Origin of the sequence: Marinobacterium halophilum, assembly GCF_003014615.1 — a bacterium.
Taxonomy (GTDB): domain Bacteria; phylum Pseudomonadota; class Gammaproteobacteria; order Pseudomonadales; family Balneatricaceae; genus Marinobacterium; species Marinobacterium halophilum.
Genome location: NZ_PYGI01000026.1, coordinates 1 through 53,987, shown reverse-complemented (window position 1 = coordinate 53,987; position 53,987 = coordinate 1). Strand labels below are relative to the sequence as shown.

Genomic DNA, 53,987 nt, shown 5'->3' with positions numbered 1-53,987 from the left:
CAGGATAATATCCACCCTGAAGACATGGGTATATAGGAAAAATTCCTATTTTGTCTCAGGCGATGCCGTACTGCTGTCGGTAGCGTTCAATTGCGGCCATATCGTTGGGTGTGCTTAATGAGAAGGGATATGAACGAAAAAGGCCTGCATTTGCATGCAGGCCTTCGGAATTCTGGTGCCCAGAGACGGAATCGAACCGCCGACACGGGGATTTTCAATCCCCTGCTCTACCGACTGAGCTATCTGGGCTAAACAGACGGTATTTTTCCATTGTGAGCCATTATTGTCAACTATCATGCTGATTTTTATTGTTATTTTTGTTGAGTGATTAGTGGAAACGGCTAGTTACTTCTTGCAGTATGCGGCTGAGTGTTGCGATTTCATCAGCAAGTTGACGGTTGCCGTTGGCTTCGCTTGCCGAATTTCCTGCCAAAGACGCGCTCAGGTCAATGGCTATTTGAATCTGAGTAGTCGTCTGTGATTGCTGCTCTGTTGTAGCAGCGATCATCGCATTCATATCGGATATATCACATACGGCTTGTTCCATTTCGTGCATGGATACCCGCGTGTCCTCGACGGCTTTGACGGTCGTTTTTACCAATTTCTTTTGCTGATTTACACAAGTGCTTGCGGTGTGGGAGGCATTATCAAGTTTGTTGATAAGAGCTTGTATTTGTTCCGCGGATTGCGCCGTATTGTTGGCCAGATTACGTACCTCATCGGCTACGACGGCGAAACCTCGACCGGCGGATCCTGCGCGTGCCGCCTCTATGGCCGCATTCAGTGCCAGCAAATTGGTTTGTTCAGCAAAGCCGTGAATGACATTCAGCACTTCTCTGATAGCAACAGCATCCAATCGTACTTGCTCGATGCTGCTTTCCGTTCGCTCGGTTTCATCATTGAGCTGTCGAGCGTACTCGCTGGTATCCAGCATCAACTTGCGGCCCTGCTGCATCTGTTGTTGTACATGTTGAGTGGCCTCGCTGGTTTTGTTGGCACTAAGAGCAATGTCCTGATAGGAGCGGGTAAGTTGTTGCATCTGTTCTGCCGACTCAGCGGTTTGCTGTTGCTGTTGTTGCACGACATTTTCCAGGCGCATCGAGCTTTGTGTTGCCCGTAGCTGTAAGGCGTTCAACAGGCCGGTTTGTTGGCTGATTTCGTTGATCAATTGGTTGAAATACGATTGCAGCTGGTTGAGTGCTGTGTCCAGACTATTGGCTTCGTGGAAATGGCTATCGAAGTAGATAGTGGCACTTAGGTCACCGGCAGCCAATTGGCTGATGTAGCGACAGCTAGTGCTGATTAGGGTGGCCAATCGATGAAGTAATACGCCCATTAAAGCGCCCGTCAGTAAAATCAGGATAACGGATACACCCAGAATCCAATATGTATTATCCAGTATCGTTTGATAGCTATTGTTGAGTATTTGCTCGATCCGGTCGAGTTTCTCCTTGAGTATCAATATATGGCGGCTGGCTGTCGCATGCCCTTGCAGCTTCAGTTGACTGAACTTACCAGCATTGTCCAATTCTTTCGGGTAGCGATTGATCAGGTCATGGATCTGGGCACGGGCCTCATCGCCCAGTTCAACCTGGCTTTGTTCTGTATCCCAGCCCATTAATTCGGCCATGGGGTCTGTCTCGCTGGCCTTGTAGATTCCCAGAAGCTGCAAGGACTGGAGTTGGTCAGCGCTAACCTTCATCTGTTTCAGATGCTGTTCTATGGAGGCTCTTGTGTCGTTATCCAGCTGGGTGAAGTAGTGTTGGCGCAGTAAGGTAAGATGGTGAAGAGCTGCAAGCAGATCGGCAGTGTGTTCGAAATAGCGGGTGCTCAGTGAGAGGTACCCCGGCCGTTCCGTGCGTTGACTGCCTTGTGCTGCATATTCTGCAAGGCCCTTTAAGCTGTAGGCCAGTTCCCGTTCATTATTGACTAGAAGGGCTTGAGGATCGGTTAGCTTGCCTGCAGATCTGAGCTGAGGGATAACTTCTGTGCGAATGCTGCTAAGTGCCCCATCGATTTCCTGACTGATGTCGGCATCAAGCCAATGGTTGGCAGTATTCTGCGCCAATGCCTGTTCAATGCCTTGCTCGATGGTGGTCAGCTCGGTGGTATCGCCGGAGTTCATATATCGGTTTGCCGGTTGCTCAATATGTTTTTGTATCTGCAGCGTATATTCGTGATATTGGATGTTATTGGTAAACGCCGCGTCCAGTCGTGTTAGCGACCAGATGACGGATAAAGTAAGTGCGCTGAGCATGGCAAGCAGGGTGAGGGAAGATAGTCGGGCCAGTGTGGAAATCTTCATCAGGTACTCGCTTGGAATGTTATCTTTGGGCGACAGGATATTAATTTTCTGTGACATGCCGGTGACATTGAGGGATGCGAGTGTGCATGGACTCAGCGGAAGTGATCGTCTAGAATAGAGGGGTTTAGCCTGCTAAGAATGCAGGCAAATAACAGCCAGATTTATAGAAGCGAGGTAAGCGTCCAGTTTTGCCTCGCTTTTTTGCACGTATCCTATCCAACTGTCCAGTATATGCAGCGCATGCGCGGGGAGGTTCAATTGACGCGACCAGCCATTCTAGCCCTTGAAGACGGCAGCATTTTCAGGGGAATAGCAATTGGCGCCGATGGTGAGTCCAGTGGCGAGGTGGTTTTCAACACCTCAATGACCGGGTATCAGGAAATCCTGACAGATCCGTCCTACTGCCGCCAGATTGTGACCCTGACCTATCCTCACATCGGCAATACCGGTGTGAACACAGAAGATGAAGAGTCCACCCGTACCTGGGCGGCCGGTCTGGTCATTCGTGACCTGCCCCTGCTTGCGAGCAATTTCCGCTCCGAGCAGACACTGGATCAGTACCTGAAAGCCAATAATATTGTTGGGATTGCGGATATCGACACCCGCCGTCTGACGCGTATTTTGCGTGAAAAAGGTGCCCAGAACGGCTGCATCATGGCCGGCGATAACCTGAGCGAAGAGAACGCACTGGCTGCTGCGCGTGCATTCCCGGGTCTGAAAGGCATGGATCTGGCGAAAGAAGTCAGTGTGGCCGAACGTTACGAGTGGCGCTCTACCACATGGAAGCTGGGTGTCGGGCATGAAGACAGAAACGATGCCGACCTGCCGTTCCATGTGGTCGCATATGACTACGGCGTGAAACACAACATCCTGCGGATGCTGGTTGAGCGTGGCTGCCGTCTGACCGTGGTGCCGGCACAGACCCCGGCAGCTGACGTATTGGCCCTGAATCCGGATGGCGTTTTCCTGTCCAATGGTCCGGGTGATCCTGAGCCTTGCGACTATGCCATTACGGCAATCCGTGAAATTCTGGAAAGCACAGTGCCGGTTTTCGGTATCTGTCTGGGTCACCAGCTGCTGGCTCTTGCTTCGGGTGCGCAAACCGTGAAGATGAAATTCGGTCATCATGGTGCCAACCATCCAGTGCAGGATCTTGGCCGCAAGAACGTAATGATCACCAGTCAGAACCATGGTTTTGCCGTTGATGAGACCTCTCTGCCGGCAAACCTGCGTGCTACTCATAAATCCTTGTTCGATGGTTCACTGCAGGGTATAGAGCGTACAGATGTATCTGCGTTCAGCTTCCAGGGTCATCCGGAAGCCAGCCCGGGTCCGCATGACGTGGCGCCGTTGTTCGATCGCTTTATCGAACAGATGCAAGCCCGTCAGCAAGCCTGAATACGCCCTGACAAGTCAGTGACAGCAACAGAGACGACCGGTTAAGACAGATGCCAAAACGTACGGACATAAACAGTATTCTCATTCTAGGTGCAGGCCCGATCGTAATCGGACAGGCCTGTGAATTCGACTATTCCGGTGCTCAGGCGTGTAAGGCGCTGCGCGAAGAGGGATACCGGGTCATTCTGGTCAATTCCAATCCGGCGACCATCATGACCGACCCGGCCATGGCCGATGCGACCTATATCGAGCCGATCAACTGGAAGACCGTCGCCAAAATCATCGAAAAGGAACGCCCGGATGCACTGCTGCCCACCATGGGTGGTCAGACGGCGCTGAACTGTGCGCTCGATCTGGATCGTGAAGGTGTTCTCGCCGAATTCGGTGTGGAAATGATCGGTGCAACCCAGGATGCGATCGACAAGGCTGAAGACCGCGAACGCTTTGACAAGGCGATGAAAAACATCGGTCTTGAGTGTCCGCGTTCCGGTATTGCCCACAATATGGAAGAAGCATTCAAGGTACAGGAATCGATTGGCTATCCGGCGATCATCCGACCTTCTTTCACGATGGGTGGAACCGGTGGCGGTATCGCCTACAACCGCGAAGAGTACATCGAAATCTGTGAGCGTGGTCTGGACCTGTCGCCGACCAGCGAACTGTTGATTGATGAGTCCCTGATCGGCTGGAAAGAGTACGAGATGGAGGTTGTTCGTGACAAGAACGACAACTGCATCATCGTGTGTGCGATCGAAAACTTTGATGCCATGGGTGTTCACACCGGTGATTCCATTACCGTGGCTCCGGCGCAGACCTTGACCGACAAGGAATACCAGATCATGCGTAATGCATCGATCGCGGTATTGCGTGAGATCGGCGTTGAAACCGGTGGTTCCAACGTACAGTTCGGTGTGGATCCGGAGACGGGGCGTGTCGTAGTCATCGAGATGAACCCGCGAGTGTCGCGCTCATCGGCCCTGGCATCCAAGGCAACCGGTTTTCCGATCGCGAAGATCGCCGCCAAGTTGGCCGTGGGTTACACCCTTGACGAGTTGCAGAATGACATTACGGGCGGTCGGACACCGGCATCGTTCGAACCGTCAATCGACTATGTCGTTACCAAGATTCCGCGTTTCACCTTCGAGAAGTTCCCGCAGGCCAATGACCGCCTGACGACACAGATGAAGTCTGTAGGCGAAGTGATGGCCATTGGTCGTTCGCAGCAGGAGTCATTGCAGAAAGCCTTGCGCGGCCTGGAAGTCGGTGCTGCCGGCTTTGATCCGATTGTTGATCTGAATGCCGAAGATGCACGTGATGAAATCGTGACCGAGCTGACCCAGCCGGGCGCGCAGCGTATCTGGTACATCGGTGATGCTTTCCGTCTCGGCATGAGTGTCGATGAAGTCTACAAGCTCAGCGGCGTTGATCCCTGGTTCCTGGTCCAGATCGAAGACTTGATCAAGGACGAACAGCGTGTCTCCGAAACGGCATTGAGTGAGCTGGACAAGGATCAGATCTTCCGCCTCAAGCGCAAGGGCTTCTCCGATACCCGCTTGTCACACCTGTTGGGCGTGTCTGAAAAGCAGTTCCGCAAGCACCGCCAGAATCTCGGTGTACGTCCGGTGTTCAAGCGCGTAGATACCTGTGCCGCTGAATTCTCGACAGATACTGCGTACATGTACTCGACCTATGAGGAAGAGTGCGAAGCCAACCCGTCGGACCGTGAGAAAATCATGGTTATCGGTGGTGGGCCGAACCGTATCGGTCAGGGTATCGAATTCGACTACTGCTGTGTACATGCTGCTCTGGCTGCACGAGAAGATGGTTATGAAACCATCATGGTCAACTGTAACCCGGAAACGGTTTCGACCGACTATGACACCTCTGATCGCCTGTTCTTCGAACCGATTACGCTGGAAGACGTGCTCGAAATCGTTCACGTTGAGAAGCCGAAAGGTGTGATCGTACAGTACGGTGGCCAGACGCCGCTGAAACTGGCGGTTGCATTGGAGCAGGCCGGTGTGCCGATTATCGGTACCAGCCCGGAAGCGATCGACCGTGCCGAAGACCGCGAACAGTTCCAGCAGATGCTGAAGCGCCTGGGCTTGAAGCAGCCTGAAAACGCAACCGTGCGCAGCCTGGAAGAGGCCATTGTTGAAGCGGGCAAGATCGGATACCCGCTGGTGGTACGTCCGTCGTACGTGCTGGGTGGTCGGGCGATGGAAATCGTCTACAAGGAAGACGAGCTGCGTCGTTACATGACGACGGCGGTGCAGGTTTCCAATGACGCTCCGGTACTGCTGGATCACTTCCTGAATGCAGCGGTAGAAGTGGATATCGATGCCGTAAGCGATGGTAAAACCGTCGTGATTGGCGCCATCATGCAGCATATTGAACAGGCGGGTGTTCACTCCGGTGACTCAGCCTGCTCTCTGCCGCCGTACAGCCTGGCCAAGGATGTGCAGGATGAAATGCGTGAAATGGTGCGCAAGATGGCACTGGAACTGGGTGTTATCGGTCTGATGAACGTGCAGCTGGCCTACCAGGATGGCGAAACCTATGTCATCGAGGTTAACCCGCGTGCATCGCGTACCGTGCCGTTCGTATCCAAGTGCATCGGCGTTTCGTTGGCTGCAATTGCCGCACGCGTCATGACCGGCAAGACTCTGCAGGAGCTTGGCTTTACCGAGGAGATCATCCCGACGTTCTTCAACGTCAAGGAAGCGGTCTTCCCGTTCAACAAGTTCCAGGGTGTTGACCCGATTCTCGGCCCAGAAATGAAGTCGACCGGTGAAGTCATGGGCACAGGCACCACATTTGGTGAGGCGTTCATGAAGGCGCAAATCGGCGCGGGTGAGAAAATGCCGACCGCCGGTGGTAAGGCTTTCATCTCTGTGCGTGACGTGGACAAGGCTGCTGTTGTGCCGGTCGCAAAAGATCTGGCTGAGTTGGGCTTTACCCTGGTGGCTACCAGCGGTACGGCTGCACTGCTTGAAGAGGCGGGATTGACCGTTGCCAAGGTGAACAAGGTTGCCGAAGGCCGACCGAACATCGTGGATATGATCAAGAATAGTGAAATCAGCTATGTGATCAACACGACCGAAGGCCGCAAGGCGACTGCTGATTCAGCTGAAATTCGTCGTTCTGCACTGCAGCACAAAGTTCCCTATACCACTACGCTGGCGGGTGCCGCTGCCACGGCAGAAGCACTCAAGTATGGCGAAGAGAAGACTGTTCGCCGTCTTCAGGATCTGCATGCAGGAGTCGTAGGATGAAGCGGGTTCCCATGACCGTCCTGGGTGAGCAGCGTTTGCGTGAAGAGCTGGCCGACCTCAAGTCGGTCCAGCGCCCGCGTGTCATTGCTTCCATCGCTGAGGCACGCGAACACGGTGATCTCAAGGAGAATGCCGAGTATCACGCGGCGCGTGAACAGCAGGGTTTCATCGAAGGGCGTATCCGCGAGCTGGAGTACAAGCTGTCACAGGCGCTGGTGATCGATGTCACCACGATTCCGCCGACAGGCAAGGTGATTTTCGGGACCACCATCGAGTTAATCAATATCGACACCGATGAGACCGTGTGTTACCAGATCGTGGGTGATGACGAGGCCGACATCAAACAGGGTAAAATCTCCGTCAATTCACCGATTGCGCGAGCATTGGTGGGTAAGGAAGAGGGTGATATTGCCGCTGTGCAGACGCCATCGGGCATGACCGAGTATGAGGTTGGCAAGGTCAGCCACCTCTGAGTGATTTGTACGTAAAAAAAACCGCCGAACACAGTCGGCGGTTTTTTTATGTCTGATGCTTAGCGCATCAAGTTGGAAAGCTTGGGGTTCGGGTTCCGTGCCGCACGGTAGATCAGGGCGATATTACCGATCTCCTGCACCAGTTCGGCTTCCACGATGCCACACATCTGACGGATCATCTCGCGCTTGATCGCGCGGTCACCGACCGAGAATTTCACTTTGATCAGCTCGTGATCTTCAAGTGCGCGGTCTACTTCCAGCTGGATGTTTTCGGTCAGGCCATTACCGGCGACCATGACGATCGGGTTCAGTTTGTGGCCAAGGGTGCGGAAGTGCTTCTTTTGCTCAGGCGTCAAGCTCATACTAGAATATGGTGCCTCTTGATGGGGGATGACCCCGTTGGTCAAATAAACAGCTATTTTACCTGAGTCCTGCGGGGCTGAGTAGCAGCAGGCAGCAAGCAGTCAGGTACAATTGTATCCGATAGTCGTTAATAGTGTGCTGTAAGGAACGTTTTTGCATCATGCAGATCGAATGTCATCGCACGGGCCGTTACAGAAAAGCCTGCTCGGATGTGCATTTGAGCGCGTACAACTATAAAACAGGTTGCGAAGCGGTGCTGATTCAGTAACAGTGGCAATCTCGAGCGGCCGACAGAATTGAGTGAACAGAGGGTGGTCCATTGAACGATATGGCAAAAAATCTGGTGTTGTGGTTGGTGATAGCAGCCGTTCTGCTCACCGTCTTCAACAATTTCAGTGCCGAAAGCGAAAGTAACAAATTGAGTTATTCCGACTTTGTGGCTGAGGTGCAAGCTGACCGGGTCTCCAAGGTCACCATCGAAGGCTTTACCATTGTAGGTCAGCGCAGCAATGGTGAGCGTTTTGAAACCGTGCGCCCGGCGGTTCAGGATCCAAAGCTGATCGATGATTTGCTGCAGCACAATGTGGTGATCGAGGGCAAACAGCCTGAACGTCAGAGCATCTGGACCCAGCTGCTGGTGGCATCTTTCCCGATTCTGGTGATCATCGCTGTGTTCATGTTCTTCATGCGCCAGATGCAGGGCGGCGGGGGGGGCAAAGGCGGCCCCATGTCGTTTGGCAAGTCGAAGGCGCGGATGATGAGCGAAGACCAGGTCAAGACCACCTTCGATGACGTGGCTGGTGTCGAAGAAGCCAAGGAAGAGGTCAAGGAGCTGGTTGATTATCTGCGTGATCCAGGCAAATTTCAGCGCCTGGGTGGGCATATTCCGCGCGGCGTACTGATGGCCGGTTCACCGGGTACGGGCAAGACCCTGCTGGCGAAAGCGATTGCGGGCGAAGCACGGGTACCCTTTTTCAGCATTTCCGGTTCTGACTTCGTGGAAATGTTCGTGGGTGTGGGCGCCTCGCGTGTGCGTGACATGTTCGAACAGGCCAAGAAGCATGCGCCCTGCATCATCTTCATTGACGAGATTGATGCCGTTGGCCGCCACCGTGGTGTGGGCATGGGGGGTGGTAATGATGAGCGTGAGCAGACCCTGAACCAGTTGCTGGTCGAGATGGATGGCTTTGAAGGTACGGAAGGTGTCATCGTTATCGCGGCGACCAACCGTCCTGACGTGCTGGACCCGGCGCTGCTGCGTCCGGGTCGCTTCGACCGCCAGGTACATGTCGGCTTGCCTGACATCCGTGGTCGTGAGCAGATCCTGAAAGTACACATGCGCAAAGTGCCGTTGGGCGATGACGTCAAGCCTGAGTTGATTGCACGTGGCACCCCCGGTTTCTCCGGTGCAGACCTGGCCAACCTGGTGAACGAGGCTGCCTTGTTCGCAGCGCGTAACAGTCGTCGTACCGTCGGCATGGAGCAGTTCGAGCAGGCCAAGGACAAGATCATGATGGGCGCGGAGCGCAAGTCCATGGTCATGTCGTACAAGGAACGCCTGAATACGGCCTACCATGAAGCCGGGCATGCGATTATCGGTCGTCTGATGCCGGAGCATGATCCAGTCTACAAGGTCTCCATCATCCCGCGTGGCCGTGCGTTGGGTGTGACCATGTTCCTGCCGGAAGAGGATCGCTACAGCCATAGCCGCCAGTGGATCATTTCGCAGATCTGCTCGCTGTATGGCGGACGCCTGGCTGAGGAGATGACACTGGGCAAGGATGGTGTCACCACCGGTGCTTCCAATGACATCCAGAAAGCGACCATGCTGGCGCGTAACATGGTGACCAAGTGGGGACTCAGTGATGAACTGGGGCCGTTGCTGTACGGTGACGAAGATGATGACCCGTTTGGCCGCGGCATGGGGCAGGGTGCCAAGCCGATGTCGGAAGAAACGCAGAAACGTATTGATGCCGAAGTGCGTAACATCATCAATACCTGCTATCAGAAAGCATCGCAGTTGCTGCATGAAAACCGCGATATTCTGGATGCCATGGCACAGGCGTTGATGAAGTATGAAACCATTGGTGCGGATCAGCTGGATCAGTTGATGGAACGTACGGATGTGACGCCGCCGGAAGGTTGGGTGGAAGCGCAGGAGCGTGCAGAGCAGGCTGAGCGTGATGCCCATGAGATGAAGCAGCAGGCACCTGCTGCCGATGATGCTCCGGCGGATGATGCGCCCGCAGATGATTCGGTGGACAAGCAGAAACCTGATGCTGATGACACCGACGACAAGGATAACAATCCTTGGCAGCGTCCTGACGGTGATCGCTGATCGGCGTTGATCTGATATGATAAAGCCGGCCATGGGGCCGGCTTTTTTGTATGTGCCGGTCTGTGGGTGTGTAGATTCAAAACGGGAGAGGGGAGACGATGACGGTATTGCAGTGTGCGGGACGTAAGCTTGATCTGTCGACAGTGCAGGTGATGGGTATCTTGAATGTTACCCCGGATTCTTTTTCCGACGGCGGCAGCGTTTACCGTGATCGTCAATTGTCAGTCGAGATGGCGCTCCGCAAGGCTGAGCAGCAGGTAAGGGAAGGCGCAACCCTGATTGATATCGGTGGGGAGTCCACCCGTCCAGGTGCTGAGCCGGTGTCTGTGGCAGAAGAGCTGGAGCGTGTCATCCCGGTTGTTGAACGCCTGAGTCGCGAGCTGGATGTGGTGTTGTCAGTGGATACCAGCGCACCGGAAGTGATGCAGGCCGCCGCCGACGCCGGTGCGGGCTTACTGAATGACGTGCGTTCATTCTCGCGACCGGGAGCGTTCGACGTCGCGGCATCAACCGATTTGGCACTCTGTGTCATGCATATGCAGGGGAGCAGTCCAGCGACGATGCAGCTTAAGCCCTGCTATCGTGATGTGACCGAAGAGGTGGAGCATTTTTTGCAGTTTCAGCAGCAGCGCTGCCGCGAGGCAGGAATAGAGAGTAAACGCCTGTTGTTGGATCCCGGTTTCGGATTCGGTAAAACATTGCAGCATAACCTTGAACTGTTGAACCGGATGGACCGGCTGCAGGGGCTGGGTACACCGCTTTTGGTAGGTACGTCGCGCAAATCGATGATTGGCATGACCTTGAACAAGCCTGTGGATCAACGTCTCTATGGTAGTCTTGCCACAGTCGCGCTGGCAGTCAGCAAGGGTGCAAAGATTGTCCGTGTTCACGATGTGGCGCCAACCGTGGACGTAGTGCGAATGACCGAAGCGGTCATGAATGAAACGGCAGGAGAGTAACAAGTGAGCAGGAAGTATTTTGGTACCGATGGTATCCGTGGCGAAGTGGGGCAGTTCCCGATCACGCCCGATTTTGTTCTCAAGCTTGGCTGGGCGGCCGGTTGTGTATTTGCACGGGAAGGGCGCAGCAAGATTCTGATCGGCAAGGACACGCGTATTTCCGGTTACATGTTCGAATCGGCGCTGGAAGCCGGGTTGTCGGCCGCAGGGGTTGATGTGCTGTTGACCGGCCCGATGCCCACGCCGGCCATTGCCTATCTTACGCGTACCTTTCGTGCCAACGCCGGTATCGTGATCAGTGCGTCACATAACGTGTATTCCGATAACGGCATCAAATTCTTCTCCGCTGACGGTACCAAGCTTCCTGACAGTATTGAGCAAGCCATCGAAGCGCAGATGGACCTGGCGATGACGACCGTGCCCTCTGCTGCGTTGGGCAAGGCGCGTCGTGTTGAAGATGCGGCTGGGCGATATATCGAATTCTGCAAGGGAACCTTGAGCAGTCGCTTCAGCCTGCGAGGGCTGCGTATCGTGCTGGATTGTGCCAACGGCGCGACCTATCACGTAGCCCCAAAGGTGTTGCGAGAGCTGGGAGCTGAGGTTATAGAGATTGCTTCCGCCCCGAATGGTGTCAATATCAACGACGCCTGTGGCGCGACCGACCCTGCCCAGCTGCAGAAGGCGGTGCTGGCGGAGCGTGCGGACCTGGGTGTTGCTCTGGATGGTGACGGCGACCGTTTGATGATGGTTGATCATCAGGGTGAGGTCGTGGATGGTGATGAGATTCTGTTCATTATGGCCTCTGCTCTGCAGAAGCAGGGGATATTTGAAGGCGGAGTCGTGGGCACGCTGATGTCGAATTTTGGTTTGGAGCAGGCGCTCAAGCAGCGGGATATTCCCTTCGTGCGTGCCAATGTCGGTGACCGTTATGTCATTGAGCAGCTGCAACAGCACGGCTGGACTCTGGGTGGAGAGAGTTCGGGCCATATCGTCTGTGCGCACTTGACCACAACGGGTGATGGTCTGGTAGCGGCGCTGCAGGTGCTCAAGGCAATGATTGAGTGTGAGCAGAGCCTGTATAGTCTGAAATCGGGCATGCAAAAAATGCCGCAAACCATGATCAATGTGGCCATGCCGCGCAAAATGGATCCGATGCAGCAGGACGAAGTGGTTGCTGCCGTGCGTGCCGTAGAAGCAACATTGGGCGAGCGCGGACGTGTGTTGCTGCGTCCGTCAGGGACTGAGCCTGTTGTGCGAGTGATGGTAGAGGGCGAATGCGCGGAAGAAGTGGAAAGGCTGTGTGCCGAGTTGGCAGGGCATGTTGAAAAAACACTGTTGACCCTTGCCAGCTGATTTGGGCTCGGCTACTATATGCGCCTCTTTCATAAGGGGATATCGATGCGTAAAGCACTGGTTATCGGTAACTGGAAGATGCATGGCTTAAGCAGCCGCAATAGCGAGCTGGTTGAGCAGATTGCTTCCGGTATTGAAGATGAGGCTTTCAGCAGTGTCGATATTGGCATGTGCCCGCCATTTGTATATTTACAGGCAGTGGCGACACAGCTGGCAGAAACAGCAATTGCTGTAGGTGCTCAGAACATGAGCCAACATGCCAGCGGAGCCTATACCGGTGAAGTGTCAGCTGAAATGTTGGTCGATAGTGGATGTGGTCTGGTTATACTGGGGCACTCCGAGCGACGAGCCATTTTTGGTGAGGCTGATGTGGATGTAGCCGCAAAAGTTCAGGCTGCATTGCAAGCGGGGTTGTTGCCGGTAGTGTGCGTAGGGGAAACTCTACAGCAGCGCGAATCGGGTGAGGCGACTGCGGTTGTTGTCAATCAGCTTGAACAGGCGCTGAGCGGTTTGAGTGCTGATAATATTGCTCGCGTCGTGGTGGCTTACGAGCCAGTATGGGCTATTGGTACAGGTTTAACAGCATCACCTGAGCAGGCGCAAGAGATCCACAAGGTGCTGCGTGTATCCTTGTATGACCTTGCAGCAGATACCGCCGATACTGTACGTATTCTGTACGGTGGTAGTGTCAATGCCGGAAATGCACAGGCGCTTTTTGCGCAGCCGGATATTGATGGCGGCCTTATAGGTGGCGCTTCATTGAAGGCTCAGGAATTTATTGCGATCTGCCGTGCTGCGGCAGTCGCCGGCTAAACGGTGTCGATGATGGAAAGTATTGTTCTGATCGTTCATGTGTTGCTGGCTGCTGCGATTGTTGCTCTGGTGCTGTTGCAGCAGGGCAAGGGTGCTGAAGCAGGTGCGGCATTCGGTGGCGGTGCATCACAAACCGTATTTGGTAGTCAGGGTTCCAAGAGCTTTCTTGGTCGCCTGACGGCTATTATGGCAGCAGGTGTGTTTGCAACCAGCTTTGGTTTGGCTGTTTTTGCCAAGCAGAAAGCAGAAAGTGTAAATGATGCTGGCATTCCGGCCGCAGAAGTGATTGAATCTGCTGCTGAAATTCAGCAGGGCCTGCCCGCTCTTGAAAGCAGTCAGGCAGTTCAGCAGCCATCAGATATTCCGGTTGCTGAGTAAGCGGATTTAAAAGTTTAAGCCGAAGTGGTGAAATTGGTAGACACGCCATCTTGAGGGGGTGGTGAGCTATGCTCGTGCCGGTTCGAGTCCGGCCTTCGGCACCATTTGTAAATAGAGCAGGTGTGGTGTATGATGTGCACCTGTTTCTGATGCGGGGTGGAGCAGTCTGGTAGCTCGTCGGGCTCATAACCCGAAGGTCGTTGGTTCAAATCCAGCCCCCGCTACCACTTTTCTTTACGATCAAGCCCCTATTAAGGGGCTTTTTCGTAGATGATCTACAGGCACCAGGTGCCACGTCAGAAATGGGTCCTCAGAGGCCCATTTTTTGTTTCAGGCATATCCGGAACGAGGTCTTCGTCAGTGTCAGCCAAACTAAAAGCCTTACAGGAATTGATAGAACCGGCCGTTGTCGCGCTGGGTCTTGACCTATGGGGACTGGATTTTCATTCGGCCGGTCGGCAGAGCACGCTGCGCATCTACATTGATGGCCCGGAAGGCGTCTCGGTTGATGATTGTGCGCGTGTTAGTCATCAAGTCAGTGGCATTCTCGATGTCGAGGATCCGATCCAGGAACAATACATGCTGGAGGTATCTTCTCCGGGTATGGATCGGCCCTTGTTCACCCTGGAACATTTTAAAGCATACGCAGGCCACACCGTACAGCTGCGTCTGCGCGTACCTTTTGAAGGACGCCGCAAATTCAAAGGCCTGCTGAACGGCGTCGAGGGTGACGAGGTTCTGTTGGTTGTCGATGATGAAGAGTATCTGTTGCCGGTTGATTATATCGACCGTGCCAATGTGATTCCCCAGTTTTAACACCGGTTTGAGGTTTGGCGAGGCAGTCGTATGAATAAAGAGATTCTACTGGTTGCAGAAGCTGTTTCTAATGAAAAAGACGTGCCCAAAGGCGTCATTTTTGAAGCAATAGAAGTTGCTCTGGCCACGGCTACAAAAAAGCGCTACGACGAAGAGGCTGATGTCCGCGTCGAGATTGATCGTACAACCGGCGACTACGAAACCTGGCGCCGCTGGCTGGTTGTCAGCAACGAAGGTGTTCCAGCGCTGGGTACTGAGCTGACATTACAGGAAGCGCATGAAATTGATCCGGCACTGCAGCCGGGTGACGTGTACGAAGAAAAGGTGGAGTCGGTCGCGTTTGGCCGTATCGCCGCTCAGACTGCCAAGCAGGTTATCGTACAGAAGGTACGTGAAGCTGAACGTGCGAAGGTGGTCGAGCAGTATCAGGACCGTAAAGGCGAGTTGATCGCCGGTACGGTCAAAAAAGTGACACGCGATAACATTATCGTCGATCTGGGTAATAACGCTGAAGCATTGCTGCCGCGTGAGAACCTGATCCCGCGGGAAAGCTTCCGCATGGGGGATCGTGTCCGTGCAGTACTACAGGAAGTGCGCAGTGAAGGACGTGGTCCGCAGCTGGTACTGAGCCGTAGTTCCAATGCAATGCTGATCGAATTGTTCAGTATTGAAGTGCCGGAAATCGCTGAAGAAGTCATTGAGATTCGTGCTGCCGCCCGTGATCCGGGTACGCGTGCGAAGATCGCTGTTAAGACCAACGATGGCCGTATCGACCCTGTGGGTGCTTGTGTGGGTATGCGTGGTTCGCGTGTCCAGGCAGTGTCCAACGAGTTGGGCGGCGAGCGCGTGGATATCATTCTCTGGGATGACAATCCGGCGCAGTTGGTAATCAATGCAATGGCTCCTGCAGAAGTGGCGTCTATCGTCATGGATGAAGAGAGCCACTCGATGGATGTGGCCGTCGCTGAAGAAGCGCTGGCGATGGCGATTGGCCGCAGTGGTCAGAACGTGCGGTTGGCCAGTGAGCTGACCGGTTGGGTTCTGAACGTGATGTCGGAAGCCGATGCTGCCGAAAAGCAGCAGACTGAAGTCGGTGCTGTTATCGACATGTTCGTCAAACATCTGGACATTGATGAAGAGGTCGCTGAAATCCTGGTAGGTGAAGGCTTTACGTCACTTGAAGAAGTGGCCTACGTACCGGTTGACGAGATGCTCGACATCGAAGAATTTGACGAAGAGCTGATCGAAGCACTTCGTGCCCGCGCCAAGGATGCTCTTATCAATCTGGCAATTGCCAGTGAAGAGCAGCTGGGTGACGTGGAACCGGCTGAAGACCTGCTGACAATGGATGGTATGGAGCGAACCCTGGCGTTCCAGCTGGCCGCTCGCGGCATTGTCACCATGGAAGATCTGGCAGAGCAATCTGTCGAAGATCTGCTGGACATTGAAGGGCTGCCTGAAGACAAGGCCGCCGAGCTTATCATGACCGCTCGTGCGCCCTGGTTTGCACAAGAGCAGTAAACGCCAGCGGAAGAGGAGAACACATATATGGCAGAAGTAACCGTTAAACAACTTGCCGATGTGGTTGGTGTATCCGCTGAGCGTCTGCTGACGCAGATGCAGGAAGCCGGCATCAAAGGCAAAAAGATCGAATCCAATGTTTCTGAAGACGAGCGCCTCAAGCTGCTTGGTCATTTGAAACGTAGTCATGGTGAACAGCCGGGTACGGCTGAACCGAGTAAAATTACGCTGAAACGCAAGACTAAATCACAGTTGAAGATCTCCGGTGCATCCGGCCAGCGCAAAACCGTAAGCGTAGAAGTGCGCAAGAAACGCACTTACGTCAAACGTTCGACGCTGGAAGAAGAAGCAGCACCGGCCGTTGCAGAAGTAGCCGCCCCTGCCGTCGCGGAAGTTAAGGCAGAAGCGCCTGCTGCGGCTGTCAGCAAGCCGGCTGAAACCGTTGCCGAAGCACCGAAGGCTGCTGCCGTTGAAGCTCCGGCTGCTGAAGCCAAAGCTGCCGCACCGGCTGCCAAGCCCGCTGCAGCGAAAGCACCGGCTGCACCTGCAGCCCCTGTTGCTGCGGATCCGGTTCATGACAATCCGCGTCGTAAGGACAAGGAAAAGTCACGCCGCAGTGATGACGACCGTCCGCGTCGTGGCAAGGGTGGCAAGACTGCACGCCAGGAAGACACCCGTGGCCGTCGTGGCAAGGGTGGCAAGCGTGTTGCGACGAATGCCCGTCGTGGTGGCAGTTCTAACCAGCATGGCTTTGAAAAGCCGACCGCACCGGTTGTACATGAAGTCAACGTCCCTGAGAGCATCACCGTGGCCGAGCTGGCCAAGAAGATGTCAATCAAGGCGGCTGAAGTCATCAAGGTGATGTTCAAGATGGGTGCCATGGCAACCATCAACCAGGTGTTGGATCAAGATACTGCGGTACTGGTCGTTGAAGAGATGGGGCACAAGGCGATTCCGATGCAGGAAAACGCCATTGAAGATGCTCTGATCGAAAGCGTTCAGGCGGCTCAGGGCGAGCAGGTCGGTCGTGCACCGGTGGTGACCGTCATGGGTCACGTTGACCATGGCAAGACCTCTTTGCTGGATTACATCCGCCGCACCAAGGTGGCGACTGGCGAGGCGGGTGGTATCACCCAGCACATCGGTGCCTACCACGTTGAAACCGACAACGGCATGGTCACCTTCCTCGATACCCCGGGACACGCAGCGTTTACCGCCATGCGTGCACGTGGTGCTCAGCTGACCGATATCGTGGTACTGGTTGTCGCAGCGGACGACGGCGTGATGCCGCAGACCGAAGAAGCGATCCAGCACGCCAAGGCTGCCGGTGTACCGCTGGTGGTTGCGGTGAACAAGATCGATAAGGAAGATGCTGATCTGGACCGGGTCAAGAACGAACTGGCCCAGCGCGACGTACTGCCTGAAGAGTGGGGCGGCGATGTTCAGTTCGCGCATGTCTCTGCCAAGAGCGGTGAAGGCATCGATGCCCTGCTGGACGCGATCCTGCTGCAGGCTGAACTGCTTGAGCTGACAGCGGTCAAGGATGCGCCGGCACAGGGTGTCGTGGTTGAGTCCCGTATCGATAAAGGACGTGGTTCAGTCTCCACACTGCTGGTTCAGAACGGTACTCTGCGTAAGGGTGATATCGTTCTGGCAGGTCTGCATTACGGCCGTGTACGTGCCATGCTGGACGAAAACGGCAAGCCGATCGAAGAAGCCGGTCCCTCCATTCCGGTCGAAATCCTCGGTCTGGACGGTACTCCGGGTGCCGGTGACGAGTTCACCGTTGTATCCAGTGAGAAGAAAGCGCGTGAAGTTGCTCTCTTCCGTCAGGGTAAATACCGCGAAGTCAAACTGGCGCGTCAGCAGAAAGCCAAACTGGAAAACCTGTTCGAGAACATGCAGGCCGGTGAAGTGAAGTCGTTGAACGTCGTTCTGAAAGCGGACGTCCGTGGCTCTCTGGAAGCGATCATCCAGTCTCTGGAAGACCTGTCGACCGACGAAGTGAAGGTTACCATTGTCTCCAGCGGCGTAGGCGGCATCGCTGAAACTGATGCCAACCTGGCATTGGCATCCTCTGCGATCCTGATCGGCTTTAATGTCCGTGCGGACAACCAGGCCAAGGCGATCGTTGAGCGTGAAGAGCTGGAGCTGCGTTACTACAGCGTGATCTATGACATCATCGATGACGTGAAACTGGCAATGACCGGTCTGCTGTCACCGGAATACCGTGAAGAGATCGTCGGTATCGCTCAGGTACGTGACGTGTTCCGTTCACCGAAGCTGGGTGCAATTGCCGGCTGTATGGTGACCGATGGTACGGTGTACCGTAACAAGCGTATCCGTGTACTGCGCGACAACGTGGTTATCTATGAAGGCGAACTGGAATCCCTGCGTCGCTTCAAGGAAGCCGTTGCGGAAGTGCGTCAGGGTATGGAATGTGGTATCGGGGTGAAGAACTACAACGACGTGAAGGTCGGCGACCAGATCGAAGTGTTCGACACCATTGAAGTACAGCGTACGCTGTAACCGGAGCATCATGGCACGCGATTTCAAACGAACTGACCGGATAGGGGACCAGATCCAGCGTGATCTGGCCTCCCTGATCCAGCGCGAGATCAAGGATCCACGCTTGGGCATGGTTACCATCAGTTATGTCAAAGTGAGCAAGGATCTCGGCTATGCCGATATCTACTTCACGGTGATGGCAATTGGTGATCAGGCCGAGCAGGATGTAGTGAAAGCTACCTCTCAGGTCCTCAATAACGCGTCCGGTTTTCTGCGTACCGAGCTTGCCCGCAGCATCAAGCTGCGGGTGATGCCGCACCTGCGTTTCCACTTCGATGAAAGTGTGGAACGCGGCCGGCATCTGCATGGCCTGATCGAAAAGGCCTGGCAGCAGGAAGCTCTGCGCGCGGATGATGACGAAGATACTAACGGGAACTGAATATTATGGCCCGTAGACCTAAAGGCCGCCCAATCAGCGGCCTTTTTCTGTTGGACAAGCCGATAGGCTTGTCATCTAACTCTGCTCTGCAGCGGGTGAAGCGCTTGTATGGTGCGGCGAAAGCTGGACATACCGGTGCGCTGGATCCGTTGGCGACAGGGCTGTTGCCGATTTGCCTGGGTGAAGCGACCAAGTTCTCGCAGTATCTGCTGGACTCGGACAAGCGCTATATCACCACAGCAAAGCTGGGGCAGCGGACGGATACCTGTGATGCCGAAGGCGCGGTCATCGAAGAGAAGCCGGTTCCGGCGGATCTTGATCCGGCACAGATTGAAACCCTGCTGACGCAGCATTTCAGTGGCGATATTGAACAGGTGCCGCCGGTCTATTCGGCGCTCAAGCTCAATGGCCAGCCGCTGTACAAGCTGGCCCGCCAAGGCATAGAAGTTGAAGTGAAGCCGCGGCAGGTGACCATTCATGCGATCAAGCTGGTAGCGGTGAGAGCGGACGAACTGGATCTGGAGATCTTCTGTTCCAAAGGCACTTATATCCGCAGTATTGTCGAAGATTTGGGCTTGCTGTTGGGCTGCGGTGCGCATGTCAGCATGCTGCGCCGGTTGCAGACCGGACCGTTTGACGCCTCGCAGATGATGACGCTGGAACAGCTGCAAAGCCTGGCTGAACCGCGTCAGGATGAGGCTGAAAACAGCATACACCAACGCCTGGATGCGTTATTATTGGCGCCATGGAGTCCGGTGGCTCAGTTGCCGGCGTTGACGCTGACTGCTGCAGAAGCGGAGCGTGTTCGGTTGGGGCAGCGCTTGCGTGCAACCCATGCAGGCACCCTCAGCGGTGAAGTACGCCTGTTTGCCGACGGACCAGACGATTTTATGGGCATCGCCGAGATCGGCGCCGATGGTGTACTCCGGGCCAAGCGCCTGGTGAGCAGTGCCTGAAGAGTTGGGTCTTGAGACCTTACTGACGCTGTACTGAAAATATGCTCGGTGCAGCGCGACTTTTAATCCGCAGCCGTTGATCCCTTATTGGGCGGCCGTGTGCATATTAACGAGGAGAATAGAATGGCTCTTTCTAACGAGACAAAAGCGGCAATCGTTGCTGAATTCGGTCGTGGTACCGGTGATACCGGTTCTACTGAAGTTCAGGTTGCGCTGCTGACTGCGAACATCGAAGGCCTGCAGGGTCACTTCAAGTCGCACAAGCAGGATCACCACTCACGTCGTGGTCTGATCCGCATGGTAAACCAGCGTCGTAAGCTGCTGGATTACCTGAAGGGCAAAGACGCTGACCGCTACCTGGCGCTGATCGGCCGTCTCGGACTGCGTCGCTAAGCAGTCCTGCGCTGAGGCCATACATTGTATGGCCTTAGTTTTATCTGATCCCCGCACGCGTTGACACAATCATCCAGCCTGTACTCACTTATCCACTGCCTTAGTTGATAACTGAGTACTGGCTTGAAAAGAGGTATGGTTGGTCGGCTGGCGGGATAACTCGACTCAAAGGAGTTTTATCGTGCAAGCGATTAGCAAAACATTCCAGTTTGGCAAACATGAAATCACCATCGAAACCGGCAAGGTTGCTCGTCAGGCGACCGGTTCTGTCATGGTGACCATGGGTGGCGTACAGGTACTCTGTACGGTTGTTGGTGCAAAAGAAGCGAAGGAAGGTCAGGATTTCTTCCCGCTGTCCGTGCACTACCAGGAAAAATACTACGCTGTTGGCCGTATCCCGGGTGGTTTCTTCAAGCGTGAAGCGCGTCCGTCCGAGAAGGAAACGCTGACTTCCCGTCTGATCGACCGTCCGATCCGTCCGCTGTTCCCGAAAGGCTACATGAACGAAGTTCAGGTTGTCTGCACGGTGATGTCCGCCGACAAGATCAACGATCCGGATATCGCAGCGATGCTGGGTACCTCAGCGGCACTGGCCATCTCCGGCCTGCCGTTCCTGGGCCCGATCGGTGGTGCCCGTGTCGGTTTCACCGAAGCCGACGGCTACATCCTCAACCCGACCTATGAAGAATTGGCGACCTCTGAGCTGGACATGGTTGTTGCCGGTACTGCTGATGCCGTACTGATGGTTGAGTCTGAAGCGAAAGAACTGACCGAAGACGAAATGCTGGGCGGAGTCCTGTTTGCACACCAGGAAATGCAGGTGGCGATTACCGCCATCAACGAACTGGTTGCTGAAGCCGGAAAGCCGAAGTGGGATTGGCAGCCGGCCGCGAAAGATGAAGCCTTGATTGCGCAGGTACGTGATCTGGTAGGAGCAGGCATCACCGCGGCTTACCAGGTGGCTGACAAGATGCAGCGTCAGAACAGCCTTGCCGCACTGCGCAGCCAGGCAGTTGATACGCTGTCCGGCAGCGAAGCGGACAAGCCGAGCGCGAAAGCGGTCGCCGGCATTTTCAGCGCGCTGGAAAAAGAGATTGTGCGTAACCGCATCATCGATGGCGAACCGCGTATCGATGGCCGTGATACCAAAACCGTACGTCCGATCGACGTTGAAATCGACATGCTCAAAGGCGTGCACGGTTCGGCGCTGTTCACCCGCGGCGAAACTCAGGCGATCGCTACCTGTACTCTGGGTACCAGCCGTGACCAGCAGCTGATCGATGCCATCGAAGGCGAACGCAAAGATCCGTTCATGCTGCACTACAACTTCCCTCCGTACTCCGTAGGCGAAGCCGGCCGTATGGGCGGTGCCGGTCGTCGCGAGATCGGTCATGGCCGTCTGGCACGTCGTGGCGTAGCGGCAGTACTGCCGACGCAGGAAGAGTTCCCGTACACCATCCGTATCGTATCCGAGATCACCGAATCCAACGGCTCCAGCTCCATGGCGTCAGTGTGTGGTGCGTCTCTTTCCATGATGGATGCGGGTGTACCGCTGAAAGCGCCGGTGGCGGGTATCGCCATGGGGCTGGTTAAAGAAAACGACCGCTTTGCCGTACTGACCGACATCCTGGGTGATGAAGATCACCTCGGTGACATGGACTTCAAGGTTGCCGGTACCGATGCAGGCGTAACCGCTCTGCAGATGGATATCAAGATTACCGGTATCACTGAAGAGATCATGGAGATCGCACTCGAGCAGGCATGTGAAGCACGTAAGCACATCCTCAAAGAGATGGCGAAAGTGATCGGTTATGCACGTCCGGAACTGCCGGACAACGCACCGGCCATGACCCTGCTGAAGATCAACCCGGAGAAGATCCGTGACCTGATCGGCAAGGGCGGCGCGACCATCCGTGCGTTGACTGAAGAAACCGGTGCCATGATCGACATCGAAGACGACGGTACCGTACGTATCTACGCTGACGACAAGGCCAAGGGCAAGGCTGCGGTTGAACGCGTGAAGGCGATCACGGCTGAAGCTGAAATCGGCAAGATCTACGAAGGCAAGGTTGTGCGTCTTGAAGAGTTCGGCGCATTCGTTAACATCCTGCCGGGCAAGGATGGTCTGGTTCACATTTCCCAGATCGCCAACGAACGCGTACAGGCCGTAACCGACTACATCAAGATGGACCAGATGGTGAAGGTCAAGGTTCTCGACGTTGACGTTCGTGGCCGCATCAAGCTGTCCATGAAAGATCTGGTTGAAGACGAGTCTGTCTCCAGCTAATAAGTGTCAAAGCTGAAAAAGCCCCTGTCGACGTTGGTCGGCAGGGGCTTTTTTGTATCTGGATGCTCGGCGGTGATGGCTCAGAGGCTTTTTTGTTCCTCTTTCATTACGCAATAGAGACGGTAGGCATAGATGGTGGGCAGAACGCCGAGGAACTGGATCAACAGCGAGACCAGCATCATCGCACCCTGCTGTTCAACGAGCAGCTGGCCGAACAGCATTTCAGCCACCAACAGAACACCGAAAATCAGCACCATGCCCTGCAGCAGCGGCCAGAAGAAGTCAGCCGTATGCTCCCAGCTGGCGCGGATGGACTCCATCGGTCCCTTGCCTTCCATGACACAGTAAAACTCGGCAAATGCCAGGCGTACGCCGATGTAGATGCCGGGTATCACCAGCAGTACGAGGCCGAAGGAGATCGCCAGCACACTGATGATATAGGTGATCAGCAGTCGTCCCCAGCACGCCAGACTCAAGCTCAGTGCACGCCCGGCCTGCAACGGTTGCCCCTGCAGGACCGATTGCATGTACAGCAGGGTAGCCCCCCAATAGATCGGCATCATGGCGATATCCAGCGCAGAGTTCAGGAACATGTTGCGCTGTACCAGTTCCATCTGTTCGCCGGCATCGGTGATGCCCTGCAGCAGCTGAAACTGTACCAGCCCGAGAATGGCGAGAAAGGGAAGTTGGATCAGCGCCAGCCGGTTGAAATGACTGCGGAAGAAAAACAGGCTTTGGCGAAGGTAGTCGAAGGTCATGAAGGTCCCCGTGTCTGACGGTTGATCGGTTGGCGCAGCCGTACCAGTTTGAACTGGCCGCTATCCATGTAAGTGACGATATCGGCAAACAGGCCAGCGGCCTTGCGCTCCAGCGGAATATGCTGATTGACCACGAAACAGGCCGTTCCGTTCACGGCCAGCAGGCGTTGGGCTGAGTGCAGGAAGCGATCGGTCAGGTCACCATCGACCGAAAAGCCGCTGTGAAATGGCGGATTGCACAGGATCAGCTCAAAGTCCGGCTGCAAGCGATCGCCGGCATTGGTCGCAATGACTTCAGCGCCATTCAGGCCGGCCTGATTCAGATTATAGCGGCAGGCCTGCAGTGCAGCAGCGTTATTGTCGGTGCATACCAGGCGGCTTTCAGGGCCTGCGGCATTGATGGCCAGATAACCAAAACCGCAGCCCAGGTCGAGCACTGATCCCCGAAACGGAAGCGGTGCTTCCAGCATGGCCGGCAAATGTTCGATCAATAATGCACTGCCCCGGTCGACCTTGTTCCAGCCGAACAACCCCGGTTTGGATACATACTGGTGGTGCTGATCGCTGCATACCTGGCGCAGGGCAGTATAGTCCTGGTGTTCTGGGCAAGTGCCGGGTGCATAGGCAGCGGTGATTTCGGCGCACCAGCTGTCGCCCCCGAGTTTACGTTCCTGGCGAACACCGCCGAGGCAGGCCTCTGCCTTGCGCGCGTAGGTACGGATACCTTCACCCTTGTCACCCAGAAGAATCAGGCTACCGCCTGTGGCCAGCAGACGTTTGGCCTCGCTGATCAGGTAGTGTACGACCGGTTTTTCCTTGGAAACACGGTACAGCACCTGCGCGAAGTGGCCCTCAGCATAGGCTGACAGGTCGAAGTCGCTGAACTGTGCCTGCCAATGCTGTGCCTGCAGGCGTTCGATCACATCCAGGCGGTTGCCGATGACATGCACCTGTGGGTTGGCCGCGGTATCGAGTTGAATATTCTCATCGACCAGCCACAAAGTGGGTCGTTGCGTGCTGCGCAGGTAGTGGTTGAGTTCCGGGGTCAGCAGGTCCATATCAGATACTGGCAATTTCGTCGGCGGTCAATTCGCGATATTCACCGGGCTCCAGCATTTCGTCGAGGCAGATCGAGCCGATCTGCTCACGGTGCAGGGATTCCACCCGGTTACCGATCGCGGCGAACATGCGCTTCACCTGATGGTAGCGCCCCTCGTGCAGGCAGACTCGAGCCTCATACTCAGACAGGATCTCCAGCTCGGCAGGCTTGGTGGGGAGGCGTTCACCATTAAGCATGATGCCGTCGGCAAATGCCTGTATGGCGTCTGCGGCAATCGGCGCTGCCGTAGTGACATGATAGACCTTGCCGGTCTTGTGGTTGGGTGACGCGACCCGGTGCGCCCACTGACCGTCGTCGGTCAACAGCACCAGACCGGTGGTGTCGACATCAAGACGGCCGCAGATGTTAAGGCGTTCGACGCGCGGCATCTCCAGCAGGGCCAGCACCGTGGGGTGGGTCGGGTCGTCGGTGGAGCAGACGACACCTTCAGGCTTGTACAGCATCAAATAACGGGTGCGGGGCGCTTCCAGCGGGAATCCCTGCAGATTGACGGCATCCGTTGCAGAAATTTTGCGGGACGGGTTCCGTTCTAACTCGCCGTTGACGGACACTTCGTCTGCATGCAGCAGGCGTTTGACCTCCTTGCGCGAGAAATCGGTGACCTGGGCAATGTATTTATCGAGTCGCATGAGTACCTGCAAAACAGTCAAAAGGTCTAGTATATAGTAGCGGCCAGATAGACCACAGGCTGTTGTGAAAGCGCCGCCCGAATCCGCTAAAATGGCGCTATTAATTTAACTGATGAGGTGGCCGTGAAGCTTTTTGTCGATAACCTGACCCACGTGGATTTCTCCTACCTGCATCCGGAACGTGGTCTGCTCGGCGAGTCCTGGGCGGTGCAACTGGTGCTGGATGGCAGCCTTGATGCTCAGGGCATGATCTGCGACTTCGGTGTCGTCAAACGCCGGGTCAAGCAGTGGCTGGATACACATGTCGACCACCAGTTGGTGGTGCCGACCGGAATGGCACGGCTTGCGCTGACGACGGCCGAGGGCATGACGGACGTTGATTGGCAGTACCCTGATGGCAGCCGTTTCCACTGCCGAGCTCCCGAGCAGGCAATTGCGGCGGTACCGGTTGAGGCCATTGACGAGCGTGGCCTGGCTGAATGGTGCCGTGATCAGCTGCTAGCGCTGTTCCCGGATCAGGTCAAGGGCGTTGAACTGGCGTTCGTCGCCGAGTCGATCGATGGACACTTCTATCACTACAGCCACGGTCTGCAGCAACATGACGGCAACTGCCAGCGTATTGCGCATGGCCATCGCTCGAAGATCGAGATCTACCGGAACCACCAGCGTGACGAAGCCCTGGAGGGGGAGTGGGCCGAGCGTTTCCGTGATATCTATGTGGGTACCCGCGCGCACCTGCAAGCGGATGCCAATGGCGAGCACCGGTATGCCTACACGGCCCCTCAGGGTGAATTTGAACTGAGTTTGCCAGCGAAGGCTTGCTATCTGATCGACACCGAAACCACGGTTGAGCAGATTGCCATGCATCTGGCGGCTGAAATCAAGGCAGCGTATCCGCATGACGAGATTATCGTGCGGGCGTTCGAAGGGATTGGTAAAGGCGCGATCGCAACCGCTTGAGCCTGTCCCGGACTATAGCAGCAAACAGCCGCCCAAGAGGCGGCTGTTGTATTTCAGGCTACAGGTTAACTATGGGTTGATCAGTCGCGTTCGATCGCCAGAGCTGTACCCATGCCACCACCGATGCACAACGTTGCCAGACCTTTCTTGGCGTCACGTTTGATCATCTCATGAACCAGGCTGACCAGAACGCGGCAGCCGGAGGCTCCGATCGGGTGGCCCAGGGCAATCGCACCGCCATTGACGTTGACGAGCTCGGTGTTCCAGCCCAGGTCCTTATTGACCGCCATCGCCTGAGCCGCGAATGCTTCGTTGGCTTCGACCAGTTCCAGAGCATCGATACCCCAGCCGGCTTTTTCCAGTGCCTTGGTGGTGGCACAGATCGGGCCGGTACCCATGATCGCCGGGTCCACCCCGGCAGAGGCGTAGGCTTTGATCCGGGCCAGCGGTTTCAGACCCAGGGCCTCGGCCTTTTCAGCGGAGCACAGGATTACGGCAGCGGCACCATCGTTGATGGTGGAGCTGTTACCGGCGGTGACGGTGCCGTCTTTCTTGAACGCCGGACGCAGTTTGCCCAACGCTTCAGGGGTGCAGCCGAAACGCGGCTGTTCGTCGGTATCGAATACAACCGGGTCGCCCTTGCGCTGAGGAATGCTCACCGGAATGATTTCATCTTTGAAACGGCCAGAGGTAACGGCTGCTTCGGCCTTGTTCTGTGAGGCACTGGCAAAGGCGTCCTGCTCTTCACGGCTGAAACCGTATTTCTCGACAATATTCTCGGTGGTGATGCCCATGTGATAGTTGTTGAAGGCATCCCAGAGGCCATCATTGATCATGGTATCGACCATTTTCCAGTCGCCCATGCGTGCGCCGTTGCGGGAGTTTGGCAGAATATGCGGTGACTGCGACATGTTTTCCTGGCCACCGGCAATGATCACGTCGGCATCGCCGCAACGGATGGCCTGAGTTGCCAGCTGTAGGGCCTTGAGGCCAGAGCCGCATACCTTGTTGATGGTCATGGCCGGAACTTCCTGCGGAATACCGGCATGAATCATCGCCTGACGTGCCGGGTTCTGGCCGCAACCGGCGGTCAGCACCTGGCCCAGGATTACTTCATCGACTTCGGCGGGGTTCAGCCCGGTCTGTTCCAGCAGGCCTTTAAGAACGGTTGTACCCAGAGATGCAGCGGAAAGGGAGGAGAGAGAACCATTGAACGCACCAACCGCCGTACGGCCAGCGGCAACGATAACAACATCGCGCATAGTAAGTGTGCCTCTTTCATTCATATCATTATTGAGCCTGTGACCATGCTAGTGGTCACACGTGACCGACATGTTGCATGGCATACTGCACACAGGTAGAAACCGGGCTGTTCGACGAGCCTAGAGTGTCTTTGAGTCTGCGCGAATGGCGCGGATGCTGTCAACTAGACCAAAAGCGATAATGTATGGGCAGAAAGGTGGTCGTACGGGGGGATGCCAAAGCCCGGGCGGGCTTCGGCGCAGGCATCAGACTTCGATATTGTCGATCAGGCGCGCGCGCCCCAAATGAGCAGCGGCCAGAATGACCAGGTCATCTTCCGGTTGCGCTGGCTGCAGCTGGGTACGGTCGAGAATGCGGTAGAAGTCGCGGCTGAAACCGGCCGCTTCCAATGCCGTTTGCGCCTGTTCTTCCAGGGCGGCAAAGTCTCGCTCACCATTGCGGATAGCGGCAGCGGTGTGTTGCAGGGTCTGATGCAAGACCGGGGCAACGGCCAGCTCGGCCGCAGTCAGGTAGCCGTTGCGTGAACTCAGTGCCAGGCCACTGTCTGCTCGTTTGGTGGGCACGCCAATGATATCCACCGGGATACAGAGATCACGCACCATTTTGCGGATCACGGCAACCTGCTGATAATCCTTGAGCCCGAACACGGCCGTGTCCGGCTGCACCATGTTGAACAGCTTGCAGACCACGGTTGTGACACCGCGGAAATGCCCCGGGCGGCTGGCACCGCAGTGCAGATCTGACAGGCCAGGTACTTCGACGAGTGTCTGCAATTCCTGACCATCGGGGTAGACCTCGGCGACCGACGGCGCGAATACCAGATGGCAGCCCGCTGCTTCCAGGTGCTGCTGATCTTCAGCCAGGGTACGCGGATAGCTGTCCAGATCTTCGTTGGCACCGAACTGCAGCGGGTTGACGAAGATGCTGGTAATGACAACATCTGCCTGCTGCAGAGCCGTCTCGACCAGCCGCAGGTGACCCTGATGCAGGTTACCCATGGTGGGCACCAGTGCGATGCGTTTACCGTCTCGGCGGTGTTGTTGCACCGCCGCCCGCAGTTCAGCGAGAGTATGAAGCGTTTGCATGGTTACTCGAATCCATGTTCTTCGGCGGGGAATTGGCCACTGCGGACCTGTTCACCGTAAAGACGGAAAGCGTCCTGAATGTTCGCGGCTTCAGGCATGAAGTTCTTGACGAATTTGGGCATGCGTCCAACCGTTACGCCGAGCATGTCGTGCATCACCAGCACCTGGGCGTCGGTATGGGGGCCGGCACCGATGCCGATCACGGGGATATCCACGTTGCGGGTAATTTCGTCGGCCAGCAGCGAGGGTACGCACTCCAGCAACAGCATGCTGGCACCAGCCTGTTCCAGACGCTTGGCATCTTCCAGCATTTTCAGGGCTGCATGCTTGTCACGCCCTTGAACCCGGTAACCGCCCAGCTTGTTGACGGCCTGCGGAGTCAGCCCCAGATGGGCACAGACCGGTACGCCGCGGTCAGCCAGCAGGCTCACGCTTTCGCATAGCCAGTCGCTGCCTTCCAGCTTGACGATATGGGCACCGGCGCGCATCAGCTCACCGGCACTGTCCATCGCCTGCTCCGGCGTGGCATAACTCATGAACGGCAGGTCGGCCATAATCATCGCGCCCTGATTGCCACGGGCAACACAGGCGGTATGGTAAGCCATCTCTTCGACGGTGACGGGCAGGGTGCTGTCCTGTCCCTGCAGTACCATGCCAAGGGAGTCGCCGACGAGGATCATCTCGATACCGGCACTGCTGACCTGATGGGCAAAGGTGGCATCGTAGGCAGTCAGTACGGCAAACTTTTCACCCGCCTGTTTACGGGCGCTCAGGGTATGCAGCGTGATGTTACTCATAGCATTCTCTTTGTTATCAATGAGACGCCGATCCAATTCGGCTTGGGGCGATTATAGCGGTATCTTTTCCAGTGTGCCCAGTGGGCATTGGACTAGATGGCCGTGGAGGGAGGAACCGTCGGGCAAGTGCAGGTCGGGTACCAGCTCCGCCAGCGGCCAGAGTACGAAGTTGCGTTCCAGCATCCAGGCGTGAGGTACGGTAAGGCGCTCACTGTCGATGACCTGATCGCTGTAGAGCAGAATATCCAGGTCCAGAGTTCTGGGTCCCCAGTGGATTTTGCGCACACGCTGGTGTGACTGCTCGATCGCCTGCAGGGCATCAAGCAGCTGTTCAGGTGCCAAGGCGGTATCCAGAGCGGCAACGGCATTGATGTAATCCGGCTGGCCTGGAGGGCCGACCGGATCGGAGCGATACAGGGAAGAGTGGTGTACCAGCACGCAGTGATCGAGTTGTGCCAGTTCCTGCAGGGCGGTACGAACCTGCTCCTGCGGTGCATCCAGATTACTGCCCAGCCCGATATACACGCGATTCACTGGATTACTCTCCTGCGGGTCCATCGGTTTGTTGCGGACGCTTGCGCGGCCGGCGTCGACGTTTGCGTTTCGGTTTTTCGTCTTGCTCGGTGGGCATCATGTCGCGGCGGCTGACCGGGTTGGCGACCTGATAATCGGTCCACCATTGGCTCAAACCGCCCAGATCTTCGCCGCTGTTTTCTCGCAGTAACAGCAGGTCATAGGCAGCGCGGAAACGCGGATGTTCCATCAACTGATCGGCGCGCTTGCCCTGGCGACGGGGCAGGCGCAGCTGCAATTCCCAGATCTCGCGGACCGGGGTCGAGAAACGACGCGGGATGGCGGTGCATTTGACCTGTTCAGCCAGGACCTGGTTGGCCGCTTCATGCAGCAGCGGGATCGAGGGCAGATCGGAGTGGGGTTCCAGTTCGCGGATACGCAGCTGCAGCGGATACCAGAGCAGTGCTGCGAACAGGAAGGCCGGGGTTACGCTTTTGCCTTGAGCCAGGCGGCGGTCGGTATTGGACAGCGCATTGAGGAGCAGGGTTTCAACCGGAAACTCCTCAACTTCCAGTGCCTGGTCGGTCAACGGGAACAGGTACTCGAACAGACCAAAACGGTGCAGTTGGCGATAGGAAGCTTCACCGTGACCACTTTGGAGCAGCTTGAGTACTTCGTCGAACAGGCGTGCCGGTGAGACATTATGCATCAGCGGTGCCAGTTCACGAATGGGGCTGGCGGTGTCGGCTTCGAGATCCAGGTCCAGCTTGGCGGCGAAGCGTGCTGCACGCAACATTCTGACCGGGTCTTCGCGGTAGCGTGCGGCTGCGTCACCGATCATGCGCAGGCGATTGTGCTGGAGGTCATCATAGCCCCCGGCAAAATCGATAATGCTGTGGTCTTTGACATCATAGTAGAGGGCGTTGACGGTGAAGTCGCGGCGCATGGCATCTTCGGCGATGCTGCCGTATACATTGTCACGCAGGATCATGCCGGTTGCGGCAGTGCGGGCGTCGTCACCGGACGCCTGTTCCTGATCGTGGGCGGCACGGAAGGTTGCGACCTCAATCACTTCACGGCCAAAGCGCACGTGCAGCAACTTGAAACGACGGCCAATCAGGCGGCCGCGACGGAACAGTTCAACTGCCTGTTCCGGATGTGCCGAGGTGGCAATATCGAAGTCCTTGGGCTTCTGGCCGCGCAGCAGATCCCGGATACAGCCGCCCACCAGATAGCCTTCATAGCCGGCATCTTCCAGTCGATAAACAACCTTCATGGCGTTGTCATCCAGGTAGCGGCGGGGAATCTGATGTTCGCTTTCGGGGATACGGCGGGGAGTCCCGTCGGCAAGGGTATGGGTAGACGTCTCGGCGTCCGGTGTATGCGTGCTGGCGCGGCTGCGGTTGCGGATCAGTATCCAGACAATCAGAGCGGCGGCTAGCGCGGCGATAACAACAAGTAGAGTGTTCGGCATGGGTCGTGCTGTGTCCCTGTCTGTAACGGCTCACGGATGGCGCATGATAACACCTGACTATGCTGAGCATAAGGTTATGCAGGATTCAGGTCATTCTGAACAGGTATTGTGTGTAGGCAAGAGGGTCAAGCAAGCGGGGTAGGGGGGGTGTCGGTCGTAAAGTGGCAACATAAAACTTAGCTTGTTGTTTTTGTTCCTAAGAGCACTGATTGGGGAGCGCTGCAGTGCCACTTTAACGACCGACTAAGCCTCATTGTTATTTTTATTCGAGGCAGACCACTCATTCACATGACCTATTGTTATTTTTATTACTGGTCAGGCTTCAGTGTGTACGTTGTTGTTGTTCTGACTAGATATAATGCAGGCACCGTGCCAAAAAACATAACATTATGTTTTTAAATGATTTTTTATTTATAGTCCAAATAAAGGTATGAAAAAAACAACAGAGTGTTACCTGAATATACGGTTTTGTGTGGTTGTGGGTAGTTAGGTAACACTTGAAAGTGTTACCTAAGGTTACCCTTTCGGCTTGCGCGGGATGCCCAGCTTCTGCCGGCGCTCCCACAAGTTCTTCCGACTGATACCCAGTGTTTTTGCCAGTTCTGTTTCGCTCATAAGGTCCTGATTTTCAAGGACAAAGCGCTGAAAGTAGTCGTCAAGAGACAGGTCCGAGCGTGGGCGCTCGTGGTGGTGATGACCCTGTGCAGGCTCGGGGTGTGTTTGTTGATATCGGGTTTCCAGCTCACTGAGACTTTGGGTTTCAACATCCAAGCCCAGGAGATCTGGAGTGATGCGGTGTCCGTCGGCAAGAATGACGGCGCGTTCAATCGCGTTTTCAAGCTCGCGTACGTTTCCGGGCCAATGATAGCTGCGCAGCAGTTGCAGGGCGTCGGTGCTGAATACCAAGTCTTCGCAGCCGAGCTTGCGGCCTTGCTTGTCGAGAAAGGCGGTGGCCAGTTCGAGAATATCCCCCTCACGGTCGCGCAGCGGGGGCATGCGCAGTTCCATCACGTATAACCGGTAATAGAGGTCTTCGCGGAACTGGCCGGAACGGGCACGGGTCTTAAGGTCTCGGTGGGTGGCGGCGATCAGGCGGACATCGACCTTGAGCGGTAGCACGGCCCCGACTCGACGGATTTCGCCTTCCTGCAGAAAGCGCAACAGGCGGGCCTGGGCTTCCAGCGGCAATTCACCAATCTCGTCCAGAAACAGGGTGCCGCCGTCAGCCGCTTCGATGAGGCCACTGCGGCTGCTGGTGGCACCGGTGAAGGCTCCCTTTTCGTGCCCAAACAGTTCGGATTCAATCAGGGTCTCGGGAATGGCGGCACAGTTGACACACACCATTGGTTTGTTGGCGCGGTCACTTTGTTCGTGGATCGCGCGGGCTGCCAGTTCCTTGCCGGTGCCGGACTCGCCCAGAATGAGCACGGTGGCATGGGTACGCGCAACCTTGGCAATACGCCGGTACAGCTCCTGCATCGGTTTGCATGAGCCGAGTATGCGCGTCTGCTGGGGGGTGTCGGGTGCGTTCTCGCGGCTGTCGGTCGATGTTGTGGGCTTTGCCAGAGTGGCAGCGACCGTTTTCAGCATCTCGTCATGGTCGAAGGGTTTGGCAATGTAGTCAATGGCACCGAGTTTCATTGCATCGACGGCCGAACGCAGGCTGGCGTAGCTGGTCATGATCAATACCGGCACCTGGCCGGCCAGTTCGATCAGGTCGGTACCGGGAGCGCCGGGCAGTCGCAGATCGGAAATGATCAGGTCGAAGCTGTCCAGGCTGTGGCGTGCGGTGGCATCGGCGACCGATTCGGCATCACCAACGTCATAGCCGTTTTTTTCCAACAGGCGTTTCAGTGCGGAGCGGATGATATTTTCATCCTCAACAATCAGAATTCGACTCATCCGGACAAACCTTCTCCATCTGCCTCCGGCTGCTCAGGGGCTGTATTGCTCTGCTGTAGCCGGGGTAAGGTAATAATGACCTGAGTGCCTTTGTTCTGTTTTTTGTCGGCCGGACTCAATATCTCGATATTACCATAGTGCTGGGTAATGATGTTGTAGACCAAAGGTAGGCCAAGCCCGGTGCCCTTGCCCGGTTCCTTGGTGGTGAAGAAGGGTTCGAACAGCTGATCGAGGTGTTCCTGCGGGATACCGCTGCCGGCGTCGGTGATGAGAATACGGCAGCTGTGCTCGGTCTGATCCGAGTTCAAGCGGATTTCACTGGCGGCGGGCGAGGCGTCGCTGGCGTTGTTGAGCAGGTTAACGAACACCTGCAGCAGCAACTGCAGGTCACCCTGAATGTACAGGTCGGGGGGCACGTCATTAATGAAATGCTGCTGGCGACTGCGGCTGTCCAAAGTGATCAGGTGAATCGCTTCATCAATGCAGGCGTGCAGAGCCACCGGTTCGAAATGCTCGGGACCCTCCTGGCGACCGGTGTGGGCAAAGCGGATCAGCGACTGGACGATGCGGTTGATGCGTTTGGTCTGGTCCACGATCTGATCGCCGGTTTCCAGTACTTCAGGCTGCTCGGTTTCCAGTTTCAGGTTCTGTGCCAGGCAAGCTATACCCGTCACCGGGTTACCGATTTCGTGGGCAACCCCTGCAGCAAAGCGACCGATGGAGGCCAGGCGTTCGCTGTGAGCCAGTTTGCGAGCCATCAGCTGATGCTGGGTTTCCTCCTCGATCAACAGCACCATGCCTTGGGCCGGAGTGTCATCCAGACGTGCCTTATGCAGGCTGAACCAGCGTTGGGCACCGGCCAGCTCGATACATTCGGCACTTTGATGCAGGGTGTCGGTGGCGGCAAAGCGTGCCAGCAGATCTGACCAGGGCAGTGGCAGTTGGTCAAGGCGCGTGCCCAGTGTCATATCCGGGGTCAGGTCGGTATAGGCCTCCAGTTCGGCGTTCCAGAACAGGATGCGCTGCTCGGCATCGACGGTGCAGACGCCGATCGGCAGGCGTTGCAGGGTGGCGCGGTGGTAGCGGCGCAGCTGGTCCAGTTCGGCGGCCAACCCCGATAGGCGCTGATCATAGGTTTCCAGCTGTTGCTCCAGCAGGTGAACATCACGCGCCTTGAAGCCGCCGTCTACAGGGCCGTCCAGCGGCTGCAACAGGGCGGCCGCTTCTACGGGGCCGAGTAAACCGGACAGGTTCTGTTCCAGTTGGGTGCGCATGCGCAGGGTATCCAGCGGATTGAGCTGGCCGGCGGACAGGTGCAGTTCGCGCAGGGCACGCCGCACTTCACGCAGGGCGGGCTTGGCACCCAGTCTTGGCGTCAGCCGGGTAACGAATTCGGCGTCACTCAGAACCTGAATGTTGTGACCGGCAGGGCGCGGCAGTGCATTGAGCATGCAGGCATCCGCTGCCAAACGTTCATCCCGGTTGCCGGGGAACAGCACTGATCCGGTGATCAACATGAGGATGTTGGCCAGCAATGACAGCAAAGCCATCGGATAGCCCTTGTCGGCGGGCTGTGCCGGTATCAAATCGGTATTGAGCAATCCCATCATCGGCAGCAGCAGGCCCAGCCCCCAGACGGCAAAGCCGGCGGTGATACCGGCGATGAAACCGTTGCGGCTGGCGCTTGGCCAGTACAGCGTGGCCAGTACCCCCGGCAGGAACTGGAGGAAGGCGATAAATGCCAGTAGCCCCAGCTGGTTGAGATCGAAACGGTGGCCGATGAACTGGAAGAACAGGAAGCTGCCCAGCATCACGAACAGGATGATCAGCCGACGGATCCACAGCAGCCAGGCATAAAAGCGGACATTGTCGGGTACCCGTACCAGCGGCAATACCACATGGTTCTGCAGCATGGACGCCAGAGCCACGGTGGCGACGATGATGATGCCGCTGGCGGCAGACAGCCCGCCGACAAAGGCCAGCAGGCTAAGCCAGGGCAGCTCAAGCGTCTGGCCCAGCTGCAGCACCATATATTCCGGGTTGCCGATGGCGTCACTTTTGATCGCCGCCCACAGAATGGGAGGAACGGCCAGTGCCAGCAGTAACAGGAACAGAGGAATGCCCCAGCTGGCGCGATACAGGCTTTCGGTGGGCAAATTTTCGGTGAAGGCGATATGAAACATGTGTGGCATGACGAACGCGCAGGCAAAAAAGGCCAGCAGCAGGATCTGCCAGTGATCGGCTTGTGGCGGCTGCTGCAAATGCTGCACGTACTCAGGGTTGGCCGCCAGCCAATCCAGCAACCCGGAGGGGCCATCCAGTACGGCAAACAGGGCGTAGCCGGCAATGGTCAGCAGTGCGACCAGTTTGACCAGCGATTCGGTGGCGATGGCAAATACCAATCCGTTATGGCTGTTGCGCAGGGAGGCGTGGCGGGCCCCGAACAGAATGGTGAACAGCGCGATTACGGTACAGAAACCGGCGGCGGCCTGGGTCGACGAGATCTGCTGATTGAGCATCGGCAACGAGTCGGCCAGTGCCTGAATCTGGATTGAGATCAGCGGCAGGCTGATGAACAGCATCAACAAGGTCGTCAGTGTGCCGACCCGGCCGCTGCGGAAACGGAACGCGAACAGATCGGCCAGAGAGCTGAGTTGATGGCGCCGGGTAATGCGCAGGATGGGGATCAGGATCAGCGGAGCCAGCATGAAGGCGGCCGAAGCACCCAGATAGGAAATCAGGTATGCATACCCTGACGCATGGGCGACCCCGAAGATGCCATAAAACGTCCAGGCACTGGCAAATACGCCCAGTGCCAGCACGTGTACCAGCGGATGACGGGTGAGGCGTTCAGGCAGACGTTTGCGCTCGGTCAACCAGGCTGCACCGAACAGGGATAGAAGGTAGCCGCAGCCGATCAGCAACAGGGTGGTGAGGTCAAAGTTCATGATGTCGGTGGCGCCATTCAGCGGCCGCTGTGAGCATAATCAGCAGCGCCCAGATGAGGAAGGGGACTAGCCAGTGGTAGTGGTTGAACAGCCAGTGGCGTATCGCGTTTGGCAGCAGTAGCAGCGTGGCCAGACTGAGCAGCAATAGCAGGCGCTGGCGCATCACGGTGCGGGGTGTGCGTCAGCTGGCAGGCTGAGCACGGCGGGAACCGTTGCCAGCTGCCAGTGTGTTGTGGCCCAGCTCAAGACTTCATCCGGGCTGGCGTCGGCCAGTTCCGCCGGCGGCTGTTGCCCGAGCAGATCGAGTGCTCGCAGCAGCAAACCCTGGCGCTCATGGGCGCTGATGGCCGGTGCCAGGTTCTGCTTGCTCAATTTTTGTCCGGCAGCGTTGGTGATCACCGGTATATGAGCGTAGCGGGGTTGCGGGTAGCCCAGCTGCGCCTGGAGTTCCATCTGATGTGGGGTCTCGTCTATCAGGTCGCTGCCGCGCAGTACTTCGGTAATGCCCTGTTCGGCATCATCGACAACCACCGCCAGCTGGTAGGCAAACAGACCGTCGCGGCGAAACACCATGAAATCGCCCTGATGTCCCTGCCATTGGTAACGGCGCAAACCCTGAATGCGGTCGGTGAACTGCTGTTCGCTGGTTAGATGACGGACACGGTAGGCACAGTTTGAACCGGGAGCCGGTGGATGCTGCAGGCAATGGCCGTCATACCCGGTCACGTTGCGGCTGCGCAGTTGCTTGCGGCTACAATTGCAGGGGTAGGCGGTATGTTGTGACAACAGATATTCAAGGGCATCGCGGTAATGGCTCAAACGCCGGCTTTGATAGACCACGTCTGCATCCCAGTGCAGACCGAAAGCATCCAGCGTGTGCAGAATGGCATTGCTGGCGCCCGGTTGTTCGCGGGGAGGATCGAGATCTTCAATGCGCAGTATCCAGCGCCCGCCACGGGAACGAATATCTAGGTAGCTGGCCAATGCAGCCAGCAGGGAACCAAAATGGAGCGGTCCGGTTGGGGAGGGAGCAAAACGTCCGATACAGGGCACAATCACGACTCGGGGCAGCTATATGAGGTGCCGGAGCACCTCAATGGCGGACATCAGCGGCCGATCTGTTTTTCCTTGATTTCGGCCAGGGTCTTGCAGTCGATACAAAGGGTCGCAGTCGGGCGAGCTTCCAGACGGCGAATGCCGATCTCAACGCCACAGGCTTCACAGAAACCGTAGTCATCATCATCGATGCTGTCGATCGCTTCATCGATTTTGCGAATCAGTTTGCGTTCGCGATCGCGAGTACGCAGTTCCAGGCTGAACTCTTCTTCCTGGCTGGCGCGGTCGCTGGGGTCGGCAAAGTTGGAAGCTTCCTCTTTCAGGTGGGTAATGGTGCTATCCACCTCTTCCATCAGGTCGCGTTTCCAGGCAAGCAGAATTTTGCGGAAATGCTCTCTCTGCGCGGCATTCATGTACTCCTCACCGGTATCCAGCGGATAGGGTTGGAATTGCATGAACTGAGTATGATCTGTATTAGGCATTGGCGCAGCCTCACGTCATTGGGGGCTCAGACTTGCGAAAGCCCGATTGCTCCGGTCCGGCGCCCCTGATATGGGAACACATGGTGCTTTAAAAGCCGGTGAAAGTACCAGAAGCCCACTCTTTAGGCTAGACCCCTTTTGGCTTTTTGCCATCCTGATGGATATTCTGCGGGGAACGACGGGGTACAGCTACGACGAATGTCGATATACTGCCGCGCGTATTGACTGGAGAGAGTGACGGATGAATACAGGTTGGACGGCGCGGGCGCGCGAAATTGACTCGTTCAAGGTGATGGATCTGCTCAAGCGTGCAGCCGAGCTGGATGCGGCAGGCCATGATGTCGTGCATATGGAAGCGGGTGAGCCTGACTTCCCCACGGCGGAGCCGATTATGGCGGCTGCCCGTGCTGCCTTGGCTGCGGGACACACCCGCTATACACCTGCCGGCGGTATTGCACCGCTGCGGGAGGCGATTGCGGGGTTCTATCAGCAACGTTATGGGGTGACGATTACACCGCAACAGGTGTTGGTGACAGCGGGGGCTTCGGGAGCATTGTTGCTTGCGTTCGCCCTGCTGGCCGCGCCCGGCAGCCGTTTTCTGCTGGCCGATCCCGGTTATCCGTGCAACCGCCAATTTCTGCGTTTGCTGGAGGCGCGTGGCCAGCTGATCCCGGTGGGTCCGGAGACCAACTATCAGCTCACCCCTGAGCTGATTGAGCAGCATTGGCAGGATGATACGGCGGGCGTATTGCTGGCATCGCCATCCAACCCTACGGGGTCAGTGGTGCCGACCGAGCAGTTGGCAGCCATTGCCGACAGCGTTCGCCGGTTGGGTGGTGCGCTGATTGTGGACGAGATCTATCACGGGTTGACCTACGGCTTTGATGCCGAGACCGTGCTGGGTGTGGCGCCGGAGGCAGTCGTGTTGAACAGCTTTTCCAAGTACTTCGGTATGACCGGATGGCGTTTGGGCTGGCTGGTGGCACCGGAGGATGCTGTCGCGGAGATGGAAAAAATCGCGCAGAATCTGTTTATTTCGCCGGCGACCCTGTCGCAGCATGCGGCACTGGCGGCATTTTTCCCGGAAACGCTGGCGATTCTGGAGCAGCGCCGCGAAGCGTTTGCTGTCCGCCGCGATCGTTTGGTTGAGGGATTGCGTGCGCTGGGTTTTGGTATTCCGCTGATGCCGGAAGGGGCCTTTTATGTCTACGCCGACGCCTCCCACCTGACGGATGACAGCTATGCCTATTGCTGGTCGCTGCTGGAAGAGGATCACCTGGCGGTCACGCCGGGTGCCGATTTCGGGTGCAACCATCCGGAACGCTACATCCGTTTCTCCTACACCACCGGATTGGATCGAATCGAGCTGGCGCTGGCACGCCTGCAGGCACGGATCAGTCGCGGCTAAGATAAACCTTGCCGTCCCTGACCGTGCAGGGCAGTGCTTCCAGCTGCTCGCCGGGGCAGGGACCGGCGATACAGACGCCATCCTCAATGCCGAACAGGGCACCGTGGGTGGCGCACTGAATGAACTGCTTCTCATAGTCAAGAAACTGGTCCGGTTGCCACTCCAGACGAATGCCCCGGTGCGGGCAGTTGTTCTTCCAGGCCAGCACCCGTTCGCCGCGGCGCAGCAACAACACGGCGGTACCGTCGTCCAGATCGAAGCCACGGCCCTCGATCGGGTCCAGTTCATGAATGCGGCACAGATAGCGGTCGCTCATCTCAGTCTCCAATCAGGCGCTGCGCACGCAGTTGAGACATCAGCTGTTCGATCGCCTCGTCATCACGGGTATCCACCGGCAGTGTAATCAGCTGCTCATCGCTGCTCAGTGGCTGCATTACCTTCATCTGTTCATGCATAACGGCGACATCGGCATCGGAAGGGTCAAGCCCCTCTTCCTGGCGACGCTTGAGGCGGGCTTCGATCAGATTCTGTTCACAGTGGCAGCTGATGATGCGCACGGGTAGATCCAGGTTGGCCGCCAGCTCGACATAGGCGTTGCGGGTACGTTGGTGGATGAACGTGGCATCAATCACAACCGAGTAGCCGGCCTTGAGCATCAGAGTGGTGGTTTCCAGCAGATGCTGAAAGGTCCGGCTGTTCATTTCCGCGCTGTACAGATCCAGTGACAGACCCTGCAGGCTCAGCTCGCGGTAAATGCGTTTGCGCTCGACATCGGAACGGATGCGGATGACACCGACCGCTTCCGCCAGGCGTTTGCTCAGATAGCTTTTGCCGCTGCCACTGACACCGTGCATCAGGAACACGGCCGGGGTACGTTCGCGGCAATAGTGTTCGGTCAGGTGCAAATAGTGACGGCAGGTTGCAACGTCCGGCTGAGTGCCGAGCATGGCAACCTTGGCCCGTACCATTGAGCGGTAGGCTTTGTAGAAGTTCAGCAGTGGCAGGGCTGTATAGTCACCGGTCAACTCCAGATAGCGGTTGAGACAACGGTTGGCCCAACGGAACTGCTGGTTGGCTTCCAGATCCATCAACAGGAAGGCAAGATCGGAGATGGTATCGATCCAGCGGAATTCCAGATTGAACTCGATGCAGTCGAACAGGCGCAGCTCATCGTGAAACAGGTTGATGTTGGCCAGATGCAGATCACCATGGCATTCGCGCACATGCCCCTGCCGTTTGCGCTGGCGCATGGCCGCACCCAGAGCACGGAAGTTTTCCGCCGTGCGTGCCGACAGCTGCTGCAGCAGCGCCCAGTCTTCGGCGGTCAGGTGGTCCGGCGGGATGTAACGAAAGTTGTCGGCGATCACTTCCCATAGCGTATCCGGTTCGCCCCAGGGGCTGTCCTGGGCCACGATCGGCAGGCGTTGGTGAAAGGCTGCAATCTGCTCGGCCAACAGGTCGATCCAGTGGGTTTCAAACAGTTGGCGCTGCAGCAGGCGGTCAAGGCGCAGTTCAGGATCGAACTGGTACATTTTGACCGCATACTCGATGATCTCCCCGTCTGCTTCCAGTTCAGGTGCCTCGCTGCTGCCGCCGATCGGGACCAGACCGATGTAGATGTCGGGCGCCAGGCGTTGGTTCAGGCGCACCTCTTCTTCACAGCAATGGCGGCGCTGTTCCAGCGTGGTAAAGTCCAGGAAACCGAAGTTGACCGGCTTCTTGATCTTGTAAGCGTAGTCCCCGGTGAGCAGCAACCAGGATATATGGGTTTCGATCACTTGAATGCGGTCGACCGCGTGTGGGTAACAGGCGGGATTGCACAAGGATTCGATCAATTTGGGTAACATGAGGCTCCTGCTGTTGTCAGCGACGGCATACGATTATACTGACCCGATGAGCAAAAAGAGAACTCCCCCCGCCAAAGGGCGCAAACCGCGCCGTCCATCCTCACCTTCCCGACTGGCTCGTTTATGCCGCTGGCTGCTGAAGCTGGGACTGTTGCTGAGTGTTATCGCCGTTGTCGGCCTGATTTATCTGGATGCCCAGATTCGCAGCAAATTTGAAGGCAAACGCTGGGCCGTGCCGGCCAAGGTGTACGCACGTCCTCTGGAACTGTATCCGGGGCAACGCCTGGATATGGATGAGCTGAAGCAGGAACTCAAGGGACTGAATTACCGTTTCGTACGCCGTGCGGAGCAGCCGGGTGCGGTCGAGTGGGCCAGCAGCCGTGCACGCATTTATAGTCGCGGCTTTAGTTTCCCGGACGGCGCTGAACCGGCGCGCAATATGCTGCTGGCCTTTTCCGGTAACCAGCTGACCGACATTCGTGATGCCGAGGGACGTTCCCTGCCACTGGTGCGGCTGGAGCCGATGCTGATCGGCGGTATTTACCCCAAATCCAATGAAGACCGTGATCTGATCCGGCTTGAGGATGCGCCGCCGCATTTGGCGCAGGCGCTGGTTACGGTAGAAGATCGGGCGTTCTACGACCACTGGGGCGTTTCCTTCAAGGGGATTGCCCGGGCGATGTGGGTGAACGTTCGTGCCGGCCGCTTCGTTCAGGGTGGCAGTACACTGACACAGCAGTTGATCAAGAACTTTTATCTGACCTCTGACCGTACCTTGAGCCGCAAGCTGCTGGAACTGCCCATGGCGATGTTGCTGGAGCTGCATTATGACAAGGACGAGATTCTGGAGGCCTATCTCAACGAGGTCTATTTGGGGCAGTCCGGTAACCGCGCCATTCATGGCTTCGGGCTGGCCAGTCAGTACTACTTTTCCCGGCCGCTGGAAGAGCTGGAGCTGCATCAGGTGGCGTTGCTGGCCGGCATGGTCAAGGGGCCGTCCTGGTATGACCCGCGTCGCCACCCGGAACGTGCACTGGAGCGGCGTAATCTGGTCTTGAGCATGCTGCACCAGCAGGGTGAAATCAGCCAGTCGGAATACGATACCGCGCGTCAGCGTACCTTGGGTGTGGTCAAACAGCGCAGTTTGCACAAGGGCGCGTTTCCGGCCTACCTGGACCTGGTCAAGCGCAAGCTGCGCGATGAATACCACGAAGACGACTTGAGCACCGAGGGGCTGCGCGTGTTCACGGCACTGGACCCGTTGGCACAGACGCGGGCAGAAGCGGCGCTGGATACGAGTATCAAGGCGCTGGAGCAGCGTTATGGCGCGCGGGCCAAGGATCTGGAAGCCAGCATGGTGGTGACCGACCCGCAGACCGGTGAGGTGCTGGCGCTGATCGGCGGGCGTGCAACCCGCTATCAGGGCTTTAATCGGGCACTGGATGCGCTGCGGCCGATAGGTTCACTGGTCAAGCCAGCGGTCTATCTGGCGGCGCTGGAGCAGGGCTACACGCTGACCACGCCTTTGGAAGATGAACCCTTCAGCGTAAAATTGCCGGACGGTTCGGTGTGGCAGCCACAGAACTTTGACCGTCGCAGTCATGGTGTGGTGCCATTGCACCGTTCATTGGCGCTGTCGTACAACCAGTCTACCGCCCGGTTAGGGATGGAGGTTGGGCTGGAGCGAGTGATCGATATGCTTGAGCGCCTGGGGGCGGAGCGTGAGCTCAAGGCCTATCCGTCATTGCTGCTGGGGGCGCAGGCGTTGTCGCCGCTGGAGCTGGCCAGCATGTACCAGACCATCGCCGCCAACGGGTTCCGCATGCCGCTGCGGGTTATCCGCAGGGTGACTGACGCTGATGGTAATGAATTGTCACGTTATCCTTTTAGTCTGAAACAGCAAGTGCAGCCCGAAGTGGTGCATCTGCTACAGTATGCGCTGCAGGAAGTGGCGCGCGAGGGCACTGCACGCAGTGTATATAGGACGTTGCCGTCGCAGCTGAATGTGGCGGGCAAGACCGGCACCTCGAATGATCAGCGCGACAGCTGGTTTGCCGGTTTTACCGGAGATCGGCTGGCGGTGGTCTGGCTGGGCCGTGATGATAATGGCCAACTGCCGTTCACCGGCTCTGGCGGGGCATTGAAAGTCTGGACCGAGTTCATGCGCCGTGATCGTCCAGAACCCTTTATTGCGACCCGTCCGGCCGGGATCGAGTATGTCTGGATTGACGAGGCCACCGGGTTGCGTTCGGATGAGCGGTGCCAGGGATCACGGCAGCTGCCATTCATTACCGGCACGGCGCCTGATGAGAAAGTGGACTGTGGGCTGGATAATCCGGTACACCGTTCACTGGACTGGTTCCGTAACTGGTTTAACTGATATTTGAAGGATGCTATGAAAAAGGTTTATCTGATTGCAGGACTGACCCTGTTGATGGCGGGCTGCGCCGGTCCCAATCCCTATCGGGCACCGGTTGAAGATCGTGGGCGAATCAGCCCGCCGGCTCCGGCCCCAGGCACGGTGGTTCCGGCCGAGACGGCACCGGGTGTAAGGGTGACACCGCTGGGGCAGGCTCCGGTGATTCGGGCGCAGCGCAGTGAACAGGACGCACCGGTGCCGGTACAGCAGCCGGTACAGCAATCGACTCGTCAGGCACAGAGCCCGGCTGTGATCGCGTTGCTGGAGACGGCACGCAAGGACAGCAGTGGCGGTGATTTGCGCACGGCGCAGAACCGTCTGGAGCGGGCTTTGCGAATCGCCCCGCGTGATCCTGAGGTGTATATCCAGTTGGCGGATGTGCAGCGACGTCAGGGGCAGTTTCTGCAGGCGGAACAGGTTGCATTGAAAGGCGTGAGCGTGGCGGCAGGACAGAATAACGCCTTGCGGCGTCTGTGGCAGTTGGTTGCCGATATTCGTCAGGAAGCAGGTAATGCGGCGGGTGCCAAAGACGCCCGCCAGAAAGCGGCTGCCTACTGAGTAGGCAGCGTGCGTGGGTTTTGTTGCAGCAATGCATGACTCAGCAGCAAGATTGCTATTGCTTGTGCCAGCAGGCGCGCGGTATCGGCCAGTTCAGCGACCATCAATGCCGGTGCGCTGATGCTGAGCAATAGCAACGGTGCCGCGATGGCCGTTGCCAGCCGGGACAGCGTACCCTGCTGGCGCCAGGCGACGACCAGTAAGACTACCGCCATGACCACGCTAAGCCAGAGCGTATAATCCTCTCCCAAGCCCATTCTGCGACATAGCTCGAACAGGGCAAACAGCGCCAGTAACCAGCGCCCCCAGCCTGCCTTTGACCAATACCAACCCATGGCCATGGCCAAGGCTGCCGTGACCAGTAATGGTAAACCGGCATAGAGTGCCAGATTATCCAACAGACGCTGTAGCGTCACGATATCCTGATCGACAGACACCAGCAGCAAGCGTCCCATCGCGGCCAGTGCGAGAAAGATCAGGCTCAGGCTGGCAACCTGCAGTTGTGACTTTGGTGCCTCTGCCGCCGCATCGCTGTGCCGGAATAGCAGCACGGCCCCCGCCAGTGCTGCCAGCAACAGTAAACTATTACCCAGCATGGCTGGATCAGCCCGCCAGCGTTGCGAAGACGCGATCGGCTGCGGCCAGAGTCGCATCCAGCTCGGCTTCGCTGTGGGCATCGGAGACGAAACCGGCTTCGAATGCCGAAGGCGCCAGATAGATGCCTTCATCCAACATGCCGTGGAAGAACTTGCCGAACATTTCAGTATCACAGGCTGTTGCGTCGGCAAAGCTGCTGACCACGTCCTTATCGGTAAAGAAGAGGCCAAACATGCCACCGGCGGCACTGGTGGTGAACGGGATACCATGGCGTTTGGCCATCACTTCCAGTCCCTGGGTCAGGTACTCGGTCTTGGCGCTCAGGGATTCGTGAATGCCGTCTTCCTTGAGTGCGGTCAGCATCGCCAGACCTGCGGCCATTGCCAGCGGGTTGCCGGACAGAGTGCCGGCCTGGTATACCGGTCCCAGCGGAGCGATGTGTTCCATGATTTCGCGCTTGCCACCGAAGGCTCCAACGGGCAGGCCACCACCGATGATCTTGCCCAGCGTGGTCAGGTCAGGCTTGACGTTGAACATCTCCTGCGCACCGCCGAGGGCAACACGGAAGCCGGTCATGACTTCATCAAAAATCAGTACGCTGCCGTACTGATCACAGACGTCGCGCAGCCCTTCCAGAAAACCTTCCTTGGGCAGGATGCAGTTCATGTTGCCGGCGACCGGCTCTACGATGATGCAGGCGACCTGATCGCCGATCTCGGCAAAGGTTGCACGCACATTGTCGATATCGTTGAAGTTCAGGGTGATGGTGTGTTCTGCCAGCGCGGCCGGAACTCCCGGTGAGTTCGGTTCACCCAGAGTCAGCGCGCCGGAACCGGCCTTGACCAGCAGGGAGTCGGAGTGGCCATGGTAGCAGCCCTCGAACTTGACGATCTTGTCACGGCCGGTAAAGCCGCGGGCCAGGCGGATCGCGCTCATGGTGGCTTCGGTGCCGGAACTGACCATGCGCACCATGTCCATGGACGGTACCAGTTCGCATACCAGGTCGGCCATGTCGGTTTCGATGGCGGTTGGTGCGCCGAAGCCCAGGCCGTTGTCCAGCGCTGCGCGTACGGCGTCGATGACCGGCGGGTAGGCATGGCCCAATAGCATGGGGCCCCAGGAGCCAATGTAGTCGATGTAGCGACGGTCATCCTCGTCGAACAGGAAGGGGCCTTCACCACGCTTGAAGAAGACCGGTGTGCCACCCACGCCCTTGAAGGCGCGTACCGGTGAGTTGACGCCGCCGGGGATGTGGGCCTGTGCGGCCTGGAACAGGGATTCTGAACGTGACATTGAACACTTCCTTCAACTGAAAATAGATTTGTTACGAAGTCGGCAGCAGCCGTGCGAATCGGTTGGCCTGTTGCTGAATATCTTCGGCGGCGAACAGCGCATGTACCACGGCGATCAGATCAGCACCGGCAGCGACCACTTGGTGTGCATTATCCACGCTGATTCCGCCGATCGCCACCACCGGAACGTCCAGCTGCGCCCGTGCGGTCTGTAACAGTTGCAGCGGTGCCTGTTGAGCACCGGGTTTGGTACGTGACGGAAAAAAGGCACCGAAGGCTACATGGTCGGCACCCTCACGCACGGCCTTGTGTGCCAGTTCGATACGGTCGTGACAGGTTTGTCCGATCAGCGCATGGCTACCCAGGTGGTCGCGTGCGGCAGCAACACTGCCGTCCTGTTGGCCGAGATGTACACCGTCGGCACTGCTGGCACGGGCCAGTTCGACATCGTCGTTGATCAACAGCGGACAATCGTACTGGCGGCAAAGCTCGAGCAGAGCGCGGGCCTGGCGCAGTCGACGTGCGGCATCAGTGGATTTGTCACGGTATTGCAGCAGGCGCATGCCGCCACGCAGAGCAGCCTCTACCTGTTCCAGCATGGCGCTGTCGGTGGGCATCAGCTGTGCATCGGTCAGGCCGTAAAGGCCCTGGAGTCTATTCATGAGACGCTCTGTTTCTGGTGATAATAATCTTCGATCTGCTGGCGGCTGATCAGCCCCATGGGGGCTTCGCGGTTGCTGATAACCAGCAGGTACTGCAATTGCTGTTGTTGCATCCTGTCGAGTGCCTCTTTCAGAGTGGCACGGTACAGCAAAGGTTCAATGTCGATCCGCTGGGCGGGAATGCTGAGCAGGTCGAGCGTGTCGGTATCCGCTACCCCTTCAGCCAATGTCTCCAGGTATTGTCGCAGGTCGGCGGGGGGCAGCAGGAAACGGCGGGCGTCGCTGTCAACCAGCAGCCAGTAGGGGCCACTGTCCAGCAATGCGCGTGCGGCAGCATGGGTCAGTACCGCCGGGGTGTGGCAGAAATCACGTCGCATCAGGCTGCCGACGGCAGCACGGGACAGGATTTGAGCCAGCGGAGCCTGGCGCAGGTCAAGTCCCTGCCGTTGCAGCGAGGCATGAAAAATTGATGGCAGACCAAAACCGAAACGGGTGGTCAGGTTGGCAACGACGATGGCCAACATGCCCGGTAATATAATGCCGGTGTTGTGGGTCAGCTCCAGCAGGGCCAGCAGGGCTGCCAGCGGTGCATTGAGCAAGGCAGCCATCATCGCGCCCATGCCGAGCATGGCGTAGACCCCGGTATGTGGCAGATCGGTGATCAGCGCGCCGAGGCCGCCCAGCAAAGCACCGGCCGCGGCACCGATAAACAATGTAGGTGCGATCAGGCCAGCCGGGATGCCCAAGGCGATGATGACAGGGGTGAGCAGGCACTTGGCCAATAGCAGGCCAAACAGTATGCCCAAGGGAAGTTGACCGTTGAACAAGGTTTCGATGGTGTCATAGCCACTGCCCATGACCTGGGGCCAGTAGACGGCCACCAGCCCCGTCAATGCCCCTGCGAGCAGAAAACGGGTAGGAATGCTCCAGTGCCGCAGGCGCAGCGTCTGCATCTGCAGGTGATGAAAACCAGCGGCCAGTAAGCCGGTGAGCAGTCCGAGCAGGATCACTAGCGGGAGCTCGGTCAGGGTATTGATGGAAACATCGGGGGCGGTGAATACAATGGCCTCGCCTACAGTGAGGCGGACCACTACGTCGCCCACTACGGCGGCAACCATGATGGGCAGGAAACCGATCAGCGTGTATTCAAGCAACACCACTTCCATGGCGAAGATCACCCCGGCCAGCGGAGTGTTGAATGCTGCCGCAATGCCGGCGGCCGAGCCGCACCCAACCAGCAGGCGCAATGAGTTGTTGGGCAGGTTGAGGCGTTGCCCGAGCAGGCTGCTGGCAGCACCGCCAATGTGTACTGCAGGTCCTTCGCGGCCGACCGAGTGACCACTGGCCAGCGCCACCAGCGCCGCTACGCCCTGAATCAGCATATTCAATCCGGGCATACGGCCCTGTTGGTTGTTCAGCCGTTCGAGGAGGTGCACGATGCCGACCGAGCGGGCGTGGGCCGGTATTGCCATAAACAGGGCGATCAAGACCAGGCTACCTGCAACGGGAAGGAGCAGGCGGTGCAGGGTTGGCAGATTTTCAAACTGTTCACTGCCACCGGGCAGCAGCCAGAACTGCAGCAAGCCGTCGGCGGAGCGGAACAGGCTGATCAGGCCGCCAGCGACCAATCCCGATAAAACGCCGAGCACGACCAACTGTGGCAGAGCATCGGCGTGCGCCAGGCGGTGGCGGAAATGTTCCAGTGAAAGCAGTCTATGTGGCATGATGATGGATTCAGGGGATCATGGTCATCTGCTGAGTAGCTAAGTAGTATACCCTAACAGCTTTTACATACTGATGAGAGGTTGATGTGGTTAAGGTAGGTATCGTCGGCGGCACCGGCTACACAGGTGTAGAGTTGTTGCGTCTTCTGGCAAACCATCCTCAGGCGCGCGTGGATGTGATTACATCCCGTTCCGAGGAAGGTATTCAGGTGGCGGACATGTTCCCCAATCTGCGTGGCCACTACGACCTGGCCTTTACCGTTCCCGATGTGGAGCGTCTTGCGACTTGTGATGTCGTGTTCTTCGCTACTCCGCACGGGGTGGCCATGAGCATGGCGCCGGAACTGGTTGAGCGTGGCGTGCGCATCATCGATCTTGGGGCGGATTTCCGCATCAAGGATATCGAGCTGTGGGAAAAATGGTACAACCTCGAACACACCTGTCCGGATCTGGTGCAAAAGGCGGTCTACGGTCTGCCGGAATTGAACCGGGATGCCATCCGTGAAGGTCAGTTGATCGGTTGTGCCGGGTGCTACCCGACGGCTGTGCAGCTGGGTTATCAGCCGTTGCTCGCGAACGGGTTGGTCGACCATCGTCGCCTGATCGCTGACTGCAAGTCTGGCGTTACCGGTGCCGGTCGCGGTGCTAATGTCGGTACTCTGTTGGCTGAAGCCAGTGAGAGCATCAAGGCCTACGGTGTACCGGGACATCGCCATCTGCCCGAGATCAAGCAGGGCCTGAGCGGGATGGCCGGTCGTCCGGTTGGTCTGACATTTGCGCCGCATCTGATGCCGATGATTCGTGGTATCCATGCCACCCTCTACTCAGTATTGAAAGATCCGGTTGGTCCGGACCTGCAGACCCTGTTTGAAGAGTTTTATCGCGATGAGCCCTTTGTTGATGTGATGCCGGCTGGCGCCCATCCGGAAACCCGCAGCGTCAAAGGCTCCAACATGTGTCGTATCAGCGTGCATCAGCCGCAGGGTGAAGATACGGTGGTGGTGTTGTCTGCGATTGATAATCTGGTCAAGGGAGCATCCGGCCAGGCGGTGCAGGTGATGAACATCATGTTTGATCTGCCGGAAACTACCGGGCTTGAGCAGGTTGCGTTGATGCCCTGACAGGGCAATACTTGACTGTTTTAGTCGGTTTAGGCAGAATGCGCTGTATCAACGAGGGTCTAGTGTAACTATGAGCGATACTGCACACGCTGCCGCACTGGTGTTTACCGAAGCGGCGGCCAATAAAGTCAAGTCACTGCTGGAAGAAGAGCAGAACAACAACCTCAAGCTGCGTGTGTACATCACCGGTGGCGGTTGTGCGGGCTTCTCCTACGGTTTTACCTTTGACGAAAACATGGCGGATGATGATACGGCCGTAGAGCGCGACGGGGTGATGCTGGTCGTGGATCCGATGAGTTTCCAGTATCTGGCTGGTGCCGAGGTTGATTATCGTGAAGGGCTGCAGGGTTCGCAGTTCCTGATCAATAATCCCAATGCAACGACCACCTGTGGTTGCGGTTCATCGTTCTCGATCTGATTCTTATCCCTGTGACTATTGCAAACGCCGACCTTGAGTCGGCGTTTTTGTATCTGCCATCCGCTCAGGCGAAGTGTACGGCCCCCAGAATGCGGTTGCCTTTGGCACCGGTCACGGCGGACAGGCTTGAGGTTTGTTGCTCAAGTGTGCGCATGGCGAACCAGGCAAAGGCAGCCGCTTCAACCCAGTCGGGTGCCAGGCCCAGCGCGTCGGTTGTTGTGATCGGAATGTCGGGCAGGTGGTGGCGTAGGCGTGTGATTAACGCCTGATTGTGACTGCCGCCGCCGCACAGGAATACTTCGGGGCGTGTCAGCTGGTGCTGTTTGATTGCCTGCCCCAGTGATGCGGCAGTCAACTCCAGTAAGGTGGCCTGTACATCGACAGGGGCTGGAGGCGTTTTCAATGTGGCCAGTGCCTGCTGCAGCCATGGCAGATCAAACTGTTCGCGCCCCGTGCTTTTAGGGGGCCGTGCAGCAAAGTACGGGTGGTCCATGAGCGTCTGCAGCAGATCTGGCTGGATTTGGCCTTGTGTGGCCCACTGACCGTCCGCGTCATAGGCCAGTCCGTGCTGTTGGCGAATCCAGGTATCTATGAGTACGTTACCGGGTCCGGTATCGTAGCCGAGGACCGGGCGTGTCTCGTCGTCTGGCAACAGTGTGATATTAGCCATGCCGCCCAGATTGACCAGAACGCGGTCTTGCCCCCGCTGTTGAAACAGCGCCTGGTGAAACGCCGGCACCAGAGGAGCGCCTTGGCCACCAGCGGCCAGGTCACGACGGCGGAAGTCGGCTACGGTGGTAATCCCTGTCTGCTCGGCAATGCTGGCGGGGTCGCCGATCTGCAGGCTGAATGCCCGTTCGGGGCGGTGACGAATGGTCTGGCCATGGCTGCCGATGGCATGGATCTGTGTGGCGGCAATGCCGCTGTTGGCCAGTAATGTCTGTACGGCATCGGCAAACAGGCGTCCCAGCGCGATATCCAGTGCGCCCAGTGAGTCAATCTCATCCGGTCCGGTATGGTTCAGGCGCAGTATCTGCTGGCGCAGTTCGGCGGGCAGTTGATGACTGTGGTGGGCATGCAGCTTAAATGTCGGGCTGAAGCTGACGATCACGGCGTCAATACTGTCCAGGCTGGTACCGGACATCAGGCCGATGAAATATGGTGTGTTCATGGTTGGTTCTCCGAAGGGGCCATGGCGAGCCGGGTATCCGCCTGACGTTTGAGTGCTGTGACCAGGCGTACAGCCTCGGCTTCAAATGCGGGCCGTTCTGCTGCCGACACGGGTGCTGCTGCGGGCAGGGGAACCGTCAGAGGGTTTTTATGTACTCCGCCAATACGAAATTCATAATGCAGGTGAGGGCCGGTTGCCAGTCCTGATGCGCCCACATAGCCAATAATTTGCCCCTGTTTGACGCGTGAACCGTTGCCGAGGCCCTTCTGGTAACGGCTCATATGTGCATAAAGGGTGGTGATATTGCTGCCGTGTTGCAGAATGAGTGTGCGGCCATAGCCACCTTTGGTGCCGCGCCAGATGATCTTGCCGTCTCCCGCCGCCCGAATAGGTGTGCCGGTAGCGGCTGCATAATCAACGCCGCGATGGGGGCGCTTTTTACCCAGTACCGGATGGTAACGCTCAGGTTTGAAACCTGAGCTGATGCGGCGAAAATCAACCGGAGAACGCAGGAAGGCCTTGTGCATGCTGTCGCCGGTCGGAGTGTAGTAGTGGCTTACTCCCTGGCTGTCGGTATAGCGTACGGCGGTAAAGACACGACCTCGGTTGGTGAACTCGGCGGCCAGGATACGGCTTTGATCGAGGTATTCGTCGTCAATATAGTCTTGTTCGTAGAGCACGCGGAAACGGTCATCGGTGCGCAGGTCCAGCGCAAAGTCGACATCCCAGGCGAAGATTTCAGCCAGCTGCATAATCGTGTTATCAGCCAGTCCGGCCTCGGCGGCATCAAGAAACAGAGAGTTCTTAATAGTGCCTTCGGCGTAGGTGATGCGTGTGTCCGGCGTCCGAACCTGCTTTTCCACTTGATAACCGCTGTCGGTGAGTTCAATCAAGGTGGTATTCAGACGATTCTGGACATGGCGCAACTTACGCAGCAGGCCATCTTCAATCAGAAAGGCAAACGTCTGCCCAGGGCGCAAACGTTGCAGAGATTCACTGCCGCTGACCGCCTGCGAGATCTTGTATACGTCGCGTGGGCCCAGACCCGCGCGTTTGAATAGTGTCGTCAGGTTATCGCCGCTTTTGATTGGGTATTCCACCCAGTTCTCAACGCGCTCAGGGATGGGGGCAGGCTGATCCATTACCGCTGGCAGAATGTTATCAGACATTCTCGGCATCGAGGATGTCAGGGTGTCTTGTGCAGGCTGTGAGGTTGTCGGTGATGCCTCAAGTGCGACGTGTTTGGGTACAGGAGGGATGCGAGCGGACTCTGGCCACAGCAAGGCCGCCCCTATACTGGTAGCCAAAGCGATAGCGGCGCTGGTCAGATGCAGTTTTGGCAAACGGCGCAAGGTGAGTAGTAGCGGTGTCACAAAGATACCTATGGAAGCGATAAGAGAACCGATTGACTGCAGAGTATAACGAAAATTCATATTGACGGAGGAAGTCTCAATATTAGGCGGGGGCTGTGAGCGGCCTGTTTGTTCAGGATCAAGTGAAGGTTTAGAATGCTGCGTCTGCTTACTTTAATTCAATAGAGAGATATCGGCGGTTATGAGCGTAAACAGTTTGATCGATGATCTTAAGGCCCGTGGTCTCGTCGCACAGATGACCAATGAAGAGGAACTGGTTGAGCATATGGCTCAGGGGCCGGTGACGCTTTATTGCGGCTTTGATCCGACTGCTGACAGTCTACACCTTGGCCACCTGGTACCTCTATTGATGCTGAAGCGTTTCCAGGATGCGGGACACCGCCCGATAGCGCTGGTCGGGGGTGCTACCGGTCTGATCGGTGATCCCAGCTTTAAGGACCAGGAGCGTCAGCTCAACTCGGCGGGCGTTGTGCAGCAGTGGAGCGAATGCCTCAAGTCACAGATCAGCCGTTTCATCGATTTCAGCGGTGAAGACGGCGCAATCCTGGCCAACAACTATGACTGGACGGCCAGTGTTGATGTGCTCAGCTTTTTGCGCGATATCGGCAAGCACTTCACCGTCAACAAGATGATCGCTAAAGAATCGGTCAAACAGCGTATTGAACGTGAAGGTTCGGGGCTTTCATTTACTGAATTCACCTACCAGATCCTGCAGTCTTACGATTTTCAGCAATTGAATAGCCAGTATGGCTGCACTATGCAGATTGGTGGTTCTGATCAGTGGGGCAATATCACGGGTGGTATCGATTTGACCCGTCGTGTGAACGGTGCTTCTACGCATGGTTTGACGTTGCCGCTGATCACCAAATCGGATGGTACCAAGTTTGGCAAGACAGAAGGTGGGGCGGTATGGCTGGATGCGGCCAAAACATCACCCTATGCCTTTTATCAGTTCTGGTTGCAGACGCCTGACGCCGACGTATATCGTTTCCTGAAATTCTTCACCTTCCTGCCGGTCACAGATATCGAGGCGTTGGAAGAGGCGGATCGTCAGCGCGAGGGTCGCCCGCAGGCACAGCAGGTGCTGGCAGAAGAGATGACTGCGCTTGTACATGGTGTTGAAGCACTGGAAGCGGCGCGTCGTATTACTGAAGCTCTGTTCTCTGGTGATCTGTCCATGTTGAGTGCTGATGACTATGCCCAATTGCAGCAAGATGGCTTGCCGGCAACTGCGGTACCGACAGAACTTGCAGATCTGCCATTGACCACGTTGCTGGTAGACGCCGGTATGGCCAGCTCGGGTAAACAGGTCAAGGATGCATTGCAGCGTAATGCGGTCATCATTAACGATACGGCCTGCGGCATGGAGCAGAACATGGCTGCGGCCGAACTGTTCAGCGCAGAAGCGGCACGTTTCGGCAGTTATTTCCTGGTGAAGCTGGGCAAGAAAAAGCACCACCTGTTCTATCTGGTTTGAATCGAGCGTAACACCTACTATAAACAGGCACCTTAGGGTGCCTGTTTACGTTTAAGCGTCATCTGAAACTTTTTTACAGAAAAGCGTTGACTCCCTCGCTGGTGTCTGTAGAATTCGCCTCCTCGCTTGAGACGACAGGGTTTGCGAAACACTGGAGACTCAAATGAGAAGGAAGTAAGTGCTTGAAACTGAATCAGTTTCTGATGTAGAATTTGCCTCCTTGATGTCACCGGTTCGTTGTTGAAGTGCTCGGCACTGAAACAAAAAAAACGAAAATAAAGGTTGACATTGAAATGAGACGCGGTAGAATATGCGCCTCGCTTGAGACAACAGGTTCTGCCAAACGGCAGCGTTGTTC

General features: G+C 56.9%; 45 protein-coding genes and 3 tRNA genes. 24 read left to right on the top strand and 24 right to left on the bottom strand.

The features are described 5' to 3' along the window. Positions 1 to 173: 173 nt before the first annotated feature. Positions 174 to 249: transfer RNA gene (locus CLV44_RS15860), tRNA-Phe, on the bottom strand. A 79-nt stretch (positions 250 to 328) separates the two neighbouring features. Continuing rightward, positions 329 to 2,362, bottom strand: a complete 2,034-nt coding sequence (locus tag CLV44_RS15855) for a methyl-accepting chemotaxis protein (protein WP_106593098.1) — start codon at positions 2,360 to 2,362, stop codon at positions 329 to 331. Between the two features lie 201 nt (positions 2,363 to 2,563). Here CLV44_RS15855 and carA point away from each other — a divergent pair, with 201 nt between their 5' ends. From carA to greA, 3 genes are read left to right on the top strand one after another with little or no spacing between them, the layout of a single operon-like run. Beyond that, the gene (carA, locus tag CLV44_RS15850) at positions 2,564 to 3,703 is read left to right on the top strand and encodes a glutamine-hydrolyzing carbamoyl-phosphate synthase small subunit (protein WP_106593101.1); all 1,140 of its coding nucleotides are present in this window, start codon (positions 2,564 to 2,566) and stop codon (positions 3,701 to 3,703) included. A 50-nt stretch (positions 3,704 to 3,753) separates the two neighbouring features. Continuing rightward, positions 3,754 to 6,978: a carbamoyl-phosphate synthase large subunit gene (gene carB / locus CLV44_RS15845; protein ID WP_106593097.1), complete on the top strand. Its 3,225-nt coding sequence runs from the start codon at positions 3,754 to 3,756 to the stop codon at positions 6,976 to 6,978. Then, positions 6,975 to 7,451 (top strand): transcription elongation factor GreA, encoded by a 477-nt coding sequence (gene greA, locus CLV44_RS15840; RefSeq protein WP_106593096.1) that lies wholly within the window; start codon positions 6,975 to 6,977, stop codon positions 7,449 to 7,451. The genes carB and greA overlap by 4 nt, the downstream gene beginning before the upstream one ends. A 59-nt stretch (positions 7,452 to 7,510) precedes the next feature. On the opposite strand, the gene CLV44_RS15835 is transcribed toward greA, so the two are convergent. Continuing rightward, positions 7,511 to 7,813 carry a YhbY family RNA-binding protein gene (locus CLV44_RS15835; RefSeq protein WP_106593095.1) on the bottom strand — a complete coding sequence of 101 codons (303 nt, stop codon included), beginning with the start codon at positions 7,811 to 7,813 and terminating at the stop codon, positions 7,511 to 7,513. Between the two features lie 329 nt (positions 7,814 to 8,142). Here CLV44_RS15835 and ftsH point away from each other — a divergent pair, with 329 nt between their 5' ends. The 14 genes from ftsH (at position 8,143) to pnp (ending at position 22,575) form a co-directional block, all read left to right on the top strand. After that, on the top strand, positions 8,143 to 10,152 hold the full coding sequence (gene ftsH / locus CLV44_RS15830; protein WP_211298166.1) for an ATP-dependent zinc metalloprotease FtsH: 2,010 nt from the start codon (positions 8,143 to 8,145) through the stop codon (positions 10,150 to 10,152). A gap of 98 nt (positions 10,153 to 10,250) precedes the next feature. Further along, positions 10,251 to 11,111, top strand: a complete 861-nt coding sequence (gene folP / locus CLV44_RS15825) for a dihydropteroate synthase (protein WP_106593093.1) — start codon at positions 10,251 to 10,253, stop codon at positions 11,109 to 11,111. Between the two features lie 3 nt (positions 11,112 to 11,114). Then, on the top strand, positions 11,115 to 12,464 hold the full coding sequence (glmM, locus tag CLV44_RS15820; RefSeq protein WP_106593092.1) for a phosphoglucosamine mutase: 1,350 nt from the start codon (positions 11,115 to 11,117) through the stop codon (positions 12,462 to 12,464). Between the two features lie 45 nt (positions 12,465 to 12,509). After that, on the top strand, positions 12,510 to 13,277 hold the full coding sequence (tpiA, locus tag CLV44_RS15815; protein ID WP_106593091.1) for a triose-phosphate isomerase: 768 nt from the start codon (positions 12,510 to 12,512) through the stop codon (positions 13,275 to 13,277). 12 nt (positions 13,278 to 13,289) lie between these two features. Then, positions 13,290 to 13,655, top strand: coding sequence for a preprotein translocase subunit SecG (gene secG, locus CLV44_RS15810; RefSeq protein ID WP_211298165.1), 366 nt, complete (start codon positions 13,290 to 13,292; stop codon positions 13,653 to 13,655). Positions 13,656 to 13,673: 18 nt separating this feature from the next. Then, a tRNA-Leu gene (locus CLV44_RS15805) sits at positions 13,674 to 13,759 on the top strand. 46 nt (positions 13,760 to 13,805) lie between these two features. After that, positions 13,806 to 13,882: transfer RNA gene (locus CLV44_RS15800), tRNA-Met, on the top strand. A gap of 133 nt (positions 13,883 to 14,015) precedes the next feature. Then, positions 14,016 to 14,471 (top strand): ribosome maturation factor RimP, encoded by a 456-nt coding sequence (gene rimP / locus CLV44_RS15795; RefSeq protein ID WP_106593089.1) that lies wholly within the window; start codon positions 14,016 to 14,018, stop codon positions 14,469 to 14,471. 30 nt (positions 14,472 to 14,501) lie between these two features. Then, entirely contained in the window at positions 14,502 to 15,992 is a 1,491-nt protein-coding gene (gene nusA / locus CLV44_RS15790; RefSeq protein ID WP_106593088.1) for a transcription termination factor NusA, read from the top strand. Between the two features lie 27 nt (positions 15,993 to 16,019). Then, positions 16,020 to 18,521 carry a translation initiation factor IF-2 gene (infB, locus tag CLV44_RS15785; protein ID WP_106593087.1) on the top strand — a complete coding sequence of 834 codons (2,502 nt, stop codon included), beginning with the start codon at positions 16,020 to 16,022 and terminating at the stop codon, positions 18,519 to 18,521. 10 nt (positions 18,522 to 18,531) lie between these two features. Continuing rightward, positions 18,532 to 18,939, top strand: a complete 408-nt coding sequence (rbfA, locus tag CLV44_RS15780) for a 30S ribosome-binding factor RbfA (RefSeq protein ID WP_106593086.1) — start codon at positions 18,532 to 18,534, stop codon at positions 18,937 to 18,939. Between the two features lie 5 nt (positions 18,940 to 18,944). Continuing rightward, positions 18,945 to 19,895 carry a tRNA pseudouridine(55) synthase TruB gene (gene truB, locus CLV44_RS15775; protein WP_106593085.1) on the top strand — a complete coding sequence of 317 codons (951 nt, stop codon included), beginning with the start codon at positions 18,945 to 18,947 and terminating at the stop codon, positions 19,893 to 19,895. A 123-nt stretch (positions 19,896 to 20,018) separates the two neighbouring features. Continuing rightward, positions 20,019 to 20,288 carry a 30S ribosomal protein S15 gene (gene rpsO / locus CLV44_RS15770; RefSeq protein WP_106593084.1) on the top strand — a complete coding sequence of 90 codons (270 nt, stop codon included), beginning with the start codon at positions 20,019 to 20,021 and terminating at the stop codon, positions 20,286 to 20,288. 181 nt (positions 20,289 to 20,469) lie between these two features. Beyond that, positions 20,470 to 22,575: a polyribonucleotide nucleotidyltransferase gene (pnp, locus tag CLV44_RS15765; protein ID WP_106593083.1), complete on the top strand. Its 2,106-nt coding sequence runs from the start codon at positions 20,470 to 20,472 to the stop codon at positions 22,573 to 22,575. 80 nt (positions 22,576 to 22,655) lie between these two features. On the opposite strand, the gene CLV44_RS15760 is transcribed toward pnp, so the two are convergent. Genes CLV44_RS15760 through rsuA form a run of 3 tightly spaced genes read right to left on the bottom strand, consistent with a single transcriptional unit; the run spans position 22,656 to position 25,082 of the window. Beyond that, positions 22,656 to 23,333, bottom strand: coding sequence for a YciC family protein (locus tag CLV44_RS15760; protein ID WP_106593082.1), 678 nt, complete (start codon positions 23,331 to 23,333; stop codon positions 22,656 to 22,658). After that, positions 23,330 to 24,391, bottom strand: coding sequence for a class I SAM-dependent methyltransferase (locus CLV44_RS15755; RefSeq protein WP_106593081.1), 1,062 nt, complete (start codon positions 24,389 to 24,391; stop codon positions 23,330 to 23,332). The genes CLV44_RS15760 and CLV44_RS15755 overlap by 4 nt, the downstream gene beginning before the upstream one ends. Position 24,392: 1 nt before the next feature. Continuing rightward, positions 24,393 to 25,082: a 16S rRNA pseudouridine(516) synthase RsuA gene (rsuA, locus tag CLV44_RS15750; protein ID WP_106593080.1), complete on the bottom strand. Its 690-nt coding sequence runs from the start codon at positions 25,080 to 25,082 to the stop codon at positions 24,393 to 24,395. 123 nt (positions 25,083 to 25,205) lie between these two features. Here rsuA and CLV44_RS15745 point away from each other — a divergent pair, with 123 nt between their 5' ends. Then, the gene (locus tag CLV44_RS15745; RefSeq protein ID WP_106593079.1) at positions 25,206 to 26,042 is read left to right on the top strand and encodes a 6-carboxytetrahydropterin synthase; all 837 of its coding nucleotides are present in this window, start codon (positions 25,206 to 25,208) and stop codon (positions 26,040 to 26,042) included. An 80-nt stretch (positions 26,043 to 26,122) separates the two neighbouring features. On the opposite strand, the gene CLV44_RS15740 is transcribed toward CLV44_RS15745, so the two are convergent. The 10 genes from CLV44_RS15740 to dksA all read right to left on the bottom strand — a co-directional run bounded on the left by CLV44_RS15740 (position 26,123) and on the right by dksA (position 37,562). Next, positions 26,123 to 27,304 (bottom strand): acetyl-CoA C-acetyltransferase, encoded by a 1,182-nt coding sequence (locus tag CLV44_RS15740; protein ID WP_106593078.1) that lies wholly within the window; start codon positions 27,302 to 27,304, stop codon positions 26,123 to 26,125. A gap of 246 nt (positions 27,305 to 27,550) precedes the next feature. Then, positions 27,551 to 28,390: a pantoate--beta-alanine ligase gene (panC, locus tag CLV44_RS15735; protein WP_106593077.1), complete on the bottom strand. Its 840-nt coding sequence runs from the start codon at positions 28,388 to 28,390 to the stop codon at positions 27,551 to 27,553. Positions 28,391 to 28,392: 2 nt separating this feature from the next. Further along, positions 28,393 to 29,187 (bottom strand): 3-methyl-2-oxobutanoate hydroxymethyltransferase, encoded by a 795-nt coding sequence (gene panB / locus CLV44_RS15730; protein ID WP_106593076.1) that lies wholly within the window; start codon positions 29,185 to 29,187, stop codon positions 28,393 to 28,395. A gap of 51 nt (positions 29,188 to 29,238) precedes the next feature. After that, positions 29,239 to 29,745 (bottom strand): 2-amino-4-hydroxy-6-hydroxymethyldihydropteridine diphosphokinase, encoded by a 507-nt coding sequence (folK, locus tag CLV44_RS15725; RefSeq protein ID WP_106593075.1) that lies wholly within the window; start codon positions 29,743 to 29,745, stop codon positions 29,239 to 29,241. Continuing rightward, positions 29,726 to 31,174 carry a polynucleotide adenylyltransferase PcnB gene (pcnB, locus tag CLV44_RS15720; protein WP_106593074.1) on the bottom strand — a complete coding sequence of 483 codons (1,449 nt, stop codon included), beginning with the start codon at positions 31,172 to 31,174 and terminating at the stop codon, positions 29,726 to 29,728. Before pcnB ends, folK begins: the two co-directional genes overlap by 20 nt. Positions 31,175 to 31,690: 516 nt before the next feature. After that, a complete protein-coding gene (locus CLV44_RS15715; protein WP_106593073.1) occupies positions 31,691 to 33,076 on the bottom strand; it encodes a sigma-54-dependent transcriptional regulator in 1,386 nt (461 codons plus the stop codon). Continuing rightward, positions 33,073 to 36,024 carry a sensor histidine kinase gene (locus CLV44_RS15710; RefSeq protein ID WP_106593072.1) on the bottom strand — a complete coding sequence of 984 codons (2,952 nt, stop codon included), beginning with the start codon at positions 36,022 to 36,024 and terminating at the stop codon, positions 33,073 to 33,075. The genes CLV44_RS15715 and CLV44_RS15710 overlap by 4 nt, the downstream gene beginning before the upstream one ends. Beyond that, entirely contained in the window at positions 36,014 to 36,187 is a 174-nt protein-coding gene (locus CLV44_RS17460; RefSeq protein ID WP_211298164.1) for a hypothetical protein, read from the bottom strand. Before CLV44_RS17460 ends, CLV44_RS15710 begins: the two co-directional genes overlap by 11 nt. After that, positions 36,187 to 37,077, bottom strand: a complete 891-nt coding sequence (gluQRS, locus tag CLV44_RS15705; protein ID WP_106593100.1) for a tRNA glutamyl-Q(34) synthetase GluQRS — start codon at positions 37,075 to 37,077, stop codon at positions 36,187 to 36,189. Before gluQRS ends, CLV44_RS17460 begins: the two co-directional genes overlap by 1 nt. A gap of 53 nt (positions 37,078 to 37,130) precedes the next feature. Beyond that, positions 37,131 to 37,562, bottom strand: a complete 432-nt coding sequence (gene dksA / locus CLV44_RS15700) for an RNA polymerase-binding protein DksA (protein ID WP_106593071.1) — start codon at positions 37,560 to 37,562, stop codon at positions 37,131 to 37,133. Between the two features lie 241 nt (positions 37,563 to 37,803). Between dksA and CLV44_RS15695 the strand changes: the two genes are divergently transcribed. Continuing rightward, positions 37,804 to 38,970: a pyridoxal phosphate-dependent aminotransferase gene (locus tag CLV44_RS15695; protein ID WP_106593070.1), complete on the top strand. Its 1,167-nt coding sequence runs from the start codon at positions 37,804 to 37,806 to the stop codon at positions 38,968 to 38,970. On the opposite strand, the gene CLV44_RS15690 is transcribed toward CLV44_RS15695, so the two are convergent. Both CLV44_RS15690 and CLV44_RS15685 read right to left on the bottom strand, forming a co-directional pair. Beyond that, a complete protein-coding gene (locus CLV44_RS15690) occupies positions 38,957 to 39,286 on the bottom strand; it encodes a Rieske (2Fe-2S) protein (protein ID WP_106593069.1) in 330 nt (109 codons plus the stop codon). The two genes, CLV44_RS15695 and CLV44_RS15690, sit on opposite strands and share 14 nt — an antisense overlap. A gap of 1 nt (position 39,287) precedes the next feature. Beyond that, on the bottom strand, positions 39,288 to 40,817 hold the full coding sequence (locus CLV44_RS15685) for a bifunctional aminoglycoside phosphotransferase/ATP-binding protein (RefSeq protein WP_106593068.1): 1,530 nt from the start codon (positions 40,815 to 40,817) through the stop codon (positions 39,288 to 39,290). Between the two features lie 46 nt (positions 40,818 to 40,863). Here CLV44_RS15685 and mrcB point away from each other — a divergent pair, with 46 nt between their 5' ends. Together mrcB and CLV44_RS15675 are read left to right on the top strand one after the other, a co-directional pair. Beyond that, the gene (gene mrcB / locus CLV44_RS15680) at positions 40,864 to 43,197 is read left to right on the top strand and encodes a penicillin-binding protein 1B (protein ID WP_106593099.1); all 2,334 of its coding nucleotides are present in this window, start codon (positions 40,864 to 40,866) and stop codon (positions 43,195 to 43,197) included. A gap of 15 nt (positions 43,198 to 43,212) precedes the next feature. After that, entirely contained in the window at positions 43,213 to 43,794 is a 582-nt protein-coding gene (locus CLV44_RS15675) for a tetratricopeptide repeat protein (protein WP_106593067.1), read from the top strand. Here CLV44_RS15675 and CLV44_RS15670 read toward each other — a convergent pair. Genes CLV44_RS15670 through CLV44_RS15655 form a run of 4 tightly spaced genes read right to left on the bottom strand, consistent with a single transcriptional unit; the run spans position 43,788 to position 48,069 of the window. Further along, the gene (locus CLV44_RS15670; RefSeq protein ID WP_146140023.1) at positions 43,788 to 44,447 is read right to left on the bottom strand and encodes a hypothetical protein; all 660 of its coding nucleotides are present in this window, start codon (positions 44,445 to 44,447) and stop codon (positions 43,788 to 43,790) included. The genes CLV44_RS15675 and CLV44_RS15670 overlap by 7 nt on opposite strands. Next, positions 44,398 to 45,684 (bottom strand): glutamate-1-semialdehyde 2,1-aminomutase, encoded by a 1,287-nt coding sequence (gene hemL, locus CLV44_RS15665; protein WP_106593065.1) that lies wholly within the window; start codon positions 45,682 to 45,684, stop codon positions 44,398 to 44,400. Before hemL ends, CLV44_RS15670 begins: the two co-directional genes overlap by 50 nt. A gap of 31 nt (positions 45,685 to 45,715) precedes the next feature. Continuing rightward, positions 45,716 to 46,345 (bottom strand): thiamine phosphate synthase, encoded by a 630-nt coding sequence (thiE, locus tag CLV44_RS15660; protein ID WP_106593064.1) that lies wholly within the window; start codon positions 46,343 to 46,345, stop codon positions 45,716 to 45,718. Then, positions 46,342 to 48,069 (bottom strand): chloride channel protein, encoded by a 1,728-nt coding sequence (locus tag CLV44_RS15655; RefSeq protein WP_106593063.1) that lies wholly within the window; start codon positions 48,067 to 48,069, stop codon positions 46,342 to 46,344. Before CLV44_RS15655 ends, thiE begins: the two co-directional genes overlap by 4 nt. A gap of 86 nt (positions 48,070 to 48,155) precedes the next feature. Here CLV44_RS15655 and argC point away from each other — a divergent pair, with 86 nt between their 5' ends. Together argC and erpA are read left to right on the top strand one after the other, a co-directional pair. After that, positions 48,156 to 49,190, top strand: coding sequence for an N-acetyl-gamma-glutamyl-phosphate reductase (gene argC / locus CLV44_RS15650; protein ID WP_106593062.1), 1,035 nt, complete (start codon positions 48,156 to 48,158; stop codon positions 49,188 to 49,190). Between the two features lie 70 nt (positions 49,191 to 49,260). Then, positions 49,261 to 49,608: an iron-sulfur cluster insertion protein ErpA gene (gene erpA / locus CLV44_RS15645; protein ID WP_106593061.1), complete on the top strand. Its 348-nt coding sequence runs from the start codon at positions 49,261 to 49,263 to the stop codon at positions 49,606 to 49,608. 64 nt (positions 49,609 to 49,672) lie between these two features. Here the strand turns inward: erpA and CLV44_RS15640 are convergent, their stop codons facing one another. Beyond that, on the bottom strand, positions 49,673 to 50,779 hold the full coding sequence (locus CLV44_RS15640) for an anhydro-N-acetylmuramic acid kinase (RefSeq protein ID WP_106593060.1): 1,107 nt from the start codon (positions 50,777 to 50,779) through the stop codon (positions 49,673 to 49,675). Then, complete coding sequence (locus CLV44_RS15635; RefSeq protein WP_245912714.1) at positions 50,776 to 51,948, bottom strand: OapA family protein; 1,173 nt, start codon at positions 51,946 to 51,948, stop codon at positions 50,776 to 50,778. Before CLV44_RS15635 ends, CLV44_RS15640 begins: the two co-directional genes overlap by 4 nt. A gap of 385 nt (positions 51,949 to 52,333) precedes the next feature. Between CLV44_RS15635 and tyrS the strand changes: the two genes are divergently transcribed. Continuing rightward, positions 52,334 to 53,629: a tyrosine--tRNA ligase gene (gene tyrS / locus CLV44_RS15630; RefSeq protein WP_106593058.1), complete on the top strand. Its 1,296-nt coding sequence runs from the start codon at positions 52,334 to 52,336 to the stop codon at positions 53,627 to 53,629. The last annotated feature ends 358 nt before the right edge of the window (positions 53,630 to 53,987 follow it).

What these genes read in the sequence shown, in the direction of transcription:
- dksA (WP_106593071.1), bottom strand. Translation starts at nt 37,562, where the DNA reads ATGCCTAATACAGATCATACTCAGTTCATGCAATTCCAACCCTATCCG.
- ftsH (WP_211298166.1), top strand. Translation starts at nt 8,143, where the DNA reads ATGGCAAAAAATCTGGTGTTGTGGTTGGTGATAGCAGCCGTTCTGCTC.
- mrcB (WP_106593099.1), top strand. Translation starts at nt 40,864, where the DNA reads ATGAGCAAAAAGAGAACTCCCCCCGCCAAAGGGCGCAAACCGCGCCGT.
- rsuA (WP_106593080.1), bottom strand. Translation starts at nt 25,082, where the DNA reads ATGCGACTCGATAAATACATTGCCCAGGTCACCGATTTCTCGCGCAAG.
- CLV44_RS15710 (WP_106593072.1), bottom strand. Translation starts at nt 36,024, where the DNA reads ATGAACTTTGACCTCACCACCCTGTTGCTGATCGGCTGCGGCTACCTT.
- rpsO (WP_106593084.1), top strand. Translation starts at nt 20,019, where the DNA reads ATGGCTCTTTCTAACGAGACAAAAGCGGCAATCGTTGCTGAATTCGGT.
- CLV44_RS15670 (WP_146140023.1), bottom strand. Translation starts at nt 44,447, where the DNA reads ATGCGACTCTGGCCGCAGCCGATCGCGTCTTCGCAACGCTGGCGGGCT.
- infB (WP_106593087.1), top strand. Translation starts at nt 16,020, where the DNA reads ATGGCAGAAGTAACCGTTAAACAACTTGCCGATGTGGTTGGTGTATCC.
- CLV44_RS15690 (WP_106593069.1), bottom strand. Translation starts at nt 39,286, where the DNA reads ATGAGCGACCGCTATCTGTGCCGCATTCATGAACTGGACCCGATCGAG.
- rbfA (WP_106593086.1), top strand. Translation starts at nt 18,532, where the DNA reads ATGGCACGCGATTTCAAACGAACTGACCGGATAGGGGACCAGATCCAG.
- CLV44_RS15640 (WP_106593060.1), bottom strand. Translation starts at nt 50,779, where the DNA reads ATGAACACACCATATTTCATCGGCCTGATGTCCGGTACCAGCCTGGAC.
- CLV44_RS15655 (WP_106593063.1), bottom strand. Translation starts at nt 48,069, where the DNA reads ATGCCACATAGACTGCTTTCACTGGAACATTTCCGCCACCGCCTGGCG.
- erpA (WP_106593061.1), top strand. Translation starts at nt 49,261, where the DNA reads ATGAGCGATACTGCACACGCTGCCGCACTGGTGTTTACCGAAGCGGCG.
- CLV44_RS15755 (WP_106593081.1), bottom strand. Translation starts at nt 24,391, where the DNA reads ATGGACCTGCTGACCCCGGAACTCAACCACTACCTGCGCAGCACGCAA.
- CLV44_RS15855 (WP_106593098.1), bottom strand. Translation starts at nt 2,362, where the DNA reads ATGTCACAGAAAATTAATATCCTGTCGCCCAAAGATAACATTCCAAGC.
- panB (WP_106593076.1), bottom strand. Translation starts at nt 29,187, where the DNA reads ATGAGTAACATCACGCTGCATACCCTGAGCGCCCGTAAACAGGCGGGT.
- tyrS (WP_106593058.1), top strand. Translation starts at nt 52,334, where the DNA reads ATGAGCGTAAACAGTTTGATCGATGATCTTAAGGCCCGTGGTCTCGTC.
- greA (WP_106593096.1), top strand. Translation starts at nt 6,975, where the DNA reads ATGAAGCGGGTTCCCATGACCGTCCTGGGTGAGCAGCGTTTGCGTGAA.
- hemL (WP_106593065.1), bottom strand. Translation starts at nt 45,684, where the DNA reads ATGTCACGTTCAGAATCCCTGTTCCAGGCCGCACAGGCCCACATCCCC.
- CLV44_RS15675 (WP_106593067.1), top strand. Translation starts at nt 43,213, where the DNA reads ATGAAAAAGGTTTATCTGATTGCAGGACTGACCCTGTTGATGGCGGGC.
- CLV44_RS15695 (WP_106593070.1), top strand. Translation starts at nt 37,804, where the DNA reads ATGAATACAGGTTGGACGGCGCGGGCGCGCGAAATTGACTCGTTCAAG.
- panC (WP_106593077.1), bottom strand. Translation starts at nt 28,390, where the DNA reads ATGCAAACGCTTCATACTCTCGCTGAACTGCGGGCGGCGGTGCAACAA.
- CLV44_RS15760 (WP_106593082.1), bottom strand. Translation starts at nt 23,333, where the DNA reads ATGACCTTCGACTACCTTCGCCAAAGCCTGTTTTTCTTCCGCAGTCAT.
- truB (WP_106593085.1), top strand. Translation starts at nt 18,945, where the DNA reads ATGGCCCGTAGACCTAAAGGCCGCCCAATCAGCGGCCTTTTTCTGTTG.
- secG (WP_211298165.1), top strand. Translation starts at nt 13,290, where the DNA reads ATGGAAAGTATTGTTCTGATCGTTCATGTGTTGCTGGCTGCTGCGATT.
- tpiA (WP_106593091.1), top strand. Translation starts at nt 12,510, where the DNA reads ATGCGTAAAGCACTGGTTATCGGTAACTGGAAGATGCATGGCTTAAGC.
- CLV44_RS15685 (WP_106593068.1), bottom strand. Translation starts at nt 40,817, where the DNA reads ATGTTACCCAAATTGATCGAATCCTTGTGCAATCCCGCCTGTTACCCA.
- pcnB (WP_106593074.1), bottom strand. Translation starts at nt 31,174, where the DNA reads ATGCCGAACACTCTACTTGTTGTTATCGCCGCGCTAGCCGCCGCTCTG.
- folK (WP_106593075.1), bottom strand. Translation starts at nt 29,745, where the DNA reads ATGGACCCGCAGGAGAGTAATCCAGTGAATCGCGTGTATATCGGGCTG.
- CLV44_RS15740 (WP_106593078.1), bottom strand. Translation starts at nt 27,304, where the DNA reads ATGCGCGATGTTGTTATCGTTGCCGCTGGCCGTACGGCGGTTGGTGCG.
- CLV44_RS17460 (WP_211298164.1), bottom strand. Translation starts at nt 36,187, where the DNA reads ATGCGCCAGCGCCTGCTATTGCTGCTCAGTCTGGCCACGCTGCTACTG.
- CLV44_RS15835 (WP_106593095.1), bottom strand. Translation starts at nt 7,813, where the DNA reads ATGAGCTTGACGCCTGAGCAAAAGAAGCACTTCCGCACCCTTGGCCAC.
- CLV44_RS15635 (WP_245912714.1), bottom strand. Translation starts at nt 51,948, where the DNA reads ATGTCTGATAACATTCTGCCAGCGGTAATGGATCAGCCTGCCCCCATC.
- carB (WP_106593097.1), top strand. Translation starts at nt 3,754, where the DNA reads ATGCCAAAACGTACGGACATAAACAGTATTCTCATTCTAGGTGCAGGC.
- nusA (WP_106593088.1), top strand. Translation starts at nt 14,502, where the DNA reads ATGAATAAAGAGATTCTACTGGTTGCAGAAGCTGTTTCTAATGAAAAA.
- thiE (WP_106593064.1), bottom strand. Translation starts at nt 46,345, where the DNA reads ATGAATAGACTCCAGGGCCTTTACGGCCTGACCGATGCACAGCTGATG.
- CLV44_RS15715 (WP_106593073.1), bottom strand. Translation starts at nt 33,076, where the DNA reads ATGAGTCGAATTCTGATTGTTGAGGATGAAAATATCATCCGCTCCGCA.
- folP (WP_106593093.1), top strand. Translation starts at nt 10,251, where the DNA reads ATGACGGTATTGCAGTGTGCGGGACGTAAGCTTGATCTGTCGACAGTG.